The organism is Rosenbergiella gaditana, from assembly GCF_018494065.1.
Taxonomy (GTDB): Bacteria; Pseudomonadota; Gammaproteobacteria; order Enterobacterales; family Enterobacteriaceae; genus Rosenbergiella; species Rosenbergiella gaditana.
The window spans coordinates 115344-173014 of the sequence record NZ_JABBFR010000001.1 but is presented as its reverse complement, the minus strand read 5'-3'; the positions used below and the strand labels follow the sequence as shown (position 1 = coordinate 173014).

The 57671-nt window shown below is 45.3% G+C and carries 61 protein-coding genes and 1 tRNA gene (2 of these 62 cut by a window edge); 29 read left to right on the top strand and 33 right to left on the bottom strand.

Features of this window, described 5'->3' with window-relative positions; genetic code table 11:
- Together trpA and HH682_RS00870 are read left to right on the top strand one after the other, a co-directional pair.
- On the top strand, positions 1-4 hold the final stretch of the coding sequence (gene trpA, locus HH682_RS00875) for a tryptophan synthase subunit alpha (RefSeq protein WP_214235337.1). 815 nt of this gene lie to the left of the window's left edge; 4 of the gene's 819 nt are visible here — the last part of the coding sequence; its start codon lies beyond the left edge, outside the window; it ends in the stop codon at positions 2-4.
- 109 nt (positions 5-113) lie between these two features.
- Entirely contained in the window at positions 114-428 is a 315-nt protein-coding gene (locus tag HH682_RS00870; protein ID WP_214235335.1) for a BON domain-containing protein, read from the top strand.
- A 43-nt stretch (positions 429-471) separates the two neighbouring features.
- Here the strand turns inward: HH682_RS00870 and ompW are convergent, their stop codons facing one another.
- On the bottom strand, positions 472-1104 hold the full coding sequence (ompW, locus tag HH682_RS00865; protein ID WP_214235333.1) for an outer membrane protein OmpW: 633 nt from the start codon (positions 1102-1104) through the stop codon (positions 472-474).
- A gap of 307 nt (positions 1105-1411) precedes the next feature.
- Here ompW and HH682_RS00860 point away from each other — a divergent pair, with 307 nt between their 5' ends.
- From HH682_RS00860 to yciA, 3 genes are read left to right on the top strand one after another with little or no spacing between them, the layout of a single operon-like run.
- On the top strand, positions 1412-2146 hold the full coding sequence (locus HH682_RS00860; protein WP_214235331.1) for a YciC family protein: 735 nt from the start codon (positions 1412-1414) through the stop codon (positions 2144-2146).
- A 41-nt stretch (positions 2147-2187) separates the two neighbouring features.
- The gene (locus tag HH682_RS00855; RefSeq protein WP_214235329.1) at positions 2188-2724 is read left to right on the top strand and encodes a septation protein A; all 537 of its coding nucleotides are present in this window, start codon (positions 2188-2190) and stop codon (positions 2722-2724) included.
- Between the two features lie 38 nt (positions 2725-2762).
- The gene (yciA, locus tag HH682_RS00850; protein WP_214235327.1) at positions 2763-3179 is read left to right on the top strand and encodes an acyl-CoA thioester hydrolase YciA; all 417 of its coding nucleotides are present in this window, start codon (positions 2763-2765) and stop codon (positions 3177-3179) included.
- A gap of 44 nt (positions 3180-3223) precedes the next feature.
- Here yciA and HH682_RS00845 read toward each other — a convergent pair whose 3' ends face one another.
- Positions 3224-4000 (bottom strand): energy transducer TonB, encoded by a 777-nt coding sequence (locus HH682_RS00845; RefSeq protein WP_214235325.1) that lies wholly within the window; start codon positions 3998-4000, stop codon positions 3224-3226.
- A 167-nt stretch (positions 4001-4167) separates the two neighbouring features.
- Here HH682_RS00845 and HH682_RS00840 point away from each other — a divergent pair, with 167 nt between their 5' ends.
- From HH682_RS00840 to HH682_RS00830, 3 genes are all read left to right on the top strand, one after another.
- Positions 4168-4464, top strand: coding sequence for a YciI family protein (locus tag HH682_RS00840; protein WP_214235323.1), 297 nt, complete (start codon positions 4168-4170; stop codon positions 4462-4464).
- Between the two features lie 293 nt (positions 4465-4757).
- A complete protein-coding gene (gene cls, locus HH682_RS00835; RefSeq protein WP_214235321.1) occupies positions 4758-6224 on the top strand; it encodes a cardiolipin synthase in 1467 nt (488 codons plus the stop codon).
- A gap of 44 nt (positions 6225-6268) precedes the next feature.
- Positions 6269-6592 (top strand): HI1450 family dsDNA-mimic protein, encoded by a 324-nt coding sequence (locus HH682_RS00830; protein ID WP_214235319.1) that lies wholly within the window; start codon positions 6269-6271, stop codon positions 6590-6592.
- A gap of 42 nt (positions 6593-6634) precedes the next feature.
- On the opposite strand, the gene oppF is transcribed toward HH682_RS00830, so the two are convergent.
- The 6 genes from oppF to HH682_RS00800 all read right to left on the bottom strand — a co-directional run bounded on the left by oppF (position 6635) and on the right by HH682_RS00800 (position 13341).
- Positions 6635-7642: a murein tripeptide/oligopeptide ABC transporter ATP binding protein OppF gene (oppF, locus tag HH682_RS00825; protein WP_214235317.1), complete on the bottom strand. Its 1008-nt coding sequence runs from the start codon at positions 7640-7642 to the stop codon at positions 6635-6637.
- Positions 7639-8625: an ABC transporter ATP-binding protein gene (oppD, locus tag HH682_RS00820; RefSeq protein WP_214235315.1), complete on the bottom strand. Its 987-nt coding sequence runs from the start codon at positions 8623-8625 to the stop codon at positions 7639-7641. The genes oppF and oppD overlap by 4 nt, the downstream gene beginning before the upstream one ends.
- 8 nt (positions 8626-8633) lie before the next feature.
- Positions 8634-9542 carry an oligopeptide ABC transporter permease OppC gene (gene oppC / locus HH682_RS00815; RefSeq protein WP_214235313.1) on the bottom strand — a complete coding sequence of 303 codons (909 nt, stop codon included), beginning with the start codon at positions 9540-9542 and terminating at the stop codon, positions 8634-8636.
- 13 nt (positions 9543-9555) lie between these two features.
- On the bottom strand, positions 9556-10476 hold the full coding sequence (oppB, locus tag HH682_RS00810; protein WP_214235311.1) for an oligopeptide ABC transporter permease OppB: 921 nt from the start codon (positions 10474-10476) through the stop codon (positions 9556-9558).
- A gap of 67 nt (positions 10477-10543) precedes the next feature.
- A complete protein-coding gene (gene oppA / locus HH682_RS00805) occupies positions 10544-12172 on the bottom strand; it encodes an oligopeptide ABC transporter substrate-binding protein OppA (RefSeq protein ID WP_214235309.1) in 1629 nt (542 codons plus the stop codon).
- A 554-nt stretch (positions 12173-12726) separates the two neighbouring features.
- Positions 12727-13341 carry a thymidine kinase gene (locus HH682_RS00800; RefSeq protein WP_214235307.1) on the bottom strand — a complete coding sequence of 205 codons (615 nt, stop codon included), beginning with the start codon at positions 13339-13341 and terminating at the stop codon, positions 12727-12729.
- A gap of 173 nt (positions 13342-13514) precedes the next feature.
- Between HH682_RS00800 and HH682_RS00795 the strand changes: the two genes are divergently transcribed.
- A complete protein-coding gene (locus HH682_RS00795) occupies positions 13515-13922 on the top strand; it encodes an H-NS family histone-like protein (RefSeq protein ID WP_214235305.1) in 408 nt (135 codons plus the stop codon).
- Between the two features lie 214 nt (positions 13923-14136).
- Here HH682_RS00795 and galU read toward each other — a convergent pair whose 3' ends face one another.
- Together galU and HH682_RS00785 are read right to left on the bottom strand one after the other, a co-directional pair.
- On the bottom strand, positions 14137-15036 hold the full coding sequence (gene galU, locus HH682_RS00790) for a UTP--glucose-1-phosphate uridylyltransferase GalU (protein ID WP_214235303.1): 900 nt from the start codon (positions 15034-15036) through the stop codon (positions 14137-14139).
- A 133-nt stretch (positions 15037-15169) separates the two neighbouring features.
- Positions 15170-16183 carry a response regulator gene (locus HH682_RS00785; RefSeq protein ID WP_214235301.1) on the bottom strand — a complete coding sequence of 338 codons (1014 nt, stop codon included), beginning with the start codon at positions 16181-16183 and terminating at the stop codon, positions 15170-15172.
- 169 nt (positions 16184-16352) lie between these two features.
- On the opposite strand from HH682_RS00785, the gene HH682_RS00780 reads away from it, so the two are divergent.
- From HH682_RS00780 to xthA, 4 genes are all read left to right on the top strand, one after another.
- The gene (locus HH682_RS00780; RefSeq protein ID WP_338049286.1) at positions 16353-16814 is read left to right on the top strand and encodes a YchJ family protein; all 462 of its coding nucleotides are present in this window, start codon (positions 16353-16355) and stop codon (positions 16812-16814) included.
- A 48-nt stretch (positions 16815-16862) separates the two neighbouring features.
- On the top strand, positions 16863-17711 hold the full coding sequence (purU, locus tag HH682_RS00775; protein ID WP_214235298.1) for a formyltetrahydrofolate deformylase: 849 nt from the start codon (positions 16863-16865) through the stop codon (positions 17709-17711).
- Positions 17712-17851: 140 nt separating this feature from the next.
- Positions 17852-17936, top strand: a tRNA-Tyr gene (locus HH682_RS00770).
- Positions 17937-18022: 86 nt separating this feature from the next.
- Positions 18023-18832, top strand: a complete 810-nt coding sequence (gene xthA / locus HH682_RS00765; protein ID WP_214235296.1) for an exodeoxyribonuclease III — start codon at positions 18023-18025, stop codon at positions 18830-18832.
- Here the strand turns inward: xthA and HH682_RS00760 are convergent.
- Positions 18829-20739: a DNA topoisomerase III gene (locus HH682_RS00760; protein WP_214235294.1), complete on the bottom strand. Its 1911-nt coding sequence runs from the start codon at positions 20737-20739 to the stop codon at positions 18829-18831. The genes xthA and HH682_RS00760 overlap by 4 nt on opposite strands.
- Positions 20740-20831: 92 nt before the next feature.
- The gene (locus tag HH682_RS00755; protein WP_214235292.1) at positions 20832-21383 is read right to left on the bottom strand and encodes an NAD(P)H nitroreductase; all 552 of its coding nucleotides are present in this window, start codon (positions 21381-21383) and stop codon (positions 20832-20834) included.
- A 168-nt stretch (positions 21384-21551) separates the two neighbouring features.
- Between HH682_RS00755 and sppA the strand changes: the two genes are divergently transcribed.
- Both sppA and ansA read left to right on the top strand, forming a co-directional pair.
- On the top strand, positions 21552-23420 hold the full coding sequence (gene sppA / locus HH682_RS00750; protein ID WP_214235290.1) for a signal peptide peptidase SppA: 1869 nt from the start codon (positions 21552-21554) through the stop codon (positions 23418-23420).
- Positions 23421-23517: 97 nt separating this feature from the next.
- Positions 23518-24528, top strand: a complete 1011-nt coding sequence (gene ansA / locus HH682_RS00745; RefSeq protein ID WP_214235288.1) for an asparaginase — start codon at positions 23518-23520, stop codon at positions 24526-24528.
- Positions 24529-24561: 33 nt separating this feature from the next.
- On the opposite strand, the gene HH682_RS00740 is transcribed toward ansA, so the two are convergent.
- Both HH682_RS00740 and msrB read right to left on the bottom strand, forming a co-directional pair.
- Positions 24562-24843, bottom strand: coding sequence for a YeaC family protein (locus HH682_RS00740; RefSeq protein ID WP_214235286.1), 282 nt, complete (start codon positions 24841-24843; stop codon positions 24562-24564).
- 7 nt (positions 24844-24850) lie between these two features.
- Positions 24851-25252: a peptide-methionine (R)-S-oxide reductase MsrB gene (gene msrB, locus HH682_RS00735; protein ID WP_214235284.1), complete on the bottom strand. Its 402-nt coding sequence runs from the start codon at positions 25250-25252 to the stop codon at positions 24851-24853.
- Positions 25253-25476: 224 nt separating this feature from the next.
- Between msrB and gapA the strand changes: the two genes are divergently transcribed.
- Together gapA and HH682_RS00725 are read left to right on the top strand one after the other, a co-directional pair.
- Positions 25477-26475 carry a glyceraldehyde-3-phosphate dehydrogenase gene (gapA, locus tag HH682_RS00730; protein ID WP_214235282.1) on the top strand — a complete coding sequence of 333 codons (999 nt, stop codon included), beginning with the start codon at positions 25477-25479 and terminating at the stop codon, positions 26473-26475.
- A 58-nt stretch (positions 26476-26533) separates the two neighbouring features.
- The gene (locus HH682_RS00725) at positions 26534-27409 is read left to right on the top strand and encodes a D-hexose-6-phosphate mutarotase (RefSeq protein WP_214235280.1); all 876 of its coding nucleotides are present in this window, start codon (positions 26534-26536) and stop codon (positions 27407-27409) included.
- Positions 27410-27449: 40 nt separating this feature from the next.
- Here HH682_RS00725 and HH682_RS00720 read toward each other — a convergent pair whose 3' ends face one another.
- Positions 27450-28202, bottom strand: coding sequence for a MipA/OmpV family protein (locus tag HH682_RS00720; RefSeq protein WP_250318468.1), 753 nt, complete (start codon positions 28200-28202; stop codon positions 27450-27452).
- 249 nt (positions 28203-28451) lie between these two features.
- Here HH682_RS00720 and HH682_RS00715 point away from each other — a divergent pair, with 249 nt between their 5' ends.
- Together HH682_RS00715 and HH682_RS00710 are read left to right on the top strand one after the other, a co-directional pair.
- Positions 28452-30179, top strand: coding sequence for a potassium/proton antiporter (locus HH682_RS00715; protein WP_214235277.1), 1728 nt, complete (start codon positions 28452-28454; stop codon positions 30177-30179).
- On the top strand, positions 30179-31381 hold the full coding sequence (locus HH682_RS00710) for a multidrug effflux MFS transporter (protein ID WP_214235275.1): 1203 nt from the start codon (positions 30179-30181) through the stop codon (positions 31379-31381). The genes HH682_RS00715 and HH682_RS00710 overlap by 1 nt, the downstream gene beginning before the upstream one ends.
- Before the next feature lies 1 nt (position 31382).
- Here the strand turns inward: HH682_RS00710 and alr are convergent, their stop codons facing one another.
- Both alr and HH682_RS00700 read right to left on the bottom strand, forming a co-directional pair.
- Positions 31383-32459, bottom strand: coding sequence for an alanine racemase (gene alr / locus HH682_RS00705; protein ID WP_214235273.1), 1077 nt, complete (start codon positions 32457-32459; stop codon positions 31383-31385).
- A 43-nt stretch (positions 32460-32502) separates the two neighbouring features.
- The gene (locus tag HH682_RS00700) at positions 32503-33774 is read right to left on the bottom strand and encodes a D-amino acid dehydrogenase (RefSeq protein ID WP_214235271.1); all 1272 of its coding nucleotides are present in this window, start codon (positions 33772-33774) and stop codon (positions 32503-32505) included.
- A gap of 459 nt (positions 33775-34233) precedes the next feature.
- On the opposite strand from HH682_RS00700, the gene dsbB reads away from it, so the two are divergent.
- Positions 34234-34755, top strand: coding sequence for a disulfide bond formation protein DsbB (gene dsbB / locus HH682_RS00695; protein WP_214235269.1), 522 nt, complete (start codon positions 34234-34236; stop codon positions 34753-34755).
- A gap of 39 nt (positions 34756-34794) precedes the next feature.
- Here the strand turns inward: dsbB and HH682_RS00690 are convergent, their stop codons facing one another.
- A complete protein-coding gene (locus tag HH682_RS00690; RefSeq protein ID WP_214235267.1) occupies positions 34795-35232 on the bottom strand; it encodes a YcgN family cysteine cluster protein in 438 nt (145 codons plus the stop codon).
- 85 nt (positions 35233-35317) lie between these two features.
- Positions 35318-35596: a YcgL domain-containing protein gene (locus HH682_RS00685; protein ID WP_214235265.1), complete on the bottom strand. Its 279-nt coding sequence runs from the start codon at positions 35594-35596 to the stop codon at positions 35318-35320.
- Positions 35597-35750: 154 nt separating this feature from the next.
- Between HH682_RS00685 and minC the strand changes: the two genes are divergently transcribed.
- The 3 genes from minC to minE are packed head-to-tail and all read left to right on the top strand — an operon-like array spanning position 35751 to position 37580.
- Positions 35751-36461 carry a septum site-determining protein MinC gene (minC, locus tag HH682_RS00680; protein ID WP_214235263.1) on the top strand — a complete coding sequence of 237 codons (711 nt, stop codon included), beginning with the start codon at positions 35751-35753 and terminating at the stop codon, positions 36459-36461.
- A 33-nt stretch (positions 36462-36494) separates the two neighbouring features.
- Positions 36495-37307, top strand: a complete 813-nt coding sequence (gene minD / locus HH682_RS00675) for a septum site-determining protein MinD (protein WP_214235261.1) — start codon at positions 36495-36497, stop codon at positions 37305-37307.
- 3 nt (positions 37308-37310) lie between these two features.
- A complete protein-coding gene (minE, locus tag HH682_RS00670) occupies positions 37311-37580 on the top strand; it encodes a cell division topological specificity factor MinE (protein WP_214235259.1) in 270 nt (89 codons plus the stop codon).
- A gap of 37 nt (positions 37581-37617) precedes the next feature.
- Here minE and rnd read toward each other — a convergent pair whose 3' ends face one another.
- The 5 genes from rnd to HH682_RS00645 form a co-directional block, all read right to left on the bottom strand.
- A complete protein-coding gene (gene rnd, locus HH682_RS00665) occupies positions 37618-38742 on the bottom strand; it encodes a ribonuclease D (RefSeq protein ID WP_214235257.1) in 1125 nt (374 codons plus the stop codon).
- A 38-nt stretch (positions 38743-38780) separates the two neighbouring features.
- Entirely contained in the window at positions 38781-40484 is a 1704-nt protein-coding gene (locus HH682_RS00660; protein ID WP_214235255.1) for an AMP-binding protein, read from the bottom strand.
- 107 nt (positions 40485-40591) lie between these two features.
- Positions 40592-41176 carry a Slp family lipoprotein gene (locus HH682_RS00655; RefSeq protein ID WP_214235253.1) on the bottom strand — a complete coding sequence of 195 codons (585 nt, stop codon included), beginning with the start codon at positions 41174-41176 and terminating at the stop codon, positions 40592-40594.
- A 63-nt stretch (positions 41177-41239) separates the two neighbouring features.
- On the bottom strand, positions 41240-41971 hold the full coding sequence (gene tsaB, locus HH682_RS00650) for a tRNA (adenosine(37)-N6)-threonylcarbamoyltransferase complex dimerization subunit type 1 TsaB (protein ID WP_250318467.1): 732 nt from the start codon (positions 41969-41971) through the stop codon (positions 41240-41242).
- A gap of 56 nt (positions 41972-42027) precedes the next feature.
- Positions 42028-43929, bottom strand: a complete 1902-nt coding sequence (locus tag HH682_RS00645) for a DNA repair helicase YoaA (protein ID WP_214235251.1) — start codon at positions 43927-43929, stop codon at positions 42028-42030.
- A gap of 96 nt (positions 43930-44025) precedes the next feature.
- Here HH682_RS00645 and HH682_RS00640 point away from each other — a divergent pair, with 96 nt between their 5' ends.
- The gene (locus tag HH682_RS00640; RefSeq protein WP_214235249.1) at positions 44026-44370 is read left to right on the top strand and encodes a RidA family protein; all 345 of its coding nucleotides are present in this window, start codon (positions 44026-44028) and stop codon (positions 44368-44370) included.
- Between the two features lie 9 nt (positions 44371-44379).
- On the opposite strand, the gene HH682_RS00635 is transcribed toward HH682_RS00640, so the two are convergent.
- Entirely contained in the window at positions 44380-44562 is a 183-nt protein-coding gene (locus HH682_RS00635; protein ID WP_214235247.1) for a YoaH family protein, read from the bottom strand.
- 17 nt (positions 44563-44579) lie between these two features.
- Here HH682_RS00635 and pabB point away from each other — a divergent pair, with 17 nt between their 5' ends.
- The 3 genes from pabB (at position 44580) to HH682_RS00620 (ending at position 48026) form a co-directional block, all read left to right on the top strand.
- Complete coding sequence (gene pabB, locus HH682_RS00630) at positions 44580-45953, top strand: aminodeoxychorismate synthase component 1 (protein ID WP_214235245.1); 1374 nt, start codon at positions 44580-44582, stop codon at positions 45951-45953.
- On the top strand, positions 45946-46536 hold the full coding sequence (locus HH682_RS00625) for a CoA pyrophosphatase (RefSeq protein WP_214235243.1): 591 nt from the start codon (positions 45946-45948) through the stop codon (positions 46534-46536). Before pabB ends, HH682_RS00625 begins: the two co-directional genes overlap by 8 nt.
- Positions 46537-46661: 125 nt before the next feature.
- Positions 46662-48026 carry an L-serine ammonia-lyase gene (locus HH682_RS00620; RefSeq protein ID WP_214235241.1) on the top strand — a complete coding sequence of 455 codons (1365 nt, stop codon included), beginning with the start codon at positions 46662-46664 and terminating at the stop codon, positions 48024-48026.
- Positions 48027-48067: 41 nt separating this feature from the next.
- On the opposite strand, the gene HH682_RS00615 is transcribed toward HH682_RS00620, so the two are convergent.
- The 4 genes from HH682_RS00615 to HH682_RS00600 all read right to left on the bottom strand — a co-directional run bounded on the left by HH682_RS00615 (position 48068) and on the right by HH682_RS00600 (position 51622).
- Positions 48068-49636 carry a TerC family protein gene (locus tag HH682_RS00615; RefSeq protein WP_214235239.1) on the bottom strand — a complete coding sequence of 523 codons (1569 nt, stop codon included), beginning with the start codon at positions 49634-49636 and terminating at the stop codon, positions 48068-48070.
- Positions 49637-49865: 229 nt separating this feature from the next.
- Positions 49866-50672, bottom strand: a complete 807-nt coding sequence (gene rlmA, locus HH682_RS00610; protein ID WP_214235534.1) for a 23S rRNA (guanine(745)-N(1))-methyltransferase — start codon at positions 50670-50672, stop codon at positions 49866-49868.
- Between the two features lie 107 nt (positions 50673-50779).
- Positions 50780-50989 (bottom strand): transcription antiterminator/RNA stability regulator CspE, encoded by a 210-nt coding sequence (cspE, locus tag HH682_RS00605; RefSeq protein ID WP_001062678.1) that lies wholly within the window; start codon positions 50987-50989, stop codon positions 50780-50782.
- Between the two features lie 342 nt (positions 50990-51331).
- A complete protein-coding gene (locus HH682_RS00600; protein ID WP_214235238.1) occupies positions 51332-51622 on the bottom strand; it encodes a YebO family protein in 291 nt (96 codons plus the stop codon).
- 168 nt (positions 51623-51790) lie between these two features.
- Here HH682_RS00600 and HH682_RS00595 point away from each other — a divergent pair, with 168 nt between their 5' ends.
- Positions 51791-52015: a YobH family protein gene (locus HH682_RS00595; RefSeq protein WP_214235236.1), complete on the top strand. Its 225-nt coding sequence runs from the start codon at positions 51791-51793 to the stop codon at positions 52013-52015.
- 7 nt (positions 52016-52022) lie between these two features.
- On the opposite strand, the gene htpX is transcribed toward HH682_RS00595, so the two are convergent.
- The 4 genes from htpX to HH682_RS00575 form a co-directional block, all read right to left on the bottom strand.
- On the bottom strand, positions 52023-52901 hold the full coding sequence (gene htpX, locus HH682_RS00590) for a protease HtpX (RefSeq protein WP_214235234.1): 879 nt from the start codon (positions 52899-52901) through the stop codon (positions 52023-52025).
- A 215-nt stretch (positions 52902-53116) separates the two neighbouring features.
- Positions 53117-55162 carry a carboxy terminal-processing peptidase gene (gene prc, locus HH682_RS00585; RefSeq protein WP_214235232.1) on the bottom strand — a complete coding sequence of 682 codons (2046 nt, stop codon included), beginning with the start codon at positions 55160-55162 and terminating at the stop codon, positions 53117-53119.
- 19 nt (positions 55163-55181) lie between these two features.
- Positions 55182-55853 carry an RNA chaperone ProQ gene (gene proQ / locus HH682_RS00580; protein WP_214235230.1) on the bottom strand — a complete coding sequence of 224 codons (672 nt, stop codon included), beginning with the start codon at positions 55851-55853 and terminating at the stop codon, positions 55182-55184.
- A gap of 79 nt (positions 55854-55932) precedes the next feature.
- On the bottom strand, positions 55933-56448 hold the full coding sequence (locus tag HH682_RS00575; protein ID WP_214235228.1) for a GAF domain-containing protein: 516 nt from the start codon (positions 56446-56448) through the stop codon (positions 55933-55935).
- Between the two features lie 201 nt (positions 56449-56649).
- Between HH682_RS00575 and yebS the strand changes: the two genes are divergently transcribed.
- Positions 56650-57671: the 5' portion of a membrane integrity lipid transport subunit YebS gene (gene yebS, locus HH682_RS00570; protein WP_214235226.1), read on the top strand. The gene runs 223 nt beyond the window's last position; 1022 of the gene's 1245 nt are visible here — the first part of the coding sequence; its start codon is at positions 56650-56652; its stop codon lies off the right edge, out of view.

Here is a 57671-nt window from a genome sequence, read left to right as displayed (position 1 = left end):
GTGAGTGAGATTCATATTTCGCATAGAAATATTAGTAGATTTCTTATTAATAGGCTAAATTTGAGCTGATCAACTGATCACTATCCAATCTAGATTCAACAGGGAGGCATCGAATGAAGTTTGCAAAAATAGTGACAACGGGTTTATTAGCGACCATCCTCGGATTATCTCTGGCGGGTTGTGCGCCAACACCAAAACATGAAGGCACCGGTGGCTACATTGATGACACCGTCGTGACGACTAAGGTGAAGGCGAAGCTATTAGGTGAGAAGGATTTACGTTCTACGGAAATTAACGTTGAAACCTTCAAAGGACGTGTGCAGTTAAGCGGTTTTGTGAGTTCTGCACAGGCAGCGCAAAAGGCGGTTAATGTCACCCGTACCGTGCCAGGCGTTCGTTCAGTTGTAAATGGTATGCAAATTAAGTAAACCATGATGTAAAGGCCGTTAACACGGCCTTCTTTTAAAATCGTTAGAAACGATATCCGGCGCCTAAAAAGAAAACAACTGGGTTAATCTTCGTATCAATAGACTGTGATTCACCTGCCGCCTTAAAGCGTACCTTGGTTTTGATATCCATATACCAGACTGAAGCATTCAGCATCCAGTGATCGGTCAACTGATAGTCCACCCCTGCTTGTGCCGCATAACCCCAAGAATCTTTGAGACGCAAATCAGTGAGACCTGCTTGGCGACCCGTATCATTAAATTTATTATCAAAGAAGGTCGTATAGTTAATCCCAGCCCCGACATAAGGTTGGAATGCAGAGCTATTATCCAAGAAATAATATTGTGCCATTAGCGTAGGAGGAAGCTGATGCACCGTCGCAATGTTGCCGGTAGAGCGTAAGCCCACTTTATGTCTGAATGGCGTCGCTGCCAACAGTTCCACACCTATATGGTCGGTTGCCATATAGGTGAAAGTTAAGCCTAACTGGGTGTTATTACTAACATTAAACGATCCCAATCCCAAGACATTATCAGAATTCCCTGTTGGGCGAACTAAAGCCGCGCCACCACGGATAAAAAAATCACCCGCTTGATGCGCAGAGACTATTGCTGGAAACACAAGAGCCATGGCTAGTACAATTTTACGCGCTTTCATAAAAACTCCTGAACTTATCGATAAAAAGTGACTAAAAGTAAACACCTATAATTATTGTGCCTATTCTGGCGCGTTTATCGATTGAATTCATGTGAATAATGATGTAATTAATTCATATAAAACAATGCCTTGATCGAGATCAATTTTAACCAGTATTTCTAGATTCACTTCATGAAAGTCTCGATGAAGCAGTTACCCAATAACGCTGATAAATAGATATAATAGAAAGTTATGTAAGTCCTGTGCCAGTTAGGTGCTTATCCATGTACAATTGGCGCAAATTTTCCCTATACATCAAGGAGTTTTCATGTCCCTCACGGCCAAACCATTTTACCGTGACGCTGCCCAGCATTTTACGCAGCATTTCAAGCCGTTGATATTGATCTCACTGCTCTCAGCCTTTGTTACGGTATTGCTGCTCAAGACATTTCTACCTTCAACAGACCCTTTAGGTGATTTCTTACAAAGTGGCCAAAGTACCGAATCGCTGTTCGGTCTATTACAAGATATGAGCGAAGACCAACGCAGCGTATTAATGCACATCTCGGCCGTAATGACCTTCTCTGCCTTAATTGGTAACACCTTACTGGTGGGCGGCGTATTAAAATATCTATCGGCTACTGCCCAAGGTCAAGCCACTAGCGCAATTCGTGCTATTGGTGCCAGTGCCCCCGTCTGGCCTCGACTGCTCATTCAGACCTTTTTATTAACCACTATTGTACAACTCGGCTTTTATGTCTTGATTGTGCCCGGGATTGTATTAATGGTGTTGTTCTCACTATCACCAGTGCTGCTTCTCGAAAAAGATCGTGGCTTGTTGAAAACCATGAAGCAAAGTGTGCCATTGGTTTGGAAGAATATCCGTCTTATTGCTCCAGCAGTGATTGCCTGGTTTGTGGTAAGAATTGCGCTGACCTTCTTATTTGGCAGTTTTGGTTTAATGCCTAATAGCCTTATTCTGCTGGTGAGTAATGTATTGGCCCACCTGACTTCAGCGCTTTTATTGATCTATCTCTATCGCGTTGCCGCACAGATCCGTTAATCACCTTGCAGCCTAATGTTAGGCTGCTTTAGGACATAAAAATGAAACAGTTACTCGATTTTTTACCTTTAGTCGCTTTTTATATATGTTACAAGCTGTACGATATCTTCGTGGCTTCAGGAGCATTGATTATCGCTTCAGCCCTGACTCTCATTGCAACGTGGTTTATCTATCGCAAAATTGAGAAGATGACTTGGGTGACCTTTATCTTGGTGACTCTTTTCGGTTCACTCACCCTCATTTTTCACAATAACGAGTTTATAAAATGGAAAGTAACGGCGATCTACGGCATCTTTGCTTTGGCCCTACTCTATAGCCAATTTTTCATGAAGAAACCGATCATTCAGTCGATGTTAGGTAAAGACTTACAACTACCCGACAGCCTTTGGCGCAAGTTGACCTATGCATGGGTTCTGTTTTTCATTTTTTGTGGCTTACTCAACGTCTATGTCGCCTTCTGGCTACCCGAATCGGTATGGGTGAACTTTAAGATGTTTGGTTTGACTATCTTGACCGTTGTGTTCACCTTACTGAATGGGCTTTTTATCTGGCGTCATATGCCACAGACCAATAAATAACCGCGAATGATAAAATAACTATATTGTGGAGCAATGTGATGAGCGAAATAACAAGAAGCCCGCAAGGTGAGATGGTACTACGTACCCTAGCCATGCCAGCCGATACAAATGCCAATGGTGATATCTTTGGCGGTTGGGTAATGTCACAAATGGATATGGGGGGAGCGATACTGGCTAAGGAGATTGCAGAAGGCCGAGTCGTGACCGTGCGTGTCGATGGTATGACCTTCCTTAAGCCGGTTGCCGTAGGTGATGTAGTCAGCTGTTATGCTCGCTGCATTAAGACTGGCAATAGTTCAATCACGATTAATGTTGAAGTATGGATTAAGAAGGTTTCTTCAGAACCAATTGGCCAACGTTATTGTACTACTGAAGCGGTATTCATCTATGTGGCAGTAGATGAGCAAGGTAAGCCTCGCTCACTTCCAGAACATATCCAAGGGCTTCACCACTAAACGCCCTCTTAACAAAGCGTGAAGGTTCTTTCACGCTTTGAATATTACTCGATTGATGAACTGCCATCGATTTTAAAGATAATATTATAGGTTTGTCCTTGCGCAGGACGACCGGGAGCATAACGCCAACGTTTTATCGCTTGTCTGACTTCCCGCTCAAACATTCCTCTCGGGTCAGCCGAGACAATTTCAATATTGTCCACCGCACCATTATTATCAACATCAAATTTAACGCGTACTCGGCCTTCTACGTGCAATGCCAATGCTCGCGCAGGATAAGCTGGATTGACCGTCGCTAAGCGCTGAGGCTTACCCTCTGAGACACTTTTTTGCTGGTCGGTCGATTTCTGCGGTGCCGTTTGAGCGCGCGTTTGAGGCTGCGTATTGCGCTGATTAAACGGGTTATCTTCCGTCGGCGGCGTTTTATGTTCGACCGGCTTTTCTACCGGTTTATGCACCACAGGTTTGGGTTTCTCATGATGGACCGGTTTATGAACCACTTTTTTTACCGGTTTGGGCTTAGGTTTTTCTACAGGTATTGCGACTTTCTGTTCCACTGGAGGTTGCTCAACTTGTGGTACAGGCGTTTGCTCCGCGGTCGATACCGGTTGGGTAGCAGCAGGCGCACTTTTAGCGGCAAGCTCAGGTTGAACTTCTGGCGCGACCAAGGAGACGTTAATGGCCTGCTGGGGAGGCGGTAACTGGAAGTCGTGGTTGATTGAGGCATACAGTAATCCTGCAATCACTGCACCATGCAATGCAATAGAGACGATTATCGCAATCGATCCACGTTTAGGTAACTCTTCGGTTAGACTGCTCATAGTATTCTTTCGCTCAACGGGTTATCGCCATTCTAAATGCAAATAACAATCAGTTTCAATGCCGTTTTCATTACAGTCAAAGAAATTTAATATCCTCAGCTTTTAATTGCGCGCTGCGTCATATTGCAGTAACTTCCCTCTTTTACCCTACCCACAAAGGTATCCCTGTGCTTTACGTCATTTACGCGGAAGATAACAAAGATTCATTAGAAAAGCGTCTTAGTGTGCGAGCAGCCCATCTCGCCCGCTTACAGATTTTAAAAGATGAGGACCGTCTCGTGACCGCAGGACCTATGCCAATTGTCGATAGTGAAGACGCTGGGCATGCAGGGTTTTCAGGTTCAGTGATCATCGCCGAGTTTCTGTCATTAGACCAGGCACAAACTTGGGCGAATGATGATCCTTACGTTGCGGCGGGTATCTATCAAACCGTTACCGTACGACCTTTTAAACGCGTATTTTAATCCGTTCAAACACCACTCAGCGGAGAAGTCAGGGTTTTCCTCTCCGCGATGAGTGAACACGCAAGAGGGTGACCTTTCCCATAATCACATAAATCACATAACTAATAAGCAGTTTATTCGCTATTTCTAGTTAACTATATTGCTTATTTCGCTGGATCTGCTTCAATCTTATCTCTTTCTTTACCCCTATTTTCAGATTAATTCTCTTTCAGGGTAAAAAAATAGAATAGGTTTACATTCCCTATACTCCACGTACACTACACTCAACTTTTCTTGGGAATTCAATTAGAACTATGACCTCAGCGACTTTTTATGGCGTATTAAATGGTGTCATTCTTTTTAGCTATTGGCTATTGATTGCGAGTGTTACCGTCAGAATTCTCATAAAGCGCCGAACAGTCTCTTCCTCCATGGTCTGGTTACTCATTATTTTCTTTCTCCCTCTGTTAGGCGTGATTGCCTATATTGCCTTTGGCGAATTATATCTAGGCAGACGCCGTGCTGAACGTGCACGCAGCATGTGGCCAGCGACTGCTCAATGGCTTCAGGACTTAAAAAGCTGCCAACATATTTTTGCCAGCCACACCAGTGATGTTGCCACTAGCCTGTTTAATCTTTGCGAAAATCGTCAAGGTATCCCGGGGGTAAAAGGAAATCAGCTGCAACTCCTTACCAGCGCACAAGACGTTATGACTGCGCTAATCCGTGATATCAACCTTGCTCACCATAGTATTGAAATGGTTTTCTACATTTGGCAACCCGGAGGAAAAAGCGATCATGTCGCGAATGCACTCATCAGCGCAGCCCGTCGCGGTGTCAGCTGCCGAGTGTTACTTGACTGTGCAGGAAGTCGCCAGTTCTTTAAAAGTACGTGGCCTGAACGTATGCGTCATGCAGGCATTGACGTGGTTCAAGCGCTACCGGTCAATATTTTCCGCTTCTTTCTCCGTCGTTTAGATTTACGCCAGCACAGAAAAATCGTCTTAATTGATAACGCAATCGCCTATACAGGCAGTATGAATATGGTTGACCCACGCTTCTTTAAGCAAGACGCTGGCGTCGGTCAGTGGATTGACTTAATGGCTCGCATGGAAGGGCCTGTCGCCACAACGTTAGGAATTGTCTATTCCTGTGACTGGGAAATCGAAACTGGCGAAAGAGTGCTTCCCCCGCTACCAGAACGCGTGAGTATGCCGTTTGAACAATCCTCTGGACATACTATCCATGTCATTGCTTCTGGCCCAGGATTTCCTGAAGATCTTATTCATCAAGCGTTATTAACGGCTATCTATGCCGCGCGCAGAAGCCTGATCATGACGACGCCTTATTTCGTTCCCAGTGATGATCTTTTGCATGCCATCTGCACTGCGGCACTGCGTGGTGTGGAGGTAAGCTTGATTGTACCGAAGAAAAATGATTCTTTACTGGTTGGGTGGGCAAGTCGGGCTTTTTTTACCGAGTTACTGGATGCTGGCGTGAATATCTACCTTTTCGAAGAGGATTTGCTGCATACCAAAAGTGTATTAATAGACGGCGAGCTCAGCCTGATCGGGACGGTCAATTTGGATATGCGCAGCTTATGGTTAAACTTTGAAATTACCTTAGTGATTGACGATATCGATTTTGGTCATGATCTGGATTGTGTACAACGTGATTATATTGCTCGCTCAACCCTACTCTCTAGAGAAAAGTGGTTACATCGCCCTTATTGGAAACGAATTGTCGAACGATTGTTTTACTTCTTAAGTCCATTATTGTAAAACAGCCTAATTCGCATCTCCCACTGAAAATAACTAGGTCACTTATGGATTTAAACAATCGCCTCACCGAAGATGAAACACTTGAACAAGCCTATGATATTTTCTTGGAACTGGCCGCCGATAATTTAGACCCTGCAGACACTCTCCTTTTCAATCTGCAATTTGAATCACGCGGAGGCGCAGAACTTCACGATCCTTCAGCTGATTGGGAAGAACATGTTGATTTTGACTTAAATCCAGACTTCTTCGCTGAAGTCGTGATTGGATTAGGCGAAGATGAAGACGCGCCTATTACCGATATTTTTGCCCGGATCCTGCTGTGTAGAGAAAAAGACCATAAACTCTGCCATATCTTGTGGCGAGAATAAGTCATTCCTAAAACGCCCTAGCCGAAACTAGGGCGTTTTTAGTTAGAGCGGATCGACTTTTAAACAAGAGACGGCATGACTGAAGCTGCCTTCCAGTACAGGTCGAGTCTTTGCGCACTCTGCCACCGCCTGTGGACAACGTGTACGGAAGACACACCCTGAAGGCGGATCGATGGGAGAAGGAAGCTCACCTTCAAGTAATTGCACCTGCTTTATTAACTCTTTATCTGGGTCAGGAATCGGTACTGCCGACATCAAGGCTTGCGTGTAAGGATGCAGAGGCTGATGATACACTTGATCATAAGTCCCCAGCTCCACAGCATGACCTAGATACATCACCAAGACGCGGTCAGAGATGTGTTTAACTACCGATAAGTCATGAGCAATAAAAATAAGCGATAGCCCCATTTCTCGCTGTAATTTCTGTAAAAGATTCACGACTTGCGCTTGGATAGAGACGTCCAGTGCCGACACAGGCTCATCACAAATGACCAATTTTGGCTCTAAGATCAGCGCACGCGCTATCCCAATACGTTGACACTGCCCTCCTGAAAATTCATGAGGATAGCGGTTAATTAAGTTAGGCAGTAGTCCCACCTTCATCATCATGGCACGGACTTTCTCGCTCACTTCACGTTTAGCCATTTTTGGATAATAGGTTCTTAACGGCTCAGCGATGATATCGCCCACTGTCATGCGTGGATTTAAGGACGCGAGCGGATCTTGGAAAATCATCTGTATATCCGTACGGGCTTCACGCCAGGCCTTTTCATCTTGCCCCAATAAATCGCGCCCCAGCCATGTGACACGTCCACCCTTGGCTTTCACTAAACCAATAATGGCACGGGCAAGTGTAGATTTGCCACAGCCGGATTCCCCGACCACGCCTAAGGTTTCTCCTTCGTAAAGCCGTAAGCTAACGCCGTCTACAGCCTTTACACTTTTCTTGGGCTGCCAGAACCACTGCTTGCCGTCGTTAAGATCAAAATGCACACGTAAGTCAGCTATTTCGAGTAAAACTTTTCTATCTTGTAGCGCGATATCGTTCATCGTGCGACCTCCAGAGGGTGGTGACAAGCGCGTAGACGACCCGATGCAAAGGCTTCGAGTTGTGGCGACTGGCGACAGGTCTCGGTTGCATAAGCGCATCGTGGCTGGAAAGGACAACCGCTAGGGAGACGCAATAAATTAGGGGGATTACCTGGGATGGTCAGTAAACTCTCCGCATCGCTATCTAAACGCGGTACAGCGTTAAGCAGACCTTGTGAGTAAGGATGCACGGGTCGATAGAAAATATCTCGAGCGCTACCGTACTCCATGGTCCGGCCAGCATACATCACCAGTACTTTGTCACAAATGCCCGCGACCACCCCGAGATCATGCGTAATCATGATAATAGCAGTATTAAATTCTTGTTTTAGCTCGTTCAATAATGTCATGATTTGCGCTTGAACCGTCACATCTAATGCTGTGGTAGGTTCATCAGCAATCAGTAGTTTTGGCTGGCAGAGCAGTGCCATCGCGATCATAACACGTTGACGCATCCCTCCTGAAAACTCATGAGGATACATTGCCATCCTCTTCTGTGCTTCCGGCATTTTGACCGCGTCCAACATCTGTAAAGAGTGTTTAAATGCCTCTTTCTTACTTAGCCCTTTATGGAGGCACAATACCTCAACAAGCTGATCACCGACTTTCATATAGGGATTGAGGGAGGTCATCGGGTCTTGAAAAATCATGGCCACTTCTTCAGCACGCAGTCGGTTTAACTGGGCTTCAGGGAGATTAAGGATCTCTTGGCCATTAAAACGTGCTGAACCACCGATACGGCCATTCTTGGCCAATAACCCCATCAGCGCAAAGGCGGTTTGTGATTTTCCGGAACCTGACTCGCCAACGATGCCTAGCGTCTCTCCCGGTTTAAGTGAAAAATTCAGATCATTGACGGCCGTGACGTCTCCATCATGCGTACTAAAAGTGACGCGTAAATCTTTAACATCAAGTAGTAATGGGTGCTGTGTTAATGAAGTCATCGTTCCTCCTAGCGGTCTTTAGGATCAAGCGCATCGCGTAAGCCATCGCCGATAAAATTAAAACAGAACAGTGTGACAACTAAGAATCCCGCCGGGAACATCAATAACCAAGGAGAGACTTCCATTGAGTTTGCCCCATCACTCAGCAGCGCTCCCCAACTACTCAGTGGCTCTTGTGTACCCAGACCTAAAAAGCTTAAGAATGACTCGAACAAAATCATACTGGGTACCAGCAATGAGGCATAGACCACCACCACACCTAGTACGTTAGGTACAATATGGCGTATAACGATATTTACCGTTGATACCCCGCCCACTTGTGCCGCTTCGATGAATTCTTTGCGCTTAAGACCTAACGTTTGTCCACGGACAATACGAGCCATATCAAGCCATGAGACCATGCCTATCGCGACGAATATCAACAGGATATTGCGACCAAAAAAGGTGACCAGCAAAATAACGAAGAACATAAAAGGAAAAGAGTTAAGAATTTCCAGTATGCGCATCATGACTGCGTCAACTTTTCCGCCTGAATAGCCGGCCAACGAACCGTAAAAGGTGCCCACGATAACAGCAATAATGGCTGATGCAACGCCCACCATTAACGATATTCTTCCGCCAATCGCTACACGGACCAGCAAATCACGGCCAGAAGAGTCGGTACCAAAATAGTGTTTAGATACCATGTCGGGTGCTGCAGACATCATTGACCAATCAGTATCGTCATAGGCAAATGAGGATAAAATTGGCGCAAAAATGACAAATAATACAATAAATAACAACACAATCAGACTGAATAGTGCTGCGCGATTATGAATAAAGCGTCGGCGGGCATCTTGCCATAAACTACGCCCTTCGATATCGAGTTGCTCTGTAAAAGCTTCGACCGCCTGACTATTTTTTTTACTTGCTAACATGCCGGTCTCCAGCTTAATAACGAATTTTTGGATCAATAACGGCATAAAGCACGTCAACAATCGCATTAAATACTATTGTTAAAACACCAACTAAAATCGTCAGGCTCATGACCAGAGAATAATCACGGTTTAGTGCACCATTAACAAAAAGTTGTCCAATTCCAGGCAAACCAAAGATTGACTCAATCACCATTGAACCGGTGATAATCCCCACGAAGGCAGGCCCCATATAGGAAATGACAGGTAATAGCGCCGGACGTAAAGCATGACGGAGAACAATTCGGTAGACTGGAAGGCCTTTCGCCCTTGCGGTACGAATATAATTAGAGTGCATCACTTCGATCATTGAGCCACGCATAATCCGCGCGATACTCGCAATGTAGGCAAGTGATAATGCAAGCATTGGCAATAACACATACTGCCACTGTCCACCGTTCCAGCCACCGCCCGGTAGCCATTTTAATGAAATAGCAAACAACATCACCAGCAGTGGAGCCACCACAAAGCTGGGGATCACCACCCCGGTCATCGCTATCCCCATGACGGTATAATCCACCCAACTATTTTGTTTTAGTGCGGCAAAAATCCCCGCACTCACCCCCACCACCAATGCAAAAATAAAGGCGATAAGGCCCAATTTTGCTGACACTGGAAAGGCTTGGCCAACTAAATAGTTAACTGAATAGTCTTTATATTTAAAAGAAGGACCAAAGTCACCGTGGGCTAATTGGACAAGGTAATTGAAGTATTGCTGCCCGATAGGCTCATTAAGATGGTATTTGGCTTCGATATTCGCCATCACTTCCGGTGACAGACTGCGCTCACTGGTGAAGGGACTCCCCGGCGCCAAACGCATCATAAAAAATGAAATAGTAATAAGTATAAAAAGGGTCGGAATGGCTTCTACACACCGACGGAAAATAAATGTCAACATTGCTTCACCTATCAGGCTTAAGTAAACGAGTTAACCCGGCGCTTTCACGCCGGTATTGCCTGCAAAATTAGTGCTTAATAATATAGAGATCTTTATCATAAACATTATCGAGAGGATCTTTTCCGGTATAGCCGCCGACATAAGGTTTAACTAAGCGCGTGTTGGCATAATAGAAAACTGGGATATCTCCCGATTGCTGATCCAGAATTTTCTCTGCTTGACCGTATGCAGCACTTCGGCTTGCTTCGTCTGAAGCGTTAACACTCTTAGCAATCTGGTTATCGAAATTAGCATCTTTAAAGAACGATGTATTATTTGAACTGCTCGACAGCATAGAGTTTAGGAACGAACTCGGTTCGTTATAGTCTGCACACCATCCCGCACGTGCGACATCAAAACTGCCTTGATGGCGAGAATCAATGTAGGTTTTCCACTCTTGGTTAACCAGCGTAACGTTAACACCAATATTTTTCTTCCAAATAGCTGCTGCCGCGATGGCTAATTTTTTATGCAGGTCAGAGGTGTTATAGAGTAATGAGAATTGCAGCGGATGGTTAGGACCATAACCCGCCTCTTGTAATAATTTTTTAGCCTCTTCGTTACGTTTTTCTTGGCTCCATGAGAACCATTCTGGCTTATCAAGCTGAATACCATCTGTCGCAGGATTGGTAAAGCTGTAGGCAGGTGTTTGGCCTTGTGCCAACACTTTATTGACGATGATGTCCCGGTCTAAGCCTAGCTTAAGTGCCGTTCTCACTCTGACATCAGTGAAAGGGGCTTTCTTATTATTGATTTCGTAATAGTAAGTGCAGAGGTAGGGATCAACATGAAGATCTTTAGGATTATTTTTCTGTAATTTCTTGAACAGCTCAATCGGCAGGTTGTTATAAGTTATATCACTTCCGTTATCAGAGAAGTAACGGTTCACATCCGTGACCTCGGAAGAAATAGGTAAGAAGGTCACTTTATTGATTACGGTGTGGGCATTGTCCCAATAATTGGTGTTACGGACGACAACAATGCTTTCATTGACCGTATGGCTCGCTAAAGTATAAGCCCCATTACTGACCCAATGTGCCGGGGAGGTCCATTGATCGCCATAAGCTTTGATAGCCGGTGCATAAACCGGTGACAATGACGGATGGATAGTCAGTTTGTAAAAGTAGGGAATCGCCTCCGAAAGCGTAACTTGTAACGTATTAGCGTCTAACGCCTTCACGCCAAGTTTCTCAGAGGGTAATTTACCGGCGATGATCGCATCAATATTCTCGACATGGCCATATTGCAAGAAACTCGCATAAGGGGAAGCAGTTTTCGGATCAGCTAAACGCTGCCAGCTGTAAACGAAATCTTGTGCGGTAACCGGTTTACCATTTGACCATTTTGCATTTTTACGTAAGTGGAAAGTCCAAACTTTATTATCTTTTTGCTCCCAACTCTCCGCCACGCCAGGTACCACGTGACCTTGATTATTCGAAATGGCTAAACCTTCAAAAAGGTCATGGCTAACATTACTTTCTGGAACGCCCTCGATTTTATGAGGATCGAGTGACTGCACCTCCCCACCATTCCCCTTAACGAGGGTCTGATTATCGGCAAGTTGGACCCCGGCTGGGACTTGCGCAGCCATTACCGCTTCACTGGTGGTTAATGCTAACAATACGGCCGTAGCGATCACTTTTTTAGTCAATTTCATATTACGACTCCACATACTATTCATTATTGTTATAGGGCTATTCCCGACTATAAATCCTGTCTGTCCAATCTGTTACTCACACATTAACTTTACAGACAATTGACAATTTTTTTACTCGTTAAATGGTCAACTTGATAGTCTGCTATGAACTCTATGTGATGTATCTCACTGATAATCACCTTATTGTTCACTATTAATACTTTTACTTATAAAAGCATCTACTAGATGATAGGAGTTTCTCCCTATAAACATCTAAAAGCAATTTTTATGCCAACAGCGCTAACCCTCTATAAAGTGAGCGATGAACGATAAACTACTTAAAAATTTTTAAGAAAGTGTTAGAAAGATTAGGAAAGAATGTATCAGGATCGTGAATACAAACCCAACTACTATTAATGAAATGAATATAAGCACCAAAAAGGTGAGTCACTATAGCGCGACGCACCATTTTAGTGCCATTTAACCTAGAGTCACAATTTACGCACTGATAAAGTGCAATAAGGGTAAGCGTAATTTTTCGCCCTAATCACAATTATCTCTTAATTCCCTAGTGACTATTCTGCGGGATAACCGAAAATGGCTTGTTCACTTCCTTGTTCAATCGCCTGCCAATAATGTTTACGGCAAACAGAAATATATTTGTCATTACCTCCGATAACCACTTGTGCACCATCATGAAAAGGACGCCCTTCAGCATCTAAGCGAAGAACCATGTTCGCTTTACGCCCACAATGGCAAACCGTTTTTAATTCGACTAGCTTATCTGCCCAGGCCAACAGATATAAACTGCCTTCAAATAATTCGCCTCTAAAATCAGTACGGAGTCCATAACAAAGCACTGGAATATTCAAATGATCAGTGACGTAGATTAATTGTTTTACCTGCTCTCGAGTTAAAAACTGCGACTCGTCTAGCAAAATACAATGAAGTGCTTGGACTTCATTGGCCTGTTTAATTTCATTGAATAAATCAGTCTCTTTACTAAATAACGCGGCGCTACTCGATAAACCAATTCTTGATGCCACCCGCCCCTTACCATATCGGTCATCAATTTCTGCAGTAAAAATCAGCGTATGCATTCCTCTCTCTCGGTAGTTATAAGAGGACTGCAATAGAGACGTGGATTTTCCTGCGTTCATCGCAGAATAGTAAAAATAGAGCTGTGCCACAGACGTTTCTCATCAAAAATAGAAATCGTGATCATACCATAGACGATCGCAAGTCAGGTTAGCTAAATCGGTAAAGCTAATAAATGCGGTTAATTCTAGAACACGTTGCCAAAAGATAACTCTAAGTAATATCATAAAAATTACTAATATGAATTATGGAATGAGGATCTCTTATGAGTGATCAGCTACTCGCCTTAAACAATTACCGTTTTTTACGTGCTGAGGCGCGTAATTTTTCACTAGAAATACTCACTGATATATTGGATAAATTTACGGCTATCGTCGAAGAGCGTCGAGAAGAGCTAGCCAGTGAAGGTGTTCAGGCCGCTAAGCATGCAAAAAAACTTGATCAAATCCGAGAGATGATACTGTCGGAAGGAATTGATATCAGTGAATTAGTTCAACCGGAATCGCCGGTAAATGAAAATAAAAAAGTACGTGAGAAGCGTCCGGCAAAATATGAATATATCGATCTATCAGGTGACCATCACACTTGGACTGGGCAAGGACGAACACCTTTAGCCATCCAAAAAGCTCTTGATCAAGGCGATACCTTAGATAAATTTCTAATCAAAAGCTAAAAAACCGCCTCTTAATAGTTAGGCCGATCCGGTGGCGGTGCGAAAATCCGTAATTATCTACGATAGATTACGGATTTTTTATGTTGCTAAAGGCATTATCCACGAGTAGTAAAAAAAAGGCCGCAGCGTTGACCGCTGCGGCCTTCTTAAAAAGTTAACTGAAAAACCTTACCACTTAATGGCGAATTTTCTATGACAACTCAGGTAGAGCAAGTTATTTTACGTTGTCCGCTAACCAAGCTTTAAAATCTTCACCTAAAACCGGGTGACGCACACCGTATTCAACGAATGCTTGCATATAACCTAGTTTGTTACCACAGTCGTGGCTGACGCCTTTCAGGTGATAAGCCTCAACCGTTTCTTTTTCCATCATCATAGCGATAGAGTCAGTTAATTGGATTTCTCCACCTGCACCGGCAGGTGTTTTAGCCAATAAAGGCCAGATGTCCGCGGATAACACGTAACGGCCAACAACGGCTAAATTCGAAGGCGATTCAGAAGCTTTAGGTTTCTCAACTACCCCCACCATTGGCGCACTGTTGCCAGGTTGCAGTGTTGCTCCCTGACAATCCACAACACCATACGCCGTAACGTCTTCAACAGGCTCAACCATGATTTGGCTATGGCCCGTTGCTTCGAAACGTGACAGCATCTCAGCAAGGTTATCTTTCTTAGGATTTGATTCGTATTCATCGATGATGACGTCTGGCAAGATCACCGCGAAAGGCTCGTTCCCTACAACGGGGTGTGCACACATTACCGCGTGGCCAAGTCCTTTTGCTTCACCTTGACGCACTTGCATGATTGTCACGTGAGGAGGACAAATACTTTGGATTTCATCTAAAAGCTGACGCTTAACACGCTTTTCTAACATCGCTTCTAATTCGAAGCTAGTGTCGAAATGGTTCTCGATAGAGTTTTTAGAAGAATGAGTGACTAACACTATTTCATTAATGCCCGCTGCAATACATTCGTTAACCACATATTGAATCAATGGTTTATCAACCAGAGGTAACATCTCTTTGGGGATCGCTTTTGTCGCAGGTAACATTCTAGTACCTAAACCTGCAACAGGAATAACAGCTTTTCTAATTTTAGAAACGTGAGCAGACATCAAACAAACCTCGTTAAGTTGGCGAATTGCCAAAATATCCTTTAAAGAGTGTGAATACTAGCATAAGTATTAGTAAGAATTATCCAGAAAAAAATAAAAATAGTTTAACTATTATGAAGGTTCGCTACTTTATTCAATGAAAACGGAGCCACAATTTGCGTGGGCCATTCCACACCTCACATTCACCACTGTTCAATAGTATCCGCTGTTCTTGTGCAGAATCGTGGAAATATCGCCCTAATGCCATATTTTTAATTAAAGAAGTGTGCTGTTGATCATGATGGATCACACAAGATAAACCACTATTTACGATTAAGAGGTGTCCACGCAAACGGTTAAAGTAACCAATCACGAGCGGATATTCTCCATGTAGCCCTGATTTTTTTAACAGTAATTGTAAGTCATGAAGCACTGATGTTAATGCAGGAAGGTTATCCGGATGAGCAGCAATTTGCTTTTTCAATAAATCATTAAAAAAGGCTCTGAACAATAGCGCGGCAACCGCACCATATTCTCCTACCCACTCCGCGTCAAAAATATAAAATCCAAACTCGTGGTCCGATAACTCAGCAATATCGATAATTAACCCATTATTGTCGCTAGTATTAAGTTGTCGATAACCGACGTGACATCCGGCAACTTTTAAATGGGCTGGAGGTTGTAGATTTCTTAGTAATGCCAAGGATTCTTCAGGGTAGGATACAAGATGGTTCCATTCTTCCTGCAACTTATCGCTTTCATCGACATTCGAACTAAACATATCGGGATAGATTGCCTCAATAAGTAACTTTTTCAAGGCTGAAACGTCAGTGAGGGGCTTTAGAATCACATCGTAAACTCCCGATCTCATCACTGCAGCAATGAGGTTTACATCGTGAGTATCGGTGAGGGCAATAATAGGCGTTTGAATCGTAGAGGCATGCAACTGTTTAACCAGTGGTACCGCTGGAATATCCAGCAAATTAAGTCCGCAGATAATGAGCGTAACATCATGTTGTTCAACGAGGTCCAATCCTTCCTCACCGCTATCTGTTTGCATAACTTCTGCCCCAGCATAGCTTAGAAACTCTGCCAGTACAGCGTCACAGACCGGATCGTTATCAATGATCACTACCACTTTATTGGTTAAAAAATTTTCCACACTCATCTACCTACACTTTCATTTATACTACAGACCGATTGGGTTTTTTTATGACTAACCCCATACTCAGTTTTGAATACTGCAACGAGTATAGCTGAACTTTCTTGACGCGTTGTTCAATAATAGTGAAATGAGACTCTTAGACATACTTCAAGACTCAATGAGAGGAAATATCGTGCACCCAGACCAGTGCCCCTGTGGCAGTCTCACCCCTCTAGTACAATGCTGCCAACCCTTAATCGAGGGTGATTACCATGCGTCAACGGCTGAGCAGTTAATGCGAACACGCTATACCGCATATGCGTTGCAGTGTTTTCCCTATATTGTAAAGACTTGGTATTCAACGAGCCGTGACACTAATTTATTGCATTTATTAGAACAGGATAGTGCTGCAACGGAATGGCAAGGCTTAACGATTGTTGAGGCTTATCCTGGACGTTCAGCTGAAGAGGCTTACGTCACCTTCTTCGCTCGATACACAAGTCACCAACAACCGGCTTGGATTTATGAAACTTCGCGTTTTGTCCGTGAAAATAATCACTGGTATTATATTGATGGGGTTCATAAAATACCGGGCCGTAATGAGACTTGTCCATGCGGCTCACAAAAAAAATTCAAAAAGTGCTGTGCTCGCTAACTTTTGTTGAGCGGTACCGCAATATGATGCAACACAGGATCAGCTTTAATGTCAGCGAAAAATATCGAACGTAAAATTCTCCGCACTATCTGTCCCGATGCTAAGGGATTGATCGCTAAAATTACCAACATTTGTTACAAGCATGAGTTGAATATCGTACAAAATAACGAATTCGTTGATCATCGCACCGGGCGTTTTTTCATGCGGACGGAATTAGAGGGGATCTTCAACGATTCCACTCTGTTAGCGGATCTCGATGGAGCATTACCGAGTGGTTCTTTGCGTGAACTTCATACTGCAGGACGCCGACGTATTGTGATTATGGTGACGCGTGAAGCTCACTGCCTAGGTGATCTATTAATGAAAAGCGCTTTTGGTGGCTTGGATGTTGAGATTGCTGCAGTCATCGGTAACCATGATACGCTGAAATCCTTGGTCGAACGTTTCGATATTCCTTTTATCCATATTAGTCATGATGACTTAACCCGCGAAGCCCACGATACACAAATGGCAGACTGTATTGACCTGTACCAACCCGACTACGTCGTGTTGGCTAAATATATGCGTGTGTTGACCCCTGAATTTGTTAAACGCTTCCCTAATCAAATTATTAATATTCATCATTCGTTCCTACCCGCTTTTATCGGCGCACGACCTTATCATCAAGCTTATGAACGTGGAGTGAAGCTTATTGGTGCGACAGCGCATTATGTCAATGATAATTTGGACGAGGGTCCAATCATTATGCAAGATGTGATTAATATTGATCACAGCTATACCGCTGAGGAGATGATCCGCGCAGGACGCGATGTAGAAAAGAATGTATTAAGTCGCGCCGTGGATAAAGTGTTAGCTCAGCGTGTATTTGTGTATGGAAATCGGACGATAATACTTTAGTTTAATTAATTTGATTATAAATGAGTCGCCTTTCGCGCAAAAACGAAGCAATCGGTTTAATCGTGATGATTAATTCTTTACTCATCAATCAAGTTTGTTAGTATGACGCCACACCTGAAGACCGGTGTGGCTTAGTATTAGGTGGGGTTCCCGAGCGGCCAAAGGGAGCAGACTGTAAATCTGCCGTCACAGACTTCGAAGGTTCGAATCCTTCTCCCACCACCACTTCTTTGTTTTCCTATACATCTCTTCCATGACATTCCAATCAGATCTCGTTACCATAATGAAAACTGAATGAATTAGGATGTCGCGTGAAATTTGTCTCTTTTAATATCAATGGCCTTCGTGCCCGCCCACACCAACTCGCTGCCTTAGTTGAACAACATCAACCTGATGTTATTGGACTACAAGAAACTAAGGTTCACGATGATATGTTTCCACAAGCAGAAGTCGAAGCGTTGGGTTATCACGTCTTTTATCATGGTCAAAAGGGTCACTACGGTGTGGCACTGATGACAAAAGTTGAACCACTCAAAGTACAAAAAGGCTTTATTACTGACGATGATGAGGCCCAACGTCGTATAATTATGGCCGAAATCCCTACTCCTTCAGGAGAAAGCGTTACGGTGATAAATGGCTACTTCCCGCAAGGCGAAAGCCGTGACCACCCCACTAAATTTCCCGCTAAGCAGAAATTTTACGCAGACCTGAATCAGCATCTAATGACACAACTCAGTCCGGATCAGCATGTTTTGGTTATGGGAGATGTCAACATCAGTGTTACCGATGCCGATATTGGTATTGGTGAAGTCAATCGTAAACGGTGGTTAAAAAGCGGTAAATGCTCATTTTTACCTGAAGAACGTGAATGGATGGAAACGTTACTGGATTGGGGATTAACCGATACCTGGCGACAAATCAATCCTGACGTCAATGACCAATTTTCTTGGTTCGACTATCGTTCGAAAGGCTTTGACGATAATCGTGGCTTACGCATCGACTTATTACTCGCCAGTGCGCCTTTAAACGCTCGTCTCATTGCTAGTGGTATTGATTACCCTTTACGGGCAATGGAAAAACCCTCTGACCATGCCCCGGTTTGGTCAGAGTTCGATCTCTAAGCCTTTTTTGCCACCCGCTTTTTATAAGCGGGTTTTGCCGGAGAGTGCTTAGCCAGCTCCCTCAATATCCGTGTAGGCGGCGTCTGTCGTGCATGCCCAATTAACTGATGTAAGGTATCGACTAAAGGCTGCATAAAGTCTTGGTAACGATATTGTTTTTCACTGATACGTGTTAAGGTCGACTCCCAATGCGCGGTCATATCCGGTGCTGCCGAGGGTTGGGGTAACGCATGAATTAACCCTCTCCCAACAATTGTCGAGTGAATGTAACGTCCTTTCTTTTCTAGAAAACCGCGTTTGAACAGTAATTCGATAATCCCAGCTCTCGTGGCCTCTGTTCCTAACCCATCGGTTTCTCTGAGTACTTTTTTAAGCGCCTTATCTTGAACGAATCGTGCGATTCCGGTCATGGCCGATAGCAGCGTAGCATCGGTAAAATGCCTCGGCGGCTGGGTCTTTTTTGCTACCACCTCTCCGCCTTCACAGAGCAAGATATCGCCCTTCGCGACCACAGGTAATACTGCCCCATCATTTTCCTCATCACGCTCTTTGGCACCCAGTAATACTCGCCATCCCGCGCTGGAAAGGAAACGTGCTTTGGCCACGAATTTCCCGCCTGCTATTTCAAGCTCGATCACACATTTACGATATTGCGCATCTGCTCCAAACTGCATCAGATACTGTCGAGCAATCAGTCCATAGATATTCTTTTCGTGTTCGCTAAGCTTGACGGCACTCCGTTTAGCGGTCGGGATTATCGCATGGTGAGCATCGACCTTTTTATCATCCCAACAACGATTACGCCGGCTAAGGTCTAGCTCGTCGGGTAGGGATTGATATTCAGGTAAATGGGTTTGGAGCGCGTCGAGGACTGATTGACGTCCAACAAAATGTTCTTCCGGTAAATAACGGCAATCAGAACGAGGGTAAGTAATTAACTTATGCGTCTCATAAAGCTTTTGACAGATATCGAGAACTTGTTGTGCGCCTAGGTTGAAACGTCTCGCGGCCTCTATTTGTAAACTCGAAAGCGAGAAAGGTAAGGGAGCACTCTCACTTTCAGTTTTATTCTGATATTGTGTAACAACTGCTGGTTGTTGCGTTATACGCTCAACCACATGTTCAGCAAGGCTCTGATTGAGTAATCGCCCCTCTTCATCCTGCCACCCCTCACAGGCTTCACTCGGTACCCAGGTCGCCGTAAAAGGCTGTTTTTCTGCCAAGATAAAGGCTTTCACCTCAAAAAAATCCTTGGTAATAAAATTCGCTATCTCTTCATCACGACGCACCACAAGTCCTAGGACAGGGGTTTGGACTCTCCCGACCGAAAGCACGCCATCAAAACCTGCCTGCCGTCCAAATAAGGTATACGCACGGGTCATATTGATCCCATACAGCCAATCTGCTCGCGCTCTTGCGAGTGCAGAAATACAGAGTGGCGCAAATTCGCTATTACTTCTTAACTGAGTAATCGCCCGCTCCACGGCCTGTGGGTTGAGATCATTAATTAAACAGCGTTGAACCTGTTGGCGTTTCTCTGCAGGTAAACCCAGGTAGTCTATGACCTCATCAACCAATAACTGCCCCTCGCGGTCAGGGTCCCCCGCGTGGACAACTTGGGTCGCATCGGCCAATAACTTTCCTATGATCGTGAGCTGTTTTTTAACATCACTGCGTGGCGTCAGTTGCCATTTTTCGGGGATGATCGGTAAATCCGCGAGAGCCCATCGTGCATAGCGGGGATCATATTGGTCAGGTTGTGCTTGCTCCAGAAGATGTCCAACACACCATGTGACAATATCTTGCTGACCACACTGAATATACCCCTCTCCACGACGGTGGGGCTTTGGGAGAACATCGGCAATTGCGCGGGCAAGACTGGGTTTTTCCGCAATAAACACTCGCATAGAAAAATATATTCCTAAATCTTGGTAAGAAAGAGTGATCGTTTAGCAGACAATCAACACGCTACTATTACCGATTTCAAAAAATTTTTCTGTCAGAATTCACTGACATAAGGGCCAAGATCGATAGCCTGTACAGGCGATACCGCAGCAAACTGCGGGGTACCAAGATAAAGGAAGCCGACTATCTTATCTTGTGGCTGACAGTTAAAGGTCTGACGAACGGTCGGATGATCAGTCCATGCACCTGAACGCCAAATACCGTTGAATCCTTGAGCTTGGGCTGCCATTTGCATGGCCATTACACTGCAGCCTGCACTGACCACTTGTTCCCATTCTGGTACCTTGTGATGCGCTTGACAACGAGCGACAACGGTAATAATTAGCGGCGCGCGAAACGGTGCTTGAGTCGCTTTTTCAATTGCTTTATCGTCTAGCTGGTCATCAATAGAGACCTGACGAAGTAGTGCACTAAAACGTTGTAATCCCTCACCGTGAATCAATGAAAAATGCCAAGGTTTCAGCCCACCATGATCCGGCGCACGAGCCCCCGCTTGTAAAATATGCTCTAGCACTTCACCTTCAGGCGCGGGTGTGGTTAATCGGGAGACCGAACGGCGCTGTAAGAGTAACTCTAATGAATCCATGCTATTCCCCTTAACGGTGGTGGTTTGTTGGAGTCTGACATAACAACAGGCTTTGTAACAGTATTTGGTGATTAACTGCTGACTTTTCACCCGGGTCTCTTTAGGATAGATGACAAGTTTTTTCTTGGACCGTCTAAGCATTAGATATTATTTATAAATGGAGAATTTATGCGCACTGCGTGGCGAATTATAGTCAGGGTTTTTAGTGGCCTATGGCGTGTTATCAATTTCGTAAGAGAGTGTATTCTAAATCTTTTCTTACTTATCCTGGTATTATCCGGGATTGTGATATGGGGAGTCGTTTCTCATGATTCAACACCGACCCGTACAGTTAATACGAAACAAGCTCTGGTGTTAAACCTTGATGGCGTAATTGTGGAACAACCATCACAAGATAAAAAAATCACTAAGCTTCTGGGCCAAGAGTTTCTGGGAAGCAATAGTAAGCTCCGTCAAGAAAATGCGCTATTTGAATTAGTCGATACTATCCGCCACGCGAAAAACGATCAGTCTATTACTGGCATAGTGTTAGATCTCCATAATTTCGCAGGCGGCGATCAACCCTCTCTAAACTATATCGGTAAAGCATTAAAGGAATTTAGTGCTGCTGGTAAGCCAATCTATGCCTATGGTGATAACTTCACCCAAGCCCAATACTATCTCGCCAGTTATGCTAACCACCTGTATCTTTCTCCACAGGGGGCCATTGATTTACATGGTATGGCAACGAATAACCTGTATTTCAAAGCGCTGTTAGACAAGCTTAAGGTCTCTTCGCACGTTTTCCGCGTAGGCACTTATAAATCCGCAGTAGAACCCTTCTTGCGGGATGATATGTCGCCTGCCGCACGTGATGCCGATACGCGTTGGATCACGCAATTATGGCAAAGCTACCTCACCACCGTGTCGGCTAATCGCCACATGACTGCGCAGCAACTATTCCCTAGTGCTGACGCGATCATTACAGCGCTGAAAGCCAATGGTGGCGATACGGCCAAGTATGCGTTAGATACGCATTTAGTCGATGGACTAAAAACCCATGCAGACGTAGAGCAAGAACTGACGAAGATATTCGGTTGGGATAATCAGAGCAAGTCCTTCAAACAGGTCAGTATTTATGATTATTCAGCCCCTGTAAAACCGACCAGCGTTAAGCCTAATGTTGCGGTCATTGTTGCTAATGGGGCAATTATGGACGGGCCTGCCAGTGATGATAATGTCGGCGGAGAGACGACCGCGCAACAAATTAGAGAGGCACGCCTTGATCCAGCAATCAAAGCGATTATTCTGCGGGTGAATAGTCCGGGCGGCAGCGTCACGGCTTCAGAACAAATTCGCGAAGAGTTGATGGCTGCGAAACAAGAGGGCAAACCTATTGTTGTCTCGATGGGGGGGCTTGCAGCATCCGGTGGCTATTGGATCTCTACCCCTGCCGACTACATTATTGCCAGCCCCACTACCCTCACTGGCTCTATTGGTATCTTTGGCGTTATTAATACCGTTGAGAACACGCTAGGTTCTATTGGTGTCCATACCGATGGCGTTTCAACCTCGCCGCTGGCCGATATTTCAATGACCAAAGCCTTACCCGAGCAAGTGACACAAATGATGCAATTGACCATTGAAAATGGTTATCGTAACTTTGTAAACCTTGTTGCACAATCACGTCACAAAAACCCAGAGCAGATTAATGAGATCGGTCAAGGACATGTTTGGACCGGTGAGGATGCGAGACAAAACGGTCTCGTAGATGCCCTTGGGGACTTTGATGATGCGGTCAAGAAAGCGCAATCCTTGGCCCACCTTCAACAGGTTTCGCTGGAATGGATTCAGCAAGATCCTTCTTGGTTCGACACCTTATTCTCGCAAATGCAAGCAACGGCTTCAGCACGTCTTCCTGATCAAGTGAAAGCATGGTTGCCTGCTCCACTTTCAGAAGTAATGACTAAAGCTACGCAGCAGCCTGGGCTTTTCAATCAACAAGGTGATCCGCAAAATCGTTACGCCTGGTGCGTAAATTGTGGTGTGATTAATTAACTCTCACAGCCCGACACTCGTCGGGCTGTATTTCTTCTGATGAAGTTTCTATACTCCAGCATTATTTTTTATTTTATCTCGCTACTCGGTGTCCGTTATGCAGAAAAAAAATATTTATGTTGCCTACACAGGCGGAACGATTGGTATGCAGCGTTCCGCACAGGGTTATATTCCGGTGTCAGGGCATTTACAGCAGCAGCTAGAGCTAATGCCTGAGTTCCATCGCCATGAAATGCCAGCTTTTACTATTCATGAATATACGCCGTTGATGGACTCTTCCGATATGACGCCAGCAGATTGGCAAGTGATCGCCAATGATATTCGTGACCACTACCAAGAATATGATGGCTTCGTAATCTTGCATGGCACCGACACCATGGCCTTTACCGCATCGGCGCTCTCTTTTATGCTAGAGAACTTAGGTAAACCAGTCATTGTGACAGGGTCACAAATCCCTTTGGCTGAACTGCGTTCTGATGGGCAGCAAAATTTGCTTAATGCATTATATGTCGCGGCAAATTATCCGATTAACGAGGTGGGATTATTTTTTAATAATACGCTGTTTCGTGGAAACCGCACGACGAAAGCCCATGCGGACGGGTTTAATGCTTTTGCATCGCCAAATCTTTCGCCACTGCTGGAAGCGGGTATCCACATCAAGAAACTCAATACGCCCCCCGCACCTGTTATGCAAGGTGACCTCATTGTCCACCCCATCACGCCGCAACCCATTGGTGTCGTCACTATCTATCCGGGCATCTCTCCTGATGTCGTCAGCAACTTCCTGCGCCAGCCCGTAAAAGCCCTCATTTTGCGCTCTTATGGTGTCGGCAATGCGCCACAATCTTCTGCTTTTATTAGCGTTTTAGCTGAGGCATATGCACGGGGGATCGTTGTTGTAAACCTGACACAGTGTATGTCTGGAAAGGTCAATATGGGAGGCTATGCAACGGGTAATGCTTTAGAACAAGCGGGCGTAGTCAGTGGCAGTGATTTAACCGTTGAGGCTGCCTTGACCAAACTTCATTATTTACTCTCACAACAGTTGCCTGCTGAGGAAATTCGAGTATTGATGCAACGGAATCTGCGTGGCGAACTCAGCGAGTAAAAGACTAAAAGGGTGCAGTCGTGCACCCTTTATTTAATCGAGTTGAATACGCGTCACATCGTCAACAATACCGAACTCTTCCTTCAGTTGTCGCTTGCTTTTCATGACCATCTCGCCCCCTTTAGCAATAGACATATGCTGGGGGTTATCGTTATGGCGAGCCTGCCACATTAGGACAAGCTGTAAGGTATACTCTTTTTGATCCGGCGTTAACGCTACACCATCGGGCCATTTCCCCGTCTCGGTGGCATTCACTAAACGTTGGTACACTTCTGGCGTCATCTCTGCTAAGACGCGCTGTAACTCTGCACTCATCGTGGCCCTATCCTTTCGTTTGACTACCCGTTGCATCGGTAAAATTTAAGGATGCAGAATTAACACAGTATCGTTCGCCACTGGGCTGAGGCCCATCAGGGAATACATGACCTAAATGGGCGTCGCATTGGCCGCAGCGAATTTCGATACGATGCATGTTATGGCTCGTGTCATCCAAGTAGCGAATAGCATCATCCGATACCGGTTGATAGAAACTGGGCCATCCACAACCAGAGTCGTATTTTGTCTCAGAATAAAACAAGGGGGAGTGGCAGACAATACAATGATAATAGCCTTCTTGCTGATTATGCAGTAAGGCTCCACTAAAAGGGGGTTCGGTTCCTCTCTCCTGCGTAACGTAACGTTGCATATCATTGAGAGACGACAAAGATGATGGCTCATTGCTCATAATAAATCCCACTAGACAATCCAATTCTTCATTATAACAAATGGATAACAAATTAGTCTTTTTTTTCGAACATTAGGACCAATACCTAAGCTGGCCCTCTCTTTTCGTAAAAGGCGAAGAATTGATTTCCCACAGTAATTGACACGATTAAGCTTGACGTATGAAGCGGTTTTTGTAATTTTACTGCCAACCTTTTATTCACTATCAAATAGCTGGTGGAATATATGACTATCAAAGTAGGTATCAACGGTTTTGGCCGTATCGGTCGCATTGTGTTTCGTGCTGCTCAACAACGTTCAGACATCGAAATCGTCGCGATTAACGATCTGTTAGACGCAGAATATATGGCTTACATGCTGAAGTATGACTCAACCCACGGTCGTTTTGACGGTACCGTTGAAGTTCAAGATGGCGCACTGGTTGTAAACGGTAAAAAAATCCGTGTAACCAGCGAAAAAGATCCAGCTAACCTGAAGTGGAACGAAGTAGGTGTTGACGTTGTTGCTGAAGCAACCGGTATCTTCCTGACTGATGAGACCGCGCGTAAGCACATCGCTGCAGGCGCTAAGAAAGTGGTACTGACTGGTCCTTCTAAAGACGATACCCCAATGTTTGTTCGCGGTGCTAACTTCGACAAATATGACGGCCAAGATATCGTGTCCAACGCATCATGCACAACTAACTGCCTAGCACCGTTAGCTAAAGTGATCAACGACAACTTCGGAATCATCGAAGGTCTGATGACCACTGTTCATGCAACCACTGCAACGCAAAAAACAGTAGATGGTCCTTCCCACAAAGATTGGCGTGGTGGACGTGGTGCAAGCCAAAACATCATCCCATCTTCTACGGGTGCAGCGAAAGCAGTAGGTAAAGTTTTACCAGAGTTGAATGGTAAACTGACTGGAATGGCTTTCCGTGTCCCAACTCCGAACGTATCAGTTGTCGACTTAACTGTGCGTTTAGAGAAGAAAGCCTCTTACGAAGAAATCTGTAAAACAATCAAAGCGGCTTCTGAAGGCGCAATGAAAGGCGTTTTAGGTTTCACTGAAGATGACGTCGTCTCAACTGACTTCAACGGTGAAACGTTAACGTCCGTTTTCGATGCCAAAGCGGGTATCGCACTGAACGATAATTTCGTCAAGCTGGTTTCATGGTATGACAATGAAACGGGTTATTCTCACAAGGTTCTTGATTTAGTTGCACTGGTTGCAGGGAAATAAATCATCAGCACTGTGAATAAGGGCAACTTCGGTTGCCCTTTTTTTTTAGGAGACAATTATGCAATCCTCCCTTTTTGAACTCCCTGTCGTCGAGCAACTCTCACCCTTCTGCTCTCTTCGGGTACAAGGAGACTTAACACTACTCATCATTGAGCATCCCGAATTTCGTGCCGCATTTTCATTGCAAGGTGGCCAACTGATAGCTTGGCAGCCACTGAATCAACCTCCCGTTATTTGGTTAAGCGACAACACTGAATTTACCCAAGGTAAAGCGATTCGCGGTGGTGTCCCGATCTGCTGGCCATGGTTTGGCCCCGTAGGAAAACCTTCACATGGATTCGCTAGAATCTCTGTTTGGGAGCTAGGCGAATGCCATGAGACGGCACAGTGGGTAAAGGTGTCGATGCAGTTAACACAAACCGCTGACACACGGGAAATTTGGCCGCATGATTTCACCTTAGCACTAGAGGCCTCATTAAGTGCCGAATCTTGCGAGCTTACCCTGCGCATTGAAGGTGAAATAGAATCTACCGCGGCCTTGCACAGTTACTTCCAGGTTGGCGATAGCGAAGCGGTGAGTGTCAGTGGCTTAGGTACGACTTATATTGATAAAGTCAAAGGTAACGTATTGGGCTCGCAACATGGGGAACAGACTTACCATGGCGAAGTAGATCGCATTTTCACCCACCCCGCGCCCGAATCAATCCTTCATGACTCACTCCTAAAGCGGGAGATACGGATCCATCATAGGGGGAATAGTGACGTTGTCACTTGGAATCCTGGGGCGACGCTCTCTCAATCAATGGCGGATATGAGTGATGAAGGCTATAAAACAATGGTCTGTGTGGAAACTGCTCGCATATCTCAGCCTTTTATCACTTCTTGTACCTCTTCAGCAGAATTAACGGTTAAGTTCGCCCCACATCGGCTTTAACGAAACTCTCCCAAAATCATCTTTGGGAGAGTACTCTGGCTTAGAATTGGTAATTAACGCCAGTCCATACGGTGGTTTGTCCTGACTTATCGACCATTGAGCTATGCTTAATTTCGTTGTCAAAGTGGGTATAGCGAGCGCCTGCCACCACCGTCCAATCGCGGCTCAGCGGGTAGGTAGCACTGATATCCACGTAAGGTGACCAGCTGTCGTTGGCCTGGTAGCGGTCAATCCCTGTGCGACGAGATTCCTTACCTGAAACGCCGTAGTAATAATCAGTTTGGTTGGTGCTCTGCCAGGTTACACCAGCGCCGGGGATCACAGAAAGCGCACCAAATTGCAGCGGATAATGGTAATTAGTGTCCCATACCAAACCGTTACTCTGGTTAAGCACATCACCGGTCAAGGCCGTTTTCACCACACCCCAGGTGGCAACGTGCGTCCACTCTCCCCCCATCATCATCGTCAGATGGCGCTTATCTAGGCCACTCATTGCGCTATGATGCGCACGATGCGGATTAAAATACTGCCCAGTCGTGTTTACAATTATGGAAAATTGGTCGGCTTCTCCGTGATAGAGATAGTATCCAGCCTCTAAGCCATGAAAAAAGACGTTCTCGTCTTGATAATTAATTAACGGGAATGGAACAGTCCGATCCTGGGTATTATGATAGGGCGATTCAGACCATATGGCTGCCACCCCGACTGAGAGAGGCTGAGCTAAAAGATTCTGCGAAAATAGAAGGCTCGCGCCGGCCAACGAGGCGGCTAAAGCGTACTGTTTTTTTAACATATTTATATCCTGAGTTAACTTATTTTCTAAAATTAAGCGCAATGGAAGGTGATTTTAGCGAGTTATTCTAGTCAAAAATTGATAATAAAGGGGTTATTGGGTTCAAAACTAGCTTTTTATTCTGTACTTATAAAAAAATCCTATTAGATAAGGTTATTCTTATTCATCTACTGGTCATTAAGCGCCACACATATTGCCGAAAATATGTAATACTCTCACTACTTCAGTGGTAGTTAGGAATGAGCTAATATGGATTCAAACACAATCAATAGTTTATTTATTATTGGCTCGGTTTTAGTCACCGCCAGTATTTTGCTCAGCTCATTCTCTTCTAGATTGGGTATTCCGATCCTTGTCATCTTTCTTGTTTTAGGCATGCTCGCCGGCGAACAAGGTATTGGTGGTATCGTATTCAATAACTACCCTGTCGCCTATTTGGTGTCAAACCTAGCCTTAGCGGTGATCCTGCTTGATGGGGGGATGCGTACAAGTTTACGTTCTATTCGAATCGCTATCTGGCCTTCGTTGTCATTAGCAACGGTAGGTGTGCTGATCACGGCTGGATTAACAGGCGTTATCGCCGTACTATTATTCCACCTCGATCTGATGCAAGGATTTTTAATTGGTGCCATTATCGGTTCAACCGATGCGGCAGCCGTTTTCTCCTTGATTGGGGATAAGGGCTTGAATCAGCGTGTAAGCTCTACGCTAGAAATTGAGTCGGGCAGTAACGATCCGATGGCTGTTTTCCTGACTGTCACCTTAATTGAAATGATTCAACAGCATCATCACAATATTGATACGAGTTTTGTTATCCACTTGGTGCGCGAATTTGGCTTGGGTATTCTAATCGGCCTGTTAGGCGGATTTACCCTCCAGCAACTCATCAATCGTATTTCTCTGCCGACAGGGCTTTACCCACTGCTGGCGGTAAGCGGTGGAATATTGGTTTTTGCCCTAACGACATTACTGGGTGGCAGTGGCATTCTTGCTGTCTATTTGACAGGTTGCTGGCTGGGTAACAGCGGCATTCGTAACCGTACCGGTATCACGCAGATCTTTGATGGATTAGCATGGCTCAGTCAAATCGGCATGTTTATTGTGTTAGGCCTACTGGTAGTACCAAGTGACCTGTGGAAAATAGCTCTCCCGGCGCTGATACTCTCTTTGTGGTTAATCTTTATTGCTCGACCTCTCTCAGTATTTGCCGGATTGCTCCCTTTCAAAAGTTTTAGTTTGCGTGAACGATTTTTTATTAGCTGGGTGGGGTTACGTGGTGCCGTACCCATTATCCTCGCCGTATTTCCGATGATGGCAGGGCTAGATAACGCCTCGCTCTATTTTAATATCGCTTTTTTTGTCGTGATGGTGTCTTTACTTCTTCAGGGCAGTAGCCTTTCATATGCCGCAAAATTAGCTAAAGTCATTGTGCCGCGCACTGTCTATCCGTTCCAACGTAATAGCCTAGATATTCATCCCGATAGTCCTTGGGAACAATACGTCTATCAATTAGGCTCCGAGAATTGGTGTATCAATGCCCCCATAAGGGAACTCAAAATGCCAGAACACACAAGGATCACTGCGCTATTCCGTGATAATATTCTGATGCATCCTCGTGGATCCACTCGGCTACGTGAAAATGATATTTTGTGTGTGATTGGGCGCGAGCGCGATTTATCGGCGTTAGGCAATATGTTCAGTCAAACACCCCCTATCGATTTAGACCAACGTTTCTTCGGCGACTTTATTCTTGATGGCCAGGCGTCGATAGAACAAGTTGCTTCTGTCTACGGTTTGACATTAAATAGCGCGCACTTTCATGGTATGAGTTTATCCCAGTTGATGGTCGAAAAATTAGGGCGTAACCCCGTCGTGGGGGATGCCTTACAATGGTCAGAACTGCTACTCACTGTCGCGGAAAAAGATGACGACACGATATCACGTGTTGGTTTACGTATATTAGAAGAAGAAGATTGATGATCTCCCCACGCTATTTTATTGCCTTATTACTCAGCTTAGTGTTGCTCTCACCCTTAGGAATTGATCTATTTCTTCCTACACTTCCCTACATTGCGTCGGGTTTGCAGACTCCTGTCAGTAACATACAATTAACGATACCCTTATTTTTACTGGTCATGGGTGTCGGTCAATTAATATCCGGGCCTTTAGTCGATAATTATGGCCGAAAGCCTATCGCGTTGTTAGGGCTTATACTCTATCTCCTTGGCAGCGCCCTAGCAGCCTTGGCAATCAATTGGCCTATTTTTCTAGTCGCACGTATTATTCAGGGTATGGCCGTTTGTTGTACGGCAGTGGTCGCCTTCAGTGGAGTACGCGATCGGCTTGAAGGCGATGATGCTGCCCGCGCTTATAGCTTTCTTAATGGCTCTTTGAATATCGTTCCTGCATTAGCTCCGCTTCTCGGAGGGATGCTTGCGCATTATTGGGGATGGCGAGCGCCTTTCGGATTTCTATTTCTGTATGCCTTTGGGCTAATGATCGTCGTCTATAAATGGCTGCCAGAAACGCGTCCTGTAACAACCCAGCGCAGTGCTACCTTCCCAGCCCGGACATACGCTTCTATTGCGAAACAACCCGCATTTCTTGCGTTTACGTTTTCAATCGCCAGTGCCTTAGGCATGGTATTGACCTATGTTTCCTTAGCTCCGACCGTCTTAATGGAACATGACGCCTTGTCCCCTTTCCACTTTTCACTTATTTTTGGGGTGAATGGTTTATGGATCATGGCAGTCAGTGCAACAGCAAATCGTATTATTCCAAAGTGTGGCCGACCGTTCTGCCTAATGATAGGCGCATTAGCTATGCTAACAGCGGGCATAATACTTCTCTCTGAGCCTTATTTGTTGGCGGCTACTATCCTCGCTCACTGGCTGAGCTATATGATCCCTGTTGCGATATCAGTGGCAGGATTAGCCTTTATAATGGGCCCTGCTACCAGCTATGCACTGGCGCCCTTTCAACAGAACGCAGGGGTTGCGTCAGCCTTGTTAGGCTTTATTCAGATGGCCGGTGGTGCGGGAGGAAGCTTGGTCGTGCTACTCTTGCCGTTATCGCCATACTTTGCATTGGGGATCATGATGTTACTTGGCGGTGTGCTGGCCACTGTCGCTTGGCTGACCAGCTTAAAAATAAAGGGAACGCTAACTTCGGTCAAATAGGCTAGGTTAACGTCGTAAAGGGGACTCGCTGTGTCACCGCGGTCAATAACTCATACCCTACCGTCCCGGCCGCTTCTGCGATCGTATCGACAGGCAATTGGGCTCCCCATAATTCGACATCACTACCGATATTAGCCTCAGGACAGTTTGTCAAATCGACCATAAGCATATCCATTGACACTGTCCCCACTGTTTTGCACAGCTTTCCTGCGACCCACACCGGTGTTCCAGAAGGGGCATGGCGCGGATATCCATCCGCATACCCACAAGCAATAATACCGATCCGCTGAGGTGCGGTGGTGGTATAGCGGTGGCCATAGCCAATCCCCTCACCCGCTGTGACCTGTTGGATAGCAATAATTTCGCTATGTAACCCCATCACTGGGCGGAGATTGTAGGGCTCAATATCCACCGCCCGACCAGACGGTGAAGCACCGTATAATACAACGCCTGGACGGATCCATTGATGATGAGTATCTGGGTGCCATAAGGTCGCAGCAGAGTTGGCGTAGCAACGTGGCGCTGAAATAGCAGTAGTGGCCTGCGCTAAGCGCTGTAGTGGCTCACGAAGAAAGATTGAATTTTCATCTGCTCGGGCAAAGTGTGACATTAACGTTACCTCACCCACTGACGGTAAGACCTTAAGTCGCTGCCAAATAGTGAGCACCTCATCGGGCGAAAATCCTAAGCGGTTCATTCCATTATTGATTTTTAAATAGACCGCTATCGGCTTTTTCGCTGGGAAATTAGCTAATGCTTGGAGTTGCCATTCGCTATGAACCGCAGTTGTGAGCTGATAAGCATCAATCAACGGTAAATCGTTAGGCTTGAAGAAGCCTTCTAACAATAAGATGGGCTGAGTGATCCCCGCTTCTCTCAGCAGAATAGCCTCTTCATAATTAAGTAATGCAAACCCATCAGTAAACGCTAGTGCTTCATAACATCGAGAAAGGCCATGTCCATAGGCATTCGCTTTCACCACGCTCCAGACCTTCGATGCCGGTGCTAACGCTTTCACTGTGCGTAAATTATGGCTCAATGCGGTAGTATTGACAGTTGCCCTTATCGGCCTAGACATCGTTAGGTTGCTCCTTAATTCAGCCGTTAAGCGACTGTAAATGTTATTTTTGTGCTTCAAAACCAGGTAGATAACGATAAACAGATAAATCATCCGCGGCAATATCGGTTTTACGACCGGAAATAATATCTGCGATTAATCGTCCAGAGCCACAAGCCATCGTCCATCCTAACGTGCCATGGCCCGTATTAAGAAAGAGGTTGCTTATCGGGGTTTTGCCCACAATAGGCGTACCATCAGGTGTCATGGGGCGCAAACCAGTCCAATAATGGGCTTCGGCCAACGAGGCTGAATTAGGATAGAGATCATTAACGACCATCTCCAGTGTTTCTCGTCGAGCCGGAGGCAGTTCGCTGTTAAAACCAACAATCTCAGCCATCCCTCCCACACGAATCCGCTGATCAAAACGCGTAACAGCCACTTTATAGGTTTCATCAAGGACGGTAGACACAGGCGCGCGCGTTTCATCTGTAATAGGTAATGTAATGGAATACCCTTTTAATGGATAAACTGGTATATCGACCAATCCGTTGAGTAAAGACGTCGACCAGCTGCCGGCAGTTACTAAAATTGCGTCTGCCTGCAACCTGCTACCATTCGCTATAACCGAAGTAACACGATTATTTTCAACATTTAATCGTTCTACATTTTGATCAAAAAGAAATTTAACGTTAGCCTGCTCAGCGAGTTGTGCTAAGCGTTGCGTAAACAATTTGCAGTCACCTGTCTCATCGTTCGGTAACTGTAATCCGCCAGTCAATTTATCGAGACTGTTCACGAGGCCTGGTTCAACGGACGTTAGTTGATGTGATTCTAATAAATTAAAGGGAACTCCCGCCGCTTTCAGTACCGCGATATCTTTGGCGGCATTATCGAATTGTTGTGGGGTGCGAAAAAGTTGAAGTGTTCCGCCTTGGCGTCCTTCATAAAGGATGCCAGTTTCTTGGCGTAACGCTCTCAAACTATCGCGGCTGTATTCAGCAATTCTGACCATTCTGGCTTTATTTTCTTGGTAATGATCCAGAGTACAGTTTTGTAACATCCTCCACATCCAAGAAAGTTGGAAGCGAGTCCCATCTGGACGAACGGCTAGCGGTGCATGCTTTTGAAACATCCATTTTATCGCTTTAAGCGGAATCCCTGGTGCTGCCCAAGGTGCAGCGTAACCAGGAGAGATCTGGCCAGCGTTACCCGCGCTAGTTTCCATTGCCACGCCTGAATGTTTTTCTAAAACCGTGACGTCATGACCGGACGCAGCAAGATACCAAGCGCTCGTCACCCCAACGACACCACCCCCTATAATGATCACACGCATACACACCCTCACAGAACATTAAACTTAAAAATTTCCGATTAACTAGTGTAATAACCTAAACAGGTTAGGAAATTTTCTACGCTGTATTTGACGTCATTTTTAATGAAAAAAACAATAATTAAAACGCATATTTGAAAACATAGTTTTTTATGCTTACTTTTCGAATAATAATGCTGATGAGATACTGGAACGGTTATTTCGTAGACTATTTTTTATAGTTAATCTGGCATCCTTATCAAAACAAAGGATGGATTTTAATTCTGCATTATTACTTATATGCAGATTTTAATGCTGCTTTATTGCAACAAGACAGTTAGGGCTAGATTGGATGATGTACGGGCTAATACCGCCACTTTGTAATGTAAGGGGATGACTCATCAAGACGATGACTGTTAGGATTCAATCGCGATCTTTGCTACTATCTTTGACGGTATTTCCCTTTTCGACTATAGGAACGTTATGTTACGGAAATTAAAACACTTATCCCAACATAGAGGCGCATGGTTGTTACTGGCCGCTGGGGTATTGATATTACAACTCACCGCTTTAGGTTTCCAATTCTATTTGGGGCAAAAACCTTGTGTACTGTGTGTGTATCAACGTGCAGCATTGGCGGGATTACTGCTGGCGGCATTAATAGGGGCGATTGCACCCAAAACACCTTTACGTTTCGTAGCTATAGTTGGGTGGTTAATTGCGGCGGGAAAAACTTTTTCCTTGGCGTGGGAGCAAACACAGCTGCAATTACATCCGCCGCTTTTTGCTACCTGTGATTTTTTACCGAAATTTCCTCAATGGCTTCCGTTAAACCAATGGTTCCCGGTGATTTTCACTCCCACAGGTAACTGTACCGATAAAGGCTGGGAATGGTTGTCGATGACTATGGCACAGTGGTTGGTCGGGACAAGCGGTGTCCTGTTTGTGATAGGACTGCTCGTACTGGCCGTGCAGCTTCCTTGCCCAAGAAAAAATCGCAGTTAAGTAAATTAGGCCACTGATAAATCACTGTGGCCTGTTTCATTATTCGGGATTGGGGATAATATGGTCTTCCCAATTTCTGACTTCACTCTCCCTTACAGCGATATGTCTCACAGAAATACGCTGCGCATGCATAGCTTTCGCAGACCCAACGTTCAGGGGATGCCAAGCGGGTAAATCATTGCCTTCTGCCAATAAACGATAACTACACGTTCTCGGTAACCAAGAAAAAGTTGGAAGATTGTCCCGAGTCAGTTTGATGCAATCTGGCTCGTAGGCAAAACGATTTTCATAGTGCCGACATTGGCACGTTTTTATATTAAGAAGGTTACACGCGACGTTGGTGAAGTAGATTTCATCCGTATCGGCGTCTTGTAACTTATTCAAACAACACTGACCGCATCCATCACAGATAGACTCCCACTCACTGTCGCTCATTTGCTCAAGACTTTTTGTTTGCCAAAAAGGTAGCACTGTCATAAATCAATCCAAAAAGAACATATTCACATTACTATTATCTGTCTTTACTCATAAAAATGCGTAATAAGACATTTACAGATGAATCTTAGTTTACCTTCGATTCAGTGGCTAAGTGTTTCGTCAGTAAATTCTCAACTGGCGGCGGGATTTGTAAGTAATAGCCCTGTTCTGCAAGCTGTTGTTTTACCTTGCCTATATCGGCGGAAGCTAGCTTATCTCGGCCTTCCAGAGAGATCACCATCGATAATTGTGGTTTTCCAAAGCCTTTCATTAGCGCTTCGGGAACACAGCTAAAATCATCTTTTTTACCAAGATATAAATAAGTCTGGTCTCTTAAAGTACTACGATATATTGCACAAATCATAAATATCTCCGAATAATGTAACTCGGTTGCTTGCCTGATGAATACGAGGATTATAACATGTTTAGGGTTAACAAAATATTAGCCTTATGCAGGACTTTACTCTTTCGCAAAGTCAGGTAAGGTGTATAAAAATCACAGGACTGAATAAGTATAGATGTCACAGACGCCCATTGAACTAAAAGGCAGCAACTTCACACTTTCTGTTGTCCATATAAATCATCCACAGCCTGAAGTGGTGTTAAAAGCGCTTCAGGAAAAGATAGCCCAAGCGCCTGCATTTTTGGCGAATGCACCTGTGGTGGTTAACGTTGCATCGTTGAACAGCACTGTAGATTGGAAAAGCATGCATCAGGCCATTTCACAATCGGGACTGAAGATTGTCGGAATTAGCGGATGTAAAGATGAACAGCTTAAAGCACAGGTTACATCACTGGGCACTCCTTTATTGAACGAAGGTAAAGTGTCTGTTCAGAAAGCCTCTCCTGCCAGTCAAGAACCGCTTGAGCCTGTTCAGACTCAAGAAGAAGATAAAGTCTTCCGCACTCGCATTGTTAATACCCCTATTCGCTCAGGACAACAGATCTATGCACGTAATGCTGATTTGATTGTCACCAGTAGTGTCAGTGCTGGTGCTGAACTGGTTGCAGATGGCAATATACATATTTATGGCACTATGCGCGGACGTGCATTGGCGGGAGCCAGCGGCGATACTGAATCACAAATTTTTTGTACTCATCTCGCTGCGGAGTTGGTCTCGATTGCGGGCGAATATTGGATTATGGATCAAATTCCTAGCGAATTTTTTACCAAAGCAGCACGGTTAGCCTTACGTGAAGGTACACTGGCTATTGAATCATTAAATTAGACCCCTTTTCTTAAGTTAAGGAAATCAAGAAATATGGCACGCATAATTGTAGTTACATCAGGTAAAGGGGGCGTTGGCAAAACCACATCAAGCGCAGCCATCGCAACGGGTCTTGCCCGTAAAGGAAAAAAAACAGTCGTTATCGATTTTGATATCGGCCTACGTAATCTAGATTTAATCATGGGCTGTGAGCGCCGTGTGGTCTATGATTTCGTCAATGTGATTCAGGGTGATGCCACCTTAAATCAAGCGCTGATTAAAGATAAGCGCACTGAAACATTGTATATCCTTCCCGCCTCACAAACCCGCGATAAAGATGCCTTAAACTATGAAGGCGTTGAAAAAATTCTTAATGAATTAAAGAAAATGAACTTTGACTTCATTGTCTGTGACTCACCCGCGGGTATCGAAACAGGGGCATTAATGGCGTTGTATTTCGCTGATGAAGCGATTATTACTACTAACCCCGAAGTCTCTTCAGTTCGTGACTCAGACCGCATTTTAGGCATTATTGCCTCCAAGTCACGTCGCGCTGAAAAAGGTGAGACACCCGTTAAAGAACATTTATTGTTAACTCGCTATAACGCGGGCCGCGTAAACCGCGGCGATATGCTAAGCATGGAAGATGTACTTGAAATTTTACATATTCCTCTCGTCGGTGTGATCCCTGAAGACCAATCTGTATTACGCGCCTCTAACCAAGGCGAGCCCGTCATCCTTGATGAAGAATCTGATGCAGGTCGTGCATACAGTGATACGGTCGAACGCTTGCTCGGCGAAGAACGTCCCTTCCGCTTTATTGAAGAAGAGAAGAAGGGTTTCCTAAAACGCCTGTTTGGGGGATAAACCATGGCGCTGTTAGATTTCTTTTTATCCCGAAAAAAAAATACCGCGAATATCGCGAAAGAACGCTTACAAATCATCGTTGCCGAACGTCGTCGTGGAGATAGCGAACCTCACTATCTCCCACAATTGAAGCGCGATATTTTAGAAGTCATTTGTAAGTACGTTAAAATAGATCCAGATATGGTAACGGTTCAACTTGATCATAAAGGAGAAGATATCTCTATTCTCGAACTCAATGTGACCCTACCTGAAGCGGAAGAAGCCGCCAAGTAACGATAAAAAAGAGCGGTTTGATAACCGCTCTTTTTAATTAGTATTGCGCTAATATCTCGTTGAAAGCACTACCCAATAATTCCCCACGCCATCCGTAAAGTAATTCCGGCTGCAAGGCGCAAGGTTTCAGTTTCCAGTGCGTGCTGATCAATTGGTTAATCTGGCGCCGTGACGCTAACATCTCTTGGCTGTAACCACTGCTTGCGCTTACCTTCTTAACAGCCTCTTTTAACTGAGCAAAAAGCTGGCGATAGTGAGGCATCTCAATAATATTTTTTACAGGGTTAGGTAACCTATCTTCGTTTACCGCTTCACCTTGTTTCACTAATGCTAGCAGCGTCTCACCATGAAAACGGATCTCCGGACCTATCGCTCCTAACTCGCGCAATTCCGCTAAAGATGAAGGGCTATAACGCGCCGTTTTCCAGAGCAGCTCTTCTTTTACCACGAAATTCACAGCCATATTATGCTGTCGAGCATAATGTAAACGCCATTCAGCTAAGCATTGTAATATCGCCAACTGCCGAGGTGTTAATTGCCAAGCTTGCGACACCTCTAAATAAGCCAATTTCGGGTCGACTGTTAACTGACGTCTATGGATTTGTAATGCACACTCGCTCTCAATAAACGCAAATTGTCCTTCATCCAAGGCTTGTTGGTGCAACTTTTGAGCAATAGGCAGTAAATACTCTACGTCAGCCGCAGCATATTGACACTGCTTTTCAGTTAAAGGCCGTGCTAACCAATCCGTTCGCGACTCGCTTTTATCCAGTTGAATCCCCGTGAACTCAGCAACCATTGCCGCAAACCCCCACGATGAAGGGTTACCCAAAAAGGCTGCCATAATTTGCGTATCGAGCATTGGTGTGGGAACCACCTCAAAGCGGTTTAAGAACACCTCGAGATCTTCTCCTCCGGCATGCAGATATTTGATCACATTCTTGTCGCTCAACACATCCACGAAGGGTTGCCAGTTTGTGATCTGTAACGGGTCAATTAAGCTAACATGCTTACCGTCGTAAAGCTGAATTAACCCCAGTAACGGGAAATAAGTGCGAGTACGCACAAATTCAGTGTCCAAAGCGATCGCCCTTACTTCCCGTGCCTCTTTGCAGCAGTCGATGAGTTGCCGATCGGTCTCTATATAACGATAACTTAGCATAGTTTCTCTCTGTATCAGGGTTCTACAGTATCTGGCATTTATCGCTCAGTTAGATTTACTGTAGTCAGTGCATGGCGTAAGACTTTACCTAAAGGGTTTTTAGGTAAAGTATCGCGAAATTCAATAAATTTGGGGACTTTATAACCGGTAAGTTGCTCGCGGCAATAACGAATAACCTGCGTTTCGGTTAAGCTTGGCTCTTTGCGCACAATAAAAACCTTCACGGCTTCGCCACTCGCTTCGCTATGAACGCCCACCGCTATGGCTTCTGTTATCAGTGGATGTTCACCTAATACTGATTCGATTTCACTCGGGTAAACATTAAAGCCCGAGACAATAATAATATCTTTTTTACGATCAACCAGTTTTAGTAGACCTTGCTCCGTGATCAAGGCGATATCACCCGTATGTAGCCACCCTTCGTTATCTAACACAGACGACGTTTCACTTGAGTGCTGCCAATAGCCTTTCATGACTTGTGGCCCCCGCACACAAAGCTCGCCCGGTTGACCAATAGGGACTGGCAGTGAGTCTTCACCCAGTAAGACGATCTCTGTCGAGGCAATGGGTAAACCAATGGTCCCAGTGTGTCGGCTGATAGATAAAGGATTTACCGCGACCAAAGGCGAGCACTCCGTTAACCCATACCCTTCAACAATATGGGTGCCGGTCAAGCTTTGCCACTCTGTGGCGACCTGATTCTGTACCGGCATTCCTCCGGCCACACTAATCTTTAGTGCTGAGACATCTAGCTGACGAAACCCCGGATGGTTGAGCAAGCGAGCATAAAGCGTATTCACACCAGAAATCACCGTAAACTTAACGTTTTTCAGCGATTTTACCCAGCTGTCCATGTCCAAAGGGTTAGTGATTAAAAGATTGCTTCCCCCCAGCTCGACAAATAACAAGCAATTAATCATTAACGCAAAAATATGGTACAGCGGTAAGGCGCTGATAATTTTTTCTTCACCCGGTACCAATAATTCACCGTATACCGCTTTGATCTGCTCAATGTTGGCCAATAAATTACCATGCGTCAGCATCGCCCCTTTCGCCACCCCCGTCGTCCCACCGGTATATTGTAAGAGGACAGTATCCTCTAGCGTAAGGGTCGGACGTCGATAATGCTGGCGCTGCCCTGCCTTCAAACAGTCACGATAGGGTTGATGAGCGAAATGCCACCTAGGAACCTTTTTTTTCACATAATGCAGCGTAAAGTGAATCGCTTTGCGGCGCAGCGGCGAGTGCTCATCCCCTAACTCACTCACAATGAGGTGGTTAACGGGACTTTCTTCAATCACAGATTGCACCGTGTGAGCAAAATTACTCAGAATTACCAGGGTATCGATACCGCTATCATTAAGTTGATGACGCAGTTCTCGAGCTGTATACAGAGGGTTAATGTTCACAACGATTGCGCCACAACGGATAATGGCGAACAACGCAATGGGATATTGTAAGCAATTAGGCAACATTAGGCCGATTCGCTGACCCGCAGAGATACCTAGCTCATTTTGAAAGTAAGCTGCTAATGCTTTACTACGCTTATCGAGCACGCGATAACTTAACGATGCACCGAGATTAGTAAAAGCCAAATGGTCTGGATAACGCGCAATAGCCTTCTCGAACATATCCAATAGCGAGTCGTAATGCTGGGTAACGGTATTATCAGCATTAAGTCGAGAAACGCCTCGATTCGAAGTCATTCCTCGACTTAATGCTGCAGACTGCGGACAGTTCATTAGGGTGAAATTCCTTATTTGTAAGCGTAGTGGTGTTGGAGTGCTGGCTTTATCGAATATCCATAAAAAAACCGGTCACCATCGGCGACCGGCTGTCACATGATATTCTATTCGGATAAAAAGGTTTGAACCGGCATTGGCCCTTGCATAGAGTAGCCCCACCATGGATCGATAAAGCCGCGCCGACCATAACGAGGGCCATACCACAGCCACGGATCCATCGGCATAGGCGGTGACATTACCTGCTGAGTGAGATGCCAACGTTGATAGCCTGTTACACTGATCACCAAAAATGTGTAGTTTTGGCCGCCAATCTTCCCGGGTGACACTCGCTGGATATTTCCCAGTACGGTGACATACTGGTTGGTCAGTTCTGCCGGATCAACGAAACTCGGGATATCTGCATATAAACGTCCTAAGGACGTCGCACCCAGAATTGGCCTAGCGCCCTCATCAAGCGGTTGTACCATTAATTCTACACGGGTGATATTATCATAATTAGTCACCTTAATGACCTTACCACCAAACCGAGATTCCTGCCCAACATACAAGCTTGGAGCATTCATCACTCGGGTAAAATCTTGTTGCGGCAACGGAGCGTTTCCTTGGATCGATTTTGGAATAGAGACACAGCCCGTCAAGAATACCAAGGGCAGAAGACAAGCCATTACAGCACGGTGATAACATTTCATAACGCACTCCCCATCAGACTGAGACAATAGACAGATTGATGGCTAAATAGTTTCCAAAAGAAATCAACGTCCGGGTAATTTTTTCCAAGTTACTTCATTACGCAGATAAACAGGCTCTATATCCGCAGGGGAAATTAGGTTACCTACCTTCCACTGACGATAAGCTAAGGGTAGCATATCTTCGGCTTGAGGTAAGAGACTCTCTCCCTGTCGTAAACTAAGAGGATGCCCGTTAAACAGTTCTGGGTAAGCCTGCCAACCCGTACCCGCTATCATCCACTCTCCGTCTAGCGATAACATTTTCTCCACGGCTGCCTGAGGCGATAGGACCTGTTCAGTCTCTTTTCCCTGCCATGCTCCTTGCGCGTCACGTTGGTAAACGGCCCAGTAGACTTCTCCCATTCGGGCATCAATAGCAACCAATATTTTTTCTGCTCGGTGCATACGCCAAGCCCCCTCAGCCAAGGCTTCGAGGCTCGAAACACCGATTAATGGAATCTTAGCGCCATAGGCCAAGCCTTGGGCAATCCCTATTCCAATTCTAACGCCGGTGAAGCTTCCCGGACCTAAGCAACAAACTAATGCATCCAACTGCTGCAATGTGAGTTGATGGTCACGCAGCGATTGTTCAACCATCGGTAAAATGCGTTGTGTATGCTCACGAGGGGTTAGCGCAAATTCAGCATTGATCTGGCCCTGATCTAATAACGCTACGGAGCAAGCTTCTGTTGCCGTGTCCAAAGCGAGAAGTCGAGTGTCGAGAGTGTAATCAGTCATTAATTTTATCTTCATCATATACCGCGTTTCTTAGCGGCAAGTGTACACAGAGTTCGGTGAGAGTGAAAGCCAGCTTACTGCCGCTTAATAAAATCTAGCACTACGTCAAGATCACGTGTACGCGGGCAATCCGGAAGACTTTTCACAAAAACCTCACCATAAGGTCGTGTGACTAAACGGCTATCACAGATGACCAGCACACCTCTATCCTGCTCATCTCTGATTAATCGACCCACTCCCTGTTTTAGCGCAATCACTGCATCAGGCAGTTGCACATGATAGAAGGGATCATGACCTCTAAGTTGCGCATCTTCCATGCGGGCTTTTAACAGTGGGTCTTCTGGTGACGCAAAGGGTAACTTATCGATAATCACCATCGAGAGTGCCTCACCCCGTACGTCCACCCCTTCCCAGAAACTACTCGTGGCGATCAGTAATGCATTACCTGCTGCAAGAAATTGCTCCAGTAACTGACCTTTGCTGGTTTCGCCTTGCAGCAGTACGGGGCGTTCTATTGCCTCACGAAAAAGCGATGCCAGTTCACGCATCATTTGATAAGAGGTACAGAGAAAGAAACATCGCCCGTCATTAGCTTCGATCAACGAAGTCAAACGGGAAACTAATTGTTGAGCACTTCGTGATTGACGAGTTTCTGCCAGGTAACGAGGTACACACAACAAGGTTTGCCGTGCATAATCGAAAGGGCTTTCCAACATTAATTGTTTAGCGTGTTGCACCCCTAACCTTTCAGCAAAGTGATTCATTTCACCATTAACGGCCAGCGTCGCAGAAGTAAATACCCAGCTGGTTTTACGGGCCTTAATAATTTCTCGAAAGCGTTCTGCCACGCTCAGGGGCGTTAAGGCCAGAGTGAAATGATAACGACTGCATTCATACCAGTAGCTATAACCAGGCTCTTGAGTATTGTTCAATCGTTTAAGACGATTACGGTATTGCCCAGCACGATCAAAGGCGGCATCCAGTAGCGCGCTGCGTCCAAGATTGAGTTTACTGACGTCATAACAAAGCTCAAGCGCATCATCGAGCAATCGTAGCATGCGCTGCTGAGTAGGGTCCGCCAGTAATGTTCGGAGATTACCGCGAAATCCTGGCTCCCCCAGCACTAAGCGAAAATCTTGGGTAGCTTGGGCTAGACGGTCTGCGGCTTTTTGTAGTTGGGTAACATCACGCACTTCTGTACGATAAGCGATGGTGATGTCACGGGCTAAATCTTGTAACTGCCGGCTGGTCAGTTGCTGTCCGAAGTACTGACTGGCAATATCCGGTAGCTGATGTGCTTCATCAAATACCATCACGTCGGCCTCCGGGATCAGTTCACCGAAACCACCCTCTTTTACAACTAAATCGGCCAAAAAGAGATGATGATTCACAATAATGACGTCAGCATCCAATGCGCGTTTACGGGCTTTAACCACATAACACTGTTCATATTGCGGGCAATCGCTGCCTAGACAGTTGTCGTTGGTGCTGGTGACTAAAGGCCACAATGGGCTGTCTTCAGGCACTGCTGCACATTGGCTGGTATCACCTTCTTGCGTAACACTGGCCCAGGCACGAACATTAACCAGTTCTGAGAGTTGTTGTACGGGAAGATCGCCCCCAGCACTATTTTGAGCCTCGAGCCGTTCTAAACAGAGGTAATTACTTCGCCCTTTGAGGATGGCTGTTTTGCCACGAAAGTTAAGCGCCTTAACTATGGTCGGCAGATCGCGATGATAAAGCTGATCTTGTAGCGCCCGGGATCCAGTGGAGATAATTGCCTTTTTTCCCGAACGGAGTGCTGGAACCAGATAAGCATAGGTTTTCCCCGTCCCGGTACCCGCTTCGACCAGTAACGTCGAGGCATCGTTTACCGCCTCAATGATCGCCTGAGCCATAGTTTGCTGCGCATGGCGTGCACGAAAACCGGGGATAGCATTAGCCAAATTGCCATCTTGTGAAAAATCGTCGGTCAAACTAGCTCCTTCGACGAGGTTGTTTCTATAGGATTGAGGATTAGAGATGACATTTATTTCCGCTTATGTCAGTCTGACCAAAAAATGGAGACACTCATGACTATTCAACGCCTAGATCCTGAACATCGTATGTCCGAAGCCGTCATTTATAATCAAACAATATACTATACCAGTGTACCCGAAAATCTCGATGCCGATGCCTTTGCGCAAACTGAGAATGCTTTAGCTGTAATCGATCGTATTTTAGCGCGCGTCGGCAGTGACAAGTCAAAAGTGCTCGACGCGACTATTTTCATTACTGATCATGCTAACTTCGCGGCCATGAACCAAGCGTGGGATGCATGGGTCTCTCCCGGTAATGCACCGGTACGTTGTACGGTGCTGGCAGGACTCATGAACCCAGATTACAAAGTCGAAATAAAAATTATTGCGGCCTTGTAGCGTTCCGTTTTATTCATCATCATCTTCATCAAAGCGAGCAAGTTGTGGCTCGCCTTGATAGTTTTCGCGAATTTCTTGCGCAACGAGTGTAATCGCTTGGCCACTCGATAAACCTTCAGACATTAACTGCTGAATTCGCTCAACCGCTTCTTGCTGTTGTTGATGCGATAATGCCGGTAATCCGTTAAACATTAAGAACCTCTTGAGTCATGACGCGTAAATCACCTGAATGTATCTCTCTATCTTATCATCAAGCCGCTGCCGAGGTATGGTTTTCCAAACTCGCGCAATTACCTTGGGCTATGCTATTGAGTTCAGCACAATCGTCCCATGCTGATGCACAATTCGATATCTTAACCGCCGATCCCATGATAAAGCTATCAACTTGGGGTCAAGAGACGTTGATCGAAGAAAATAGCCAAATCACCCGCTCTCTGGACGACCCTCTGTCGTTGGTCGAGCAGGCTTTAACACGATTACCTCAGGTCTCTCGCCAAACCTACCCCTTTTGTGGGGGAGCCGTCGGGCTTTGGGGCTACGATCTTGGGCGTCGATTTGAATCGCTACCTTCGCAAGCCAGCGCCGATCTGCGTTGTCCCGACATGGCGGTGGGAATTTATGATTGGGCCCTGATTGCTGATCACCATTCACAGACTTTGACGTTAGTAAGTCTCTCAAACGTTCACCAACGATTCGCTTGGCTAGACGCTCAAACACCAGCCTTCGTCGCGCCTTTTTCGTTGACCAGTAGGTGGCAAAGCAATATGGATGAGTCTCGCTATCGGGAGAAGTTTCAGCAGATCCAAGAATACATTCTCGCGGGTGATTGTTATCAAGTCAATTTGGCGCAACGCTTTAGCGCCGAGTATCAAGGTTCCGAATGGCAAGCTTATCAGGCACTCAGCCAAGCGAACAGTGCGCCTTTTAGTGCCTTCATCCGTTTACCGCAATGTACCGTTTTAAGTTTGTCTCCAGAACGTTTTATCAAGGTTAATGGCTCCCAGATTGAAACCAAACCCATTAAAGGCACTGTACCACGTGACCCCGATCCACAACGCGATCGAGCTCAGCGAGAATGGCTGGTTAATTCACCAAAGAATCGTGCCGAGAATCTAATGATTGTCGATCTCCTACGTAACGATATTGGACGTATTGCCTTACCCGGTAGCGTCAAAGTCCCCTCACTCTTTGCTATTGAATCATTTCCCGCCGTTCATCATTTGGTCAGCACGGTAAAGGGAACGCTTCCCGACACTGTTAATGCCACTGAGTTATTGCGAGCCTGCTTTCCAGGCGGATCCATTACTGGCGCACCGAAGATTCGGGCCATGGAGGTGATTGACGAACTTGAGCCCCATCGACGTAATGCCTGGTGTGGTAGTATCGGCTATATCAGTCGCTGCGGGAATATGGATACCAGTATTACCATCCGCACTTTACTGGCAGAACAACAAAAGCTTTACTGTTCAGCCGGAGGAGGCATTGTCGCAGACAGTCATTGGCAAGAGGAATACCAGGAAACCTACCATAAGGTAAGTAAAATACTGCCGATTCTCTCGGTATTAGGTAAGCATAATGAATGATGATCTTCATCTCTTCTTAAGCCAATACCTGCTCACCCCGCTGGGTGACGAGCCTATTAGCGTCACCTTACCAACAGCTGCGGTGTTGGTCCCGATCATCAATCACCCGCACACACCGACCCTACTTTTTACACAGCGGAGCAAGCAACTTCGTCAACACCCCGGACAAGTTGCTTTTCCAGGGGGCAAACATGACCTCGCTGACTACTCGCTGTATGAAACAGCACTGCGTGAAACCTATGAAGAGGTCGGCATTACGCCACAATCCATACAATTACTGGGCGAGTTACCGCTGGTTAATAGCCGTACAGGGCATAGTGTTAAACCCTTCCTCGCCTTAGTGGAGCCAGGCTTTATCTTGGACCCGAACAGTGATGAAGTCGCTGAAGTATTTGAGGTTCCTCTCTCTTACCTGTTAAATTCTCATAATTATGTCACACTATGGGTCGGCCACTCTCAAGCACAACGGCAGGTCCATTTCCTCCCCTATTCTTCGCACTTAATTAGGGGCATGACCGCCAACATTCTTTTTCATCTTTCCACACATATCGCCACTTCCCCCCCATCCAACAAAAAACGATAAACACTAATGATATTTTTGCGAGTGCGAGGCGTTTCACTCTCTTTTTTGTACAGCAATGGTATAATTATCGCTGTTTAGCCCAGATTATAGGGTATTTAGCTTTAGTCGACGTAAGGTAACGCCACGTGATTAGTGTTTTTGATATGTTTAAGATCGGTATCGGTCCTTCCAGCTCTCATACAGTAGGTCCAATGAAAGCCGGAAAGCTTTTTGTCGACATGTTAAGTGCCCAACAGTTGTTATCCGATATCACAAGAGTGACTGTGGATATTTACGGTTCACTTTCATTAACTGGCCCAGGCCACCATACCGATATCGCTATCATTATGGGGTTAGCAGGAGAGTCTCCCGATACCGTCAATATCGACACTATGCCTACCTTTCTCGCCGATGTGCGAACACGCCAACGGTTGTTACTGGCGTTGGGCGAACATGAAGTCGAGTTCAACGAACAGACAGATTTATTATTCCACTCATCGGCGCTTTCATTACATGAAAATGGCCTGACCTTTACGGCTTGGCGGGGTGACAGCGCTGTTGTTTCTCAGACCTTCTATTCAATTGGTGGCGGTTTTATTGTTGAAGAGTCACAGTTTGGCCAATCTGTTTTGAATACGGTCACTGTCCCTTATCCCTTTCATTCCGCATTAGAGATGCTAGATGCCTGCCATCAGACCGGGCTTTCTCTGTCCGGTCTAGTGATGAAAAATGAGCTAGCAGTGCATACACATCAGGAAATCACTGACTATTTCTCATCTATCTGGGCAGCGATGCAAGCCTGTATAGACCGCGGCTTGAACACCGAAGGTGTTTTACCCGGGCCGCTTAGAGTACCACGTAGAGCGGCGCCATTGCGCCGCTTACTGGTCGCCAACCATCGTCATAACAACGACCCGATGAATGCCATCGATTGGGTGAATATGTTTGCCCTGGCCGTCAATGAAGAGAATGCTGCGGGGGGACGAGTCGTTACTGCTCCAACCAATGGGGCTTGCGGTATTGTCCCTGCCGTATTGGCTTATTATGATCAGTTTGTTGAACCCGTTACGGCAGAAATTGCCCGACATTACTTCTTATCGTCCGGCGCTATTGGTATCCTTTATAAGATGAATGCTTCGATTTCTGGTGCAGAAGTAGGTTGCCAAGGGGAAGTAGGTGTCGCATGTTCCATGGCTGCTGCGGGACTGGCAGAGCTGATGGGAGCCAGTCCGGAACAGGTCTGTGTGGCGGCAGAAATCGGTATGGAACATAACTTGGGCTTAACCTGTGATCCTGTTGCCGGTCAGGTGCAAGTGCCTTGTATTGAGCGTAATGCGATTGCTGCAGTGAAAGCGATTAATGCGGCGAGAATGGCTCTTCGTCGTACCAGCCAGGCACGCGTCTCGCTGGATAAAGTGATTGAGACTATGTACGAAACGGGTAAAGATATGAACGCTAAATACCGGGAAACTTCTCGAGGTGGGTTAGCGATAAAAGTGCAATGTGACTAAAAAAAGAGGCCGAACTAGTCGGCCTCTTGGTGATCACTCTCTTAAAGTATCTCTTCACTCTGCATCTTAGACTGCCGCTTACTAACCTTGACTAAATCGACTCGGTAGTCTTTTACCTTCAAGATTGTAAAGTCCAGCTCGCCGATACTAATAACCTCACCTTCTACCGGTAATTGCCCCGCTTGGGCAATTAATAATCCCGCGAGAGACGCATGCGAATGAGTTTCGTCGACTAAGTCGTAAACATTCAAATGCTGCTCTAAAGAATGAAGATCAGTACCGCCTTTCACTAGCCAGTTATCGCCCTCGGCAACAATATCCGGTGTTTCATCCTCATCCGGAAACTCTCCAGCGATGGCTTCAAGAACATCCAACGGTGTAATTAAACCTTGCACCACACCAAATTCGTTGGTTACCATCACAATACTTCCTTTGGCCCGACGGAGCACAGCCAATAAATTGATCGGATCTAGGGTTTCAGGAACGATCATCGCTGGATTCCGCGCAGCAAAGGTGGCGACATCTAACTCATGGTCAAGCGCAATCAATAACTCTTTAGCTCTCACCACGCCGACAATTTCATCGAGCTCACCCCGTGCCACGGGGAAAAGACTGTGAGGCGTGTCTAATAACTGCACACGAATATCATCGACAGACGCCTCTGCATCCACCCATGAAATCTGGTTGCGTGGTGTCATTAGGCTACGAATAGAACGCGACGCTAGGGTAAGTACCCCATTAATCATAAAGCGCTCTTCGTCTTTAAAAGCACGTGAAGCATGGGTATTTTCTCTAGTCTCTTCCCCTACCACTTCTTGAGTCGCCGTACGATAACGGCTACCCATCAGCCGTAAAATTGCATCTGCAGTCCGCTCACGCATCGGACGCCTTGCTTCAGATTTAAGAAAATTACGACGCGCGATCTGATTGAAAAACTCGATAATGATTGAGAAGCCAATGGCTGCATAGAGGTAACCTTTAGGAATATGGAAGCCGAATCCCTCCGCCACTAAGCTTAATCCAATCATTAATAGGAAACTGAGGCAGAGCACCACAACGGTGGGGTGTGCATTCACGAACCGGGTCAGCGGTTTTGAAGCAATAAGCATCAAAATCATCGCGATAATAACCGCAGTCATCATTACCCACAGATGGCTAACCATACCGACTGCCGTAACGACTGCATCCAATGAGAACACTGCATCAAGGATAACGATCTGAATAACCACCGCCCAGAAACCGGCGTAGCCTTTACTTCCTTGCTCAACCTCTCCCGAACTCTCTAACCGTTCATGCAACTCAGTGGTGGCTTTAAACAGTAAAAATATCCCCCCCACTAACATAATCAGGTCGCGCGCCGAAAACGCGAACTGCGCCACATGGAATAACGGTTTTGTGAGCGTAACTAACCAAGACATTACAGAGAGAAGCAGTAGGCGCATAACTAACGCCAAGCTCAAACCTATAATTCGCGCTCTATCGCGTTGGGCTGGCGGTAATTTATCCGATAAGATCGCAACAAAGACTAAGTTATCAATGCCTAAAACAATCTCTAAAACGATTAAGGCCATCAAGCCGACCAGTATCGAGGGATCTAGCAAAAATTCCATTAGGCTTGCCTCTCGCTTGCAGTGACCAGAAGAGTATTAGGCTCTTGATAAGATAAAGGGGGCACGCCGAATGATGACTGCGGTGTGAGAAATAGAAAAAGTCCTCGGTGACGATCCATAATGTGGGATTAACCCTGTACTCCTAGTTGTAGTAATAAACTTTACTTTATCAGGTGCAATCTATTCGTCAAAATGTTTGCTTACCTTTACACTTTGACCAACTTCATCATCACTCAGCTTTTCGCCACACCGTAATTTTGAAATCTGTTTCACATGAAAAGCTTTTACTGTCGGCAAGATATTGCCATACGTTTTCGCTGGCGCGCCACGCAAAGGGAGTCATCTGCAGCAGTTGAGTTGCGCTTGAGGCAGTAAGCGTTAAGGGATAGTGTAACCTTTGCTCTACCAAGCATTCAAACCCCTCAAGGGCCTCTTCTTTTTCATCGTGAAGTTGTACATCTTGGTAGATCAGCGCTTTAAATTGATAAAGATGACGTGCCGCCGGCGTTACGGTTATTAAAATACCACCTGGACATAATGTCCTCATCAACTCCTCTACTTTGCTCGGCGCATAAATTCGTATAATGGCTGAAAGCGATGCTGAGGCGAAAGGTAGGCGGTAACCGGAGGCCACACTAAATTGTATCTTCGGGTAGCGTTTAGCGGCTGACTTTATCGCGAATTTAGAGACATCAACGCCATATACCTCACGATTATCGTTAACCCAAGCAGAAGTGTAGTAGCCCTCACCACACCCGAGATCCACAATAGCGGCGGTTGAGGCGGTCGGCAAATGTTCATCAAGAAGTTTAGCCACTTGGTCGCGTAATGGCTGATAGTGCCCTTCATCTAAGAATTGCCGACGTGCTTGCAACATTTCTGGACTATCGCCCGGATCTTTAGATCCTTTATGTTGAACCGGCAATAAATTGACATATCCCTCTTTCGCCCGATCAAAACGGTGGCGCTTCTCACAAGCATAGCCTTGTAAATCTTCAGTTAAGGGAGATTGGCATAATGGACAAATATACAAAATAGGCTCCAAGAGTTATCTGAGCCGCGCAGTTTAGCGGTTTCGAGCGATAAACCAAAGAAAAATCCCCGCTAGTGCGGGGATTCATAATCGCTTCGGTAAACCGAGAATTAGATAGCAGTTACGTTTACTGCTGCTGGACCTTTTTGTCCATCTTGAATTTCAAACTCAACGTTTTGGCCTTCAGCCAGAGTTTTGAAACCATTACCTTGGATTGCAGAGAAATGTACGAATACATCTTTGCTACCGTCTGCAGGAGTGATGAAACCAAAACCTTTAGATTCGTTAAACCACTTAACCTGACCTTTAATCTTTGCCATTTTACCAATTCCTTTAAAATAATAGTTGCCCAGAGGCAGTTAACACAGAAAATCGAGAAATACTGGATGAAGTGTTTTTTCTTAAATGGTAACAGACAAGACTAAGATCAAGTAACCTTAACTAACTCGTAACTGCTTTACCAAAAAACTTTACAACAACGTGCTGTTCTCGTTTATCCTAATAATTGTTATCACATATAACTTTATTTATGGCAAGGGCTTTTTATCGAAATTTTAATGATAAGCATTTTAAATATTTATCGTTAATTTTACGGTCTAAGGCTTATAAAAAATCACTTAAACCCATTGCCTGTATAATCTAAGCAAACGCTTGCTAAGCTCTTAGCGTTCAGCCCTAAAAGTTAAATGCGAGGGCTCTTCAGCGGGTTGCTCACTATCACTCTCTTCAAAAGATTCAGCAATTTCTGGTTCGCAGCTTAACTCGACCAATTGATTTAATATTTTGGTTTGTTTACGCTGCTCACGCAGTAAAGCTTCCAATAATAAAACCTGATCATTCGCTCTAACCGCCCTGCGCATTGAAATGAACACCACAACACAAAAGAAGACTACAGCAATACCAAATAGCGCAGGTAACATATAGCTCCCACCGCCAGCTATCAATTCATTCATTATTCGACCTGATACCTATACTCATTAAGTTTTGTTCATTCTACTCCCTCTGCTCTCCTTGGTCATCAGGATTATTGAGGATGATTCTTTAAGTTATCTCTTATCGATTATTGCCATGCTCAAAGGCATGCTACCTAACTCACAATTAATGACAGGAAATCAACAAATATGTTAATGCGACTGTTAATCATTGTGATCGGGGGTTGGGCGATAATGATGGTTTCGGATTATGGGATTTTGACTTACCGAGAAGCAAACAACACTGGGTTCAATCTTCGCTGTGAATACTTAACAGGAAGAGGATTAATCAACGCGGACTATCTCTACCCATCAGAGACAGCGCGTGAACGCTGCCCCCTCTTGAGAAAAACCGATGAGACGCTAGACATGTAATACTGAGCTACTTTATATATTGACCTTGGCGTAATGCTTCAATACGTTTATCGAGCGGTGGGTGCGACATAAATAAATCGCTCAGACTTTTTTGTTTACCGTTAATACAAAATGCCATCATTGTGCCCGGCTCTTGGGGCTCGTAACTTGTTTTCAAACGCTCTAGCGCCGCAATCATCTTTTCACGTCCAACCAATTTGGCTGACCCTGCATCAGCATGGAACTCGCGATGACGTGAAAACCACATGGTAATGATGCTTGCTAAGATACCAAACACTAACTCTAAAACCGTTGCCACAACAAAATAGACTAGAGGATTTCCATTATTCCCTTCCTCTTCGCGGTCTGAGCTTAAGAAACCAGACGCAACCTGTGCAATAATCCTCGAGATAAAGATAACGAAGGTGTTCACAATCCCTTGAATAAGGGTCATGGTTACCATATCACCGTTAGCAACATGACTGATTTCGTGAGCGATCACCGCTTCCGCCTCATCACGATTCATATTTTGCAAAAGTCCCGTTGAAACGGCGACTAACGATGCATTTTTTCTAGCGCCTGTTGCAAACGCGTTAATATCCGGAGCATGGTAGATGGCAACCTGTGGTGTAGTAATCCCGACTTGCTGAGATTGCTGAGTAACCACTTGCATCAACCATCTTTCGGTTTCGTTACGCGGCTGTTCAATCACTTCACCGCCGACTGAGCGTAAAGCCATCCATTTGGACATTAGTAGTGAAATAAAGGACCCGCCAAAGCCAAATAACCCCGCCATGATTAATAAGCCTGGAATACTGGCCGAGCGAATGCCTGTTAAGCTTAAAATGATACCGAACACCGCCATTACAGCGAGGTTAGTACAGAGGAACAACACGATACGCATCATAGACGTTTATATTTCCTTGAAAACAGAACCTGAACTTATTTGGCACTATCCTAGGCTGTTGCCAAGAGTTTTCAAGAGGCGAATGGTTATATCTCTCTGAAAAGACATAACTTTACATTTTGTCATACACATCTCACAATTTGTCTGATTTAATTGACATGTAAAATAATGATGATAAAAAACCCGCCGTAGCGGGTTTATCTTATTAATGTCTATTACTTGTTACTACTCAGTGGCGCTGGGGGATTTTTTGTTTCCGCACTGGCCAGGTCGTTAGCAATAGCGACACTCTCATCAAGATAGGGGTCAGGCTCTTTATAATCTTTTGGCAAGGCATCTAGGGAGGCAAGAGGTTTTTTCCCTTCAGCTTGAAAACGCGCATTGATACGTTCCAGACGAAGTACATCCTCTTCTTTATTCTCTTTTTGACGTTCAGCAAGATTAAGCGAAATAATATCCATCTTATCTTTCATCGCATCGAAACGTTGAATATCTTTGATGATGTATTGGAATTCACGATCCTTTGCAATACGTGCTTCATGCTCTTGGCGTAACTGTGCCACATAAGGCTGTAAGTCAGCCATAGGCGAGTAATTAGCCGCTTTGATGCTATCCCATGGCAGCGCATTATCTTCGTACTTTTCACCCGTTTTAATGGCTTCGACACCCGTTGGCATCAGGATGTCTGGCGTAACGCCTTTACGCTGAGTACTACCGCCGTTGATACGATAGAATTTCTGGATAGTATACTGGACTGAGCCTAATGCCGGCCAGTCTGGGCGTAGCATCTGATCGTAAATACGATTCAAAGATCGATATTGCTGAACAGTACCTTTACCAAAGGTCGGCTCACCAACAATCAAGGCCCTACCATAATCTTGCATCGCAGCAGAGAAGATTTCTGAGGCTGAAGCACTGAATCTATCCACCAGAACAACTAATGGGCCATTATAATAAACAACCCCGTCATCATCGCTATCCTGATGAATATTACCAGTATTATCTCTAACTTGAACAACTGGACCAGAAGGTATGAATAGCCCTGAAAGAGAGACAGCTTCTGTTAATGCACCGCCGCCGTTGGTCCGTAAATCGATAACGATACTATCAACATGTTGCTTTTGAAGCTTTTGTAACTGTACTTTTACATCATCGGTGAGGCCGACATAAAAACCTGGAATATCCAGTACGCCAACTTTATTTTTACCGACTTGATGCACAGACCCCTGCACTGCACGGTCTTCTAAACGGATACGTGCTCGAGTTAGGGTGATAATCCGTGTTTTACTGCCCTTAGTCGCAGGCTGGATTTCTAAGCGAACTTTACTTCCCTTAGGTCCTTTAATTTTTTCAACAACATCATCGAGACGCCAACCGACGACATCCTCAATCGGTTGCCCTACTTGTCCAACACCGATAATTTTATCACCAATGCTTAATGCTTTACTGCGCGCCGCAGGTCCGCCTGCTACCATCGAGTTGATCATCGCATAGTCGTCATCCATCTGTAATACAGCCCCTATCCCTTCTAGGGATAAGCTCATCTCAGTATTAAACTGTTCAGTATTACGTGGAGAAAGATAATTAGTATGCGGATCGATCTCATGGGCAAACGCATTCATCACCGTTTGAAAAACGTCTTCACTGGTGGTTTGTGAGACGCGACGTAACGCCGCATTATAGCGTCGTGTCAGGGTATCACGGATCTCTTGCTCGTTTTTCCCTGCGAGCTTCAAGGTCAGCTCGTCATAGGTTACTTTAGCGTCCCACAATTTATTGAGCTCGTCGGTCGACGTTGGCCACGGTGCTTTACTCCGGTCCAGATCAATAGAATCGTGAGAGGTAAAATTCATCGGTTTGGCTAGCGCGTCAAGCGCATAATGCAAACGTTCAAAACGACGACGCTGAGACAAGTTAAACAGTTGATAAAACGTGTCGAGATTCCCAGACTCCAGTTCTTGGCCTACTTGCGACTTCTTGCTAGCAAATTGTGCAATATCGCTACTCAGTAAAATATTATGGCTGTAATCAATCATATTCAGATAACGGTCGAAAATTTTAGTCGAAAACGCGTTATCTAACGTAATTTGGCGATAATGTGACTGAGTAAAGCGTGCCGTAACACGCTGACTTACCGTTACCTGTTGCGGCTGCTCTTGTAGTTGCTGTATCTGATCTTCGCGAATAATGGGATCAGCAGCAAACACTTGTCCCATGAACAAAGATGCGACAAGTAAACTTACTTTAAAACTGGTGTTCATGCCTGGGTCACTCTCCGTTTCAGAACTGCAAATGTTCTGGGCGTACAATCATTGCCAGTCCTGACGCTAATTGAACTCGAACTCCCTCTTTAGAGATTTCAAGTACAGTAGCCTCGACGGCACTCAGACCTGCTTTAACGCGAATAGGTTGACCGACTTTGAGTACTGAGATATCAGTCACTGGTTTCCCGTCAACTGGAGGTGATTGACGTGAGTCGTTCTTTGGCTTCAGAGGTTTAGTATCCGTCGTGGACGCTTTCTGTGCCGCTGGTTTACGGGCTGCAGGTTTGCGTGGACGACGTTCAGCCTTGCCCGCTTCATCAGCTTTAGCTTCGCTACGCTGTTTCGCACGATGTGCGGCAACGCGAGCTTTCGCTTCCTCAAGCTGCTGACGAGCGTGTTCAACATGCTGCTCTTCAAGCGTTCCGCATGCATTACCGTCAAGATCAACACGCGTTGCGCCTGCTTTGATCCCATAGAGATAACGCCAGCTGGATGTATAAACACGCAACGCTGAGCGAAGCTGAGTTTTACTCAGATTCATGTCAGAAGGAATACGCTCGACTAAATCTTGAAAAATACCGATTTTTAACGGCTTTGCTTCACCTTCTGCAATAAAACAGCTTGGAAATTGCTGCGAAAGGTATGCAATGACTTCTTTACTACTACTCAACTTAGGTTGATTTTCCATGAAATTTCCTGATTACAACGGTTTTGCCGACCAACGCAGGCATGAACAAGCGACATTATAATGACTACAGCGCTAATTGCTATGCCTCATCGAAATTACCTTTTGATTGTTGTAAAAAAAGAGAAATTTCAGTGGCTGAGAGTAAGGTCTCAAGTGTATTAACAACGAGTTCAAGACCCGCTTCATCTTCGTGATCAAAGTGCGAAAAATGCGGACTGTCGATATCTAAAACACCGATAATCACCCCATTACTGCGCAGCGGTAATACGATTTCACTATTACTGGCTGAATCGCACGCGATATGTCCACTAAATTGGTGTACATCGGCGACCCGTTGCACTTTACCTGTCGCGACTGCCGATCCACATACCCCCTTCCCTACAGGGATACGGACACAGGCTGATTTGCCCTGAAATGGCCCCAGGACTAGCGTTTCTCTTTCACTGAGAAGGTAGAAACCGGCCCAATTCAGCCCTATCATCCTTTCAAAAAGTAACGCACTGCAATTCGCCAAAACAGGTAAAAATGCTTTTTCACCGCTATTTAAAGCGCTTAGGTCTCGGGACAACTCTTGATAAAATTCTAACTTACTCATGTTCCAACCATAAAGTGACATTAACGATTCGCGAATGGACCTTGAGTGAGTGAAAGAAATAGACATCGCATGACGCTTAACTATGCTTATACTCTTAATCAGGGAACTTCTGATACATTACGCTTTCAACGACTATAGCAGACTCACTTACCTAACAATGAAAATTTTATGCTTTGTAACGATAATTACTGATACGACGCTATGAAAATTACGGCTATCACTCCCCCTGAAACCTATACAGACCTCAAGCGCTGCATAGAATGCGATCATGTTTATCACCGGCCAATATTAAGAGCAGGTGAAGTCGCTTATTGTCCGCGATGTAGAATGAAAGTGGCCAAAGGACAAGACTGGTCTTTCGCCAGAATATGCTGTCTTGCCTGCTTAATGCTTTGCTTAATGCCCCTCGCCTGGAGCCTTCCCCTGATCCAAATTCGTCTACTCGGCATGACCATCAGCGCCAGTATGCTGGCAGGTGTTATGCAAATGGTTGATGGAGGAGACATCGTTACTGCGGCAATGGTCTGTTTTTGCGTGATAGGTACACCACTGGCACTGGTGCTTAGCCTTATTTATCTTATGATTGGTAAACCATTAGGGATGAATTTGCGTCCGGTACTGCTCGTCTTAGATAAGCTTAAAGAATGGATTATGTTCGATATTTATCTAATTGGCGTGATCGTTGCCGCCATCAAAGTGAAAGACTACGCTGACCTCTTTGCGGGCTACGGATTGCTCGCCTTCGTAACGCTAACGCTATTTTATATCCTGTTAATTATTCATCTTGATACTGAGAGTTTGTGGCAAAAATTTTATCCGCAACCCCGGCAAGCCTTGAAGCCAGAGGACGTCGAATGCTGTGTCTATTGCCACTACAGTGGACAAAGCGATGCGCGCGGGCGCTGTCCACGCTGCCATATTAAAATAAATCCACGCATTCCTTATAGTCTGCAGAAGTCGTGGGCTGCATTGATCAGTTCAATTATTTTTCTCTTTCCCGCCAATCTACTGCCCATTTCGATTATCTATCTTAATGGTGCCCGACAAGACGATACCATTTTTTCCGGTATTGTTTCGCTAGCCAGCGGCAATATTCCTATCGCAATGGTGGTCTTTACGGCGAGCATCTTGGTCCCAGTCAGTAAAGTGATTATTTTGCTTGCGTTGTTGATCAGTATTCATTTGCGATGTGAACAGGGCCTTAAAACACGAGTTCGCTTGCT

Coding starts and splice junctions, on each gene's coding strand:
- HH682_RS00870 (WP_214235335.1), top strand. CDS start 114: ATGAAGTTTGCAAAAATAGTGACAACGGGTTTATTAGCGACCATCCTC.
- ompW (WP_214235333.1), bottom strand. CDS start 1,104: ATGAAAGCGCGTAAAATTGTACTAGCCATGGCTCTTGTGTTTCCAGCA.
- HH682_RS00860 (WP_214235331.1), top strand. CDS start 1,412: ATGTCCCTCACGGCCAAACCATTTTACCGTGACGCTGCCCAGCATTTT.
- HH682_RS00855 (WP_214235329.1), top strand. CDS start 2,188: ATGAAACAGTTACTCGATTTTTTACCTTTAGTCGCTTTTTATATATGT.
- yciA (WP_214235327.1), top strand. CDS start 2,763: ATGAGCGAAATAACAAGAAGCCCGCAAGGTGAGATGGTACTACGTACC.
- HH682_RS00845 (WP_214235325.1), bottom strand. CDS start 4,000: ATGAGCAGTCTAACCGAAGAGTTACCTAAACGTGGATCGATTGCGATA.
- cls (WP_214235321.1), top strand. CDS start 4,758: ATGACCTCAGCGACTTTTTATGGCGTATTAAATGGTGTCATTCTTTTT.
- HH682_RS00830 (WP_214235319.1), top strand. CDS start 6,269: ATGGATTTAAACAATCGCCTCACCGAAGATGAAACACTTGAACAAGCC.
- oppF (WP_214235317.1), bottom strand. CDS start 7,642: ATGAACGATATCGCGCTACAAGATAGAAAAGTTTTACTCGAAATAGCT.
- oppD (WP_214235315.1), bottom strand. CDS start 8,625: ATGACTTCATTAACACAGCACCCATTACTACTTGATGTTAAAGATTTA.
- oppC (WP_214235313.1), bottom strand. CDS start 9,542: ATGTTAGCAAGTAAAAAAAATAGTCAGGCGGTCGAAGCTTTTACAGAG.
- oppB (WP_214235311.1), bottom strand. CDS start 10,476: ATGTTGACATTTATTTTCCGTCGGTGTGTAGAAGCCATTCCGACCCTT.
- oppA (WP_214235309.1), bottom strand. CDS start 12,172: ATGAAATTGACTAAAAAAGTGATCGCTACGGCCGTATTGTTAGCATTA.
- HH682_RS00795 (WP_214235305.1), top strand. CDS start 13,515: ATGAGTGATCAGCTACTCGCCTTAAACAATTACCGTTTTTTACGTGCT.
- galU (WP_214235303.1), bottom strand. CDS start 15,036: ATGTCTGCTCACGTTTCTAAAATTAGAAAAGCTGTTATTCCTGTTGCA.
- HH682_RS00785 (WP_214235301.1), bottom strand. CDS start 16,183: ATGAGTGTGGAAAATTTTTTAACCAATAAAGTGGTAGTGATCATTGAT.
- purU (WP_214235298.1), top strand. CDS start 16,863: ATGTCAGCGAAAAATATCGAACGTAAAATTCTCCGCACTATCTGTCCC.
- HH682_RS00760 (WP_214235294.1), bottom strand. CDS start 20,739: ATGCGAGTGTTTATTGCGGAAAAACCCAGTCTTGCCCGCGCAATTGCC.
- HH682_RS00755 (WP_214235292.1), bottom strand. CDS start 21,383: ATGGATTCATTAGAGTTACTCTTACAGCGCCGTTCGGTCTCCCGATTA.
- sppA (WP_214235290.1), top strand. CDS start 21,552: ATGCGCACTGCGTGGCGAATTATAGTCAGGGTTTTTAGTGGCCTATGG.
- ansA (WP_214235288.1), top strand. CDS start 23,518: ATGCAGAAAAAAAATATTTATGTTGCCTACACAGGCGGAACGATTGGT.
- HH682_RS00740 (WP_214235286.1), bottom strand. CDS start 24,843: ATGAGTGCAGAGTTACAGCGCGTCTTAGCAGAGATGACGCCAGAAGTG.
- msrB (WP_214235284.1), bottom strand. CDS start 25,252: ATGAGCAATGAGCCATCATCTTTGTCGTCTCTCAATGATATGCAACGT.
- gapA (WP_214235282.1), top strand. CDS start 25,477: ATGACTATCAAAGTAGGTATCAACGGTTTTGGCCGTATCGGTCGCATT.
- HH682_RS00725 (WP_214235280.1), top strand. CDS start 26,534: ATGCAATCCTCCCTTTTTGAACTCCCTGTCGTCGAGCAACTCTCACCC.
- HH682_RS00720 (WP_250318468.1), bottom strand. CDS start 28,202: ATGTTAAAAAAACAGTACGCTTTAGCCGCCTCGTTGGCCGGCGCGAGC.
- HH682_RS00715 (WP_214235277.1), top strand. CDS start 28,452: ATGGATTCAAACACAATCAATAGTTTATTTATTATTGGCTCGGTTTTA.
- HH682_RS00710 (WP_214235275.1), top strand. CDS start 30,179: ATGATCTCCCCACGCTATTTTATTGCCTTATTACTCAGCTTAGTGTTG.
- alr (WP_214235273.1), bottom strand. CDS start 32,459: ATGTCTAGGCCGATAAGGGCAACTGTCAATACTACCGCATTGAGCCAT.
- HH682_RS00700 (WP_214235271.1), bottom strand. CDS start 33,774: ATGCGTGTGATCATTATAGGGGGTGGTGTCGTTGGGGTGACGAGCGCT.
- dsbB (WP_214235269.1), top strand. CDS start 34,234: ATGTTACGGAAATTAAAACACTTATCCCAACATAGAGGCGCATGGTTG.
- HH682_RS00690 (WP_214235267.1), bottom strand. CDS start 35,232: ATGACAGTGCTACCTTTTTGGCAAACAAAAAGTCTTGAGCAAATGAGC.
- HH682_RS00685 (WP_214235265.1), bottom strand. CDS start 35,596: ATGATTTGTGCAATATATCGTAGTACTTTAAGAGACCAGACTTATTTA.
- minC (WP_214235263.1), top strand. CDS start 35,751: ATGTCACAGACGCCCATTGAACTAAAAGGCAGCAACTTCACACTTTCT.
- minD (WP_214235261.1), top strand. CDS start 36,495: ATGGCACGCATAATTGTAGTTACATCAGGTAAAGGGGGCGTTGGCAAA.
- minE (WP_214235259.1), top strand. CDS start 37,311: ATGGCGCTGTTAGATTTCTTTTTATCCCGAAAAAAAAATACCGCGAAT.
- rnd (WP_214235257.1), bottom strand. CDS start 38,742: ATGCTAAGTTATCGTTATATAGAGACCGATCGGCAACTCATCGACTGC.
- HH682_RS00660 (WP_214235255.1), bottom strand. CDS start 40,484: ATGAACTGTCCGCAGTCTGCAGCATTAAGTCGAGGAATGACTTCGAAT.
- HH682_RS00655 (WP_214235253.1), bottom strand. CDS start 41,176: ATGAAATGTTATCACCGTGCTGTAATGGCTTGTCTTCTGCCCTTGGTA.
- tsaB (WP_250318467.1), bottom strand. CDS start 41,971: ATGATGAAGATAAAATTAATGACTGATTACACTCTCGACACTCGACTT.
- HH682_RS00640 (WP_214235249.1), top strand. CDS start 44,026: ATGACTATTCAACGCCTAGATCCTGAACATCGTATGTCCGAAGCCGTC.
- HH682_RS00635 (WP_214235247.1), bottom strand. CDS start 44,562: ATGTTTAACGGATTACCGGCATTATCGCATCAACAACAGCAAGAAGCG.
- pabB (WP_214235245.1), top strand. CDS start 44,580: ATGACGCGTAAATCACCTGAATGTATCTCTCTATCTTATCATCAAGCC.
- HH682_RS00625 (WP_214235243.1), top strand. CDS start 45,946: ATGAATGATGATCTTCATCTCTTCTTAAGCCAATACCTGCTCACCCCG.
- HH682_RS00615 (WP_214235239.1), bottom strand. CDS start 49,636: ATGGAATTTTTGCTAGATCCCTCGATACTGGTCGGCTTGATGGCCTTA.
- cspE (WP_001062678.1), bottom strand. CDS start 50,989: ATGGCAAAGATTAAAGGTCAGGTTAAGTGGTTTAACGAATCTAAAGGT.
- HH682_RS00600 (WP_214235238.1), bottom strand. CDS start 51,622: ATGAATGAATTGATAGCTGGCGGTGGGAGCTATATGTTACCTGCGCTA.
- HH682_RS00595 (WP_214235236.1), top strand. CDS start 51,791: ATGTTAATGCGACTGTTAATCATTGTGATCGGGGGTTGGGCGATAATG.
- htpX (WP_214235234.1), bottom strand. CDS start 52,901: ATGATGCGTATCGTGTTGTTCCTCTGTACTAACCTCGCTGTAATGGCG.
- prc (WP_214235232.1), bottom strand. CDS start 55,162: ATGAACACCAGTTTTAAAGTAAGTTTACTTGTCGCATCTTTGTTCATG.
- proQ (WP_214235230.1), bottom strand. CDS start 55,853: ATGGAAAATCAACCTAAGTTGAGTAGTAGTAAAGAAGTCATTGCATAC.
- HH682_RS00575 (WP_214235228.1), bottom strand. CDS start 56,448: ATGAGTAAGTTAGAATTTTATCAAGAGTTGTCCCGAGACCTAAGCGCT.